We start from the raw sequence: 57,671 nt of genomic DNA, 5'->3' as shown, positions 1-57,671 counted from the left end.
CGCAGTCGTGCCATCGAATTTGCCTAAATTCTGAATCATTGCGACTTTAGCAGCGCCAGTAATACGGCTCAGGTCAGCGCCCTCAAAGGTGACGGCTAGGTGTTTATCGGCAGCAGTCGTCGCACCAGAGCCTCCACTGAAAAAGTATTCCGTCTTTTCAGTCAGCCCGTTCGTCGAACCACCCCATGTGATATTGGAAAAATTCGCACCTGCTAAGTTCGCGTCGCGGAAGGCAGCCATTTTACCAGACGATCCTTTGAGATTGAGTGTTGCGCCTGAAAAATCGGCACCGCTCAAATCAACAAAAAGGAAAGGCTGATTGCCAGTGGTATGGATCGTGGATCCTGAAAAATCCACCGCCTTCATGGAGTCATTATAGCCAAAGTTATTGCCTGAAAATGTTAGCGTCTTTCCACTCAGATCGGTGCCGTCCCAAATCGTTTTGGAGGCATCCGAAAATGCATCGGTTGTCCACGAGGTCTGATCCTTGATACTCTTGAAATCAAATGCTGCGGCATTGGGATTCACTCGAGCTGATGAAGCCTTTTTTGCTACAACAGAAACACGCCCCACACTCTGAGGCACAGCCGATGCTTCGGGCAGCGAGTCACTCGCACCCAGCCATTCGACATCGGTAAAGTAGGCCCCACCCGCTTTGCCTTGTTCATCGTAAAGGTAAGTCAACAACTCCGCGGGGCCAGCAGGTAGATCCATTTCGATGACGATTGCTTTGCATCCCGAGGTCACTGGTCCCGATTGCGTCTGTCCAGCAATCTCGACTTTGGCACTCACCGCAATCACCGGCTTATTCGCCGCGTCAGGCCACTGACGGAGAGTAAAGCGATAGCGTCCAGGGCGTTTAACCTCCACGCGCCATGGTGCGACCACACGCGGCAGTTTCCCGATTTGACCAAAGGAGTAAGGCGGATAGCCCGATTTCATATACCAATCCTGTGAGCACAGCTCAGTGGGATTCTGATCCAGATTGCCGATATCGATCCGTGCGGGTTCGACCAATCGGGGCGATACGGACTCCCAAAATGGATCATACAAGGCACGTAAGCGCTCGACCACCTCAGGGTAGTCTGCCGACACATCCTCGCGCTGTGAGGGATCTGCAACGATGTCATGTAGCTCCAGCTTTTTTGAATTCGTCAAACGCCACTGCTCCGACATCACAACGGTATCCGCAAACGGCTTGTCCAGTGGATTGCGCCCATACGCACCACCATGGAACTGCAGAATCAAGTGATCGCGAGACCACGGCTCATTGGATTCATTTAAGAGCGGCACCACAGAGAGTCCGTCCGGCGCGTAGTCGGCCGGAACCGAAATGCCACACAGCTCAGCTAGGGTCGGCAACACATCAATGTGTGCAGTCAAAGTATCGATATCACTGCCGCCCTGCAGCTCGCCCTTTGGCCAGTAGATGAAAAATGGCACCCGATGGCCACCTTCATAAATGGACGATTTCTTACCACGCATTCCCGCGTTGTAGCCCTTCACCGCTTCGGACTCCAAACCATTGAATTTCGCACCGGCCGAGGTTCCATTGTCAGTCATGAAGATGAGAATCGTATTTTCCGCAAGGCCTAGTTCATCCAGCTTGCGGCGTAGAATCCCCATATTGTAATCAATATTCGCGATCATTCCGTAGAAATTCGGATTGTTGACTTCAGGGATCTTATAGGGCTGCGCCCATTCTGCTGGCACTCGGTAAGGGCCATGTGGCGCATTCAGCGATAGATACAGAAAGAAGGGCGTCTCCTGATTCGCTTCAATAAAGCGCATGCCTTCGCGAAAAAAGACATCCGTGCAGTAGCCTTCGAACTGTTCAAATTCCCCGATTCGGCTCCCCGGCGTGACGCGCTCATAGACATCATCAAAGTAATCGTTGCCCCAATAGTCAGACCCCTGCCCGATTCCCCCGCAGCGGTGCCAGACCACATCCTGGAAGCCGCGGTCTTGCGGACGATGCGGCGCGTTATCGCCGAGGTGCCACTTCCCAATCATACCAGTCGCATACCCATGATCAGCAAAGAGATTCGCGACCGTCTGTTCATCCGGATGCATTGCCGAACGCCCACCTGTGGTGCGAAACGCACCCGAACGGCCGGCATGATGCCCCGTCATCAAAGACGCGCGAGAGGGCGTGCAAAACGGACTGACATGAAAATCCGTAAAACGAATCCCTTCATCATGCAGCTTATCAATCTCCGGCGTCTTCAAGATCGGATTGCCGTGGCAACCAAGGTCGCCGTAGCCCTGATCATCGGTCATCACAAGGATAACATTGGGCCGCGCGGCATGGGTTACAGCAGCAGATGCCACTAAAGCCGCCCCCAACCAGATGACAGAAAGAGATGTTTTCTTAACCATATTTTTTAATGCGCAACCTCGACCCCAAGTTCTTGGAATGCTGTATTCTCGCCGCCACCAGCATTGCTAATCGGCGAGACCGCCCAGATGATCCAACGATAGTTGCCGAGACTTTTGCCAGAGCGGGCGCGCAAGGAGGCTGCCGAATAGTCTTTCATACTGAGCGCAGTGGTATCGATCGATCCAAGTGCCGTGTATTGCTTCAAGTTCCAACCTGGATTGCTCGAGGCATTGCTGCCATAAATGGTCAGCTTCTGCTTGCCACGCACCCCTGCCATATTGTGAGCCCAGCTCGTGACCGCATGAACAGGCTTCACTGCGCCCAAGTCCATCTGATACATGCCATTGTGGACGGTATTGCCAAAAATCGCACCGAAGCTCTTCGCAACCCGTCCGTCCGTTAATGTCGTCAATGGCTCGTTACTCGTCTTCATATTGGCCGTCACTGTGCCAGACGCTTGAGCTGGCAATGGCAGTTCAGCAAATTCTCTGGCTCCATGACTGGTTTCAGCAATCACATCGCGATCCGGCACAATGCGCACATTCACCTTCTGCTGATTACGAACAACGGTGAGCTCGTAAGAGTCCTCCACATTCGAGACGAGATACTGAAAGAGATCGTTACTATTGCTGACGCGTTGACTATTGATCCCCTGAATCAAATCGCCGTCTTTCAGTCCTGCTGCGACCAGCGCAGAACCCGGCTGTAAATGACTCAAAGCCAGACCGCCCTCCTCTTGACTCACACCATACGCGGAAAACTCAACGCCAGAGAGTTCGCTCAAAGTAGCACCCAACCATGCCAGGCTAAGCGGCTCCGCTTTGACTGGCTTACTGCTCGAAGCACTTTTCCCCGCGAACTTTAATACGGGAAGCTCTGGAGTGCGGGCAATCGCCTTGAGCGATGGCTTTTTCACGCCGAACTGATCCATCGGGAAATTTTTAAAGCCGACCTCAAAGGCAGGTGATCCCTCTTTCACTCGGTAATCTCCGCTGGCTGGATCAACAAACATGGGGTCGCCGAAAATCGACTTCTTATCCCAACCAAGCTTATCAGAAGTCTTCATAATGGACTCCGGGTTAGCCGCATAGAAATTTTCGTCCACACGCGTGCCATCGGTATACGGCTCGTTCATACGAGCCGCTCGGTGTGACTGCATAAAGATATTACTATATACTTGGTCTTTACTACCAAAATACCAGACGTGGGGATGCAGCCCATTGTTCACTGTGATGTTATTCCATGCATGGCGACGGAAGCCTTCACGCAGTTTCAAGCCACCTCCTAAAAGAAGATTATTGTAAATGTCGTAGTTGGTTGAACCGTCATCGAGGTCAATATCCCAACCATGATCGCAGCGCCAGCGGCTGTCACGAATAGTGGTGGTCTTCATTGCATCTAAGAATGGAAGGTTTGGCTCTTTATCAACCGCGGCTTGAGAAGTGGGTTGATCCGAACGCCAGTAGCGGTCGCGCCCCCATGAGTTGAAGGAGCCATGGTCATGCGTTTCCAATACCGTATCAAACACATCGCAGCGCTCGATCAGATGCCCGCCCCACGCTCCGTCGCCAATGTTAATTCCGGCGCGAGCCGTGTCGTAGACCGAACAATCGCGCACAGTGATTCCCATCGCCATTTCAATCAGCACACCAGCAGGCTGGCGTTCCACGCGCCCGATGCCATGAATCAAGCAGTCTTCCACGGTCGAGTCCGCTGGATAGTTGTTCGTCTTCGGGCCGACCGTGCGGTCGATTTTAGAGAGATCGTTCTTCTGGCCATATTCAAACAGCGGATCACGCACCGCATCTGGGTCGCCAACGAAACAGACACCACTGGCACCCGCATCGTGAATGTGGCAGCCTTTAACCAGCACATTGCGGTTGTAGTTATTCACGAAGACCGCATTGCCGCCCACTTGATCGAATTCGGTATCCAAAATTTGGATATGCTCGGTTCCCGTCAGGAAATAAGCACCCCCACGGTAGATCGCCCAGTCTGAGCGTAAGAGTGGCTCCTTGACGTCCATGAAGGTGCGCGCGGCATGACGCACAACGAACCCTTGCAGCGTGATGTGTTTGACTGGGTTCGCTTCTGAACCTTGGAACTCGACTAGATGACGCAGACGCACCACTTCGACCTTGGCCGAGTGGATGTCTGTGCCCGCGGCAGGCTGATAATAGAGCGTGTTTGCCTGGGCATTATGATACCACTCGTTCTCGGCATCGAGTTCTTCGAAGATGTTTTCGACCATTCGAAACTCCTTATGCATCGAAGTTTTACGATTGTTCTGCCAACCACCCTCAAAGACGAGTTCGCCCGAAGCATCTTTGCCAGTGATGAGGTAGTGATAGCCGCCCCAACGCGAGCGGTGCATCGCGTGAATATAGCCGCCCTCCGGATTCGCCCAGAGTGCTGCACGTTCCTTGGAAACCGCATCTTCCGCGTAGCCTTGATAGGGTTCGGCCTTCTTCGCCGGATCGAAGTTCGGATAGCGCGCCATACGTTGCTTGCGCCCATCGATAAAGAGCTGGTCAATCTCCAGCCCTGCTGGCGTTTGCGCTTGGTAGATCCCATCCTTGTAGGGTTGCCAAGATAGCTTGAGCTCCGAACCACCACTGAGCACGGCACCACCTTCGGTAGCTGCCTTATAGATGACTGGGGATTTTTCAGACCCCGAGTCTGCTGGCGTAAAAACCAGCGTTTCTGGAAGGTAGTAGATCCCATCCGCTACATGCACGGTGACCGCTTCTTTGCCTGCAACCGCACGGACTTTGCCTTGCGCCGCAGCAAGTGAGGCTACGGGCTGACCGGCACGGCCACTATTAGCATCCGAGCCATCGGTGCTAACATAAATATCCATAGCATGTAAACTGGATCCAAGAACCAAGCTGCACAGTGCAGCGATTCCAACAAATGCCTTTTTAGGCTGCTGAGTCGTCTTTGATTTTGTCATAGTCGTGAAATTATATATTCTTTATAAACGTGTGATATTACTACAATTCCCTCGCGTTGTATACCCCCCCATACAAGGGGGATGCCTGTATTTTTTTGCCCGCGAAGGGACGCGAAGAAACGCGAAGGCTTTATGCACTGGAAGATCCTCATACACATCTTTGTCTCCTCTAATTTACGCTAGCTAGATCAATTAAAGGCATTTTGAGTGCTCTTCTCCGATTCCGGAAACCGCACAGACCCAGCATAGCTGGGAACCGCAGCGTAAAGGACTTCGTCCCACGCGGCAGGCTTATTTACGCTAATGTAATGCTTATCCAGCCCGACGCATGTGAAAGAAAGTTCATCGTCGATTACTAGGATGACTGTTGATGATTGCTGCCCTCTAAGGGAACAGAACCGACGGAATCCTGGCGTCTCAAGTCCTGTGAAGCTGCGGTGCTTTAGATCTGTGTCTATCGGTGAAATCGGTGATTAGAAAACCAGCCTGCCGCGTGAGCGAAGCGTTTTACGCGGCAGAGCCAAAGCACCTATACAAATAACCGCCACTATCGCGCTCGAACCACGTGGTGCGTCGCGGAACGCGACTGAGCGCGCCCACTCTTCAGGACGAAAAAAGGCTGCACCCGAAAGTGCAGCCTTAAATACTAAACTTGAGTGAACCTTACTTGCGACGGCGAACCATCACGTAGCTCATGCCCAAAAGGCCGGCGAGCAATGCGTAGCTGCTAGGCTCGGGAACGACTGTTGCCACACCGATCACATCAAATTCACGATATTGCGAGTCTCCGCCAGAATTCGAGGCGTCGAAGTTACTGAAGGTAATCGACTTCACACCACTTGCAATAATACCAGTGGTATCTTCAGTGATACTCACTTGAGTCCAAACATTGATCGGGGCAGCATTGTTCTCGTGCGTTCCGCTTGCTATGATTAAATCTGAAGTAATACCATCCGCGAAAGACACCGTCGCTGTATAACCCTGATTAGCTCGTCCGCTTCCAGCGACAGTCCATGCCGCATAGGTATTCACACTAGTAATATCGTATCCTAATGTATTCGTGCTAATATCAAAATTGATAGTGAAGGAATCCGTTGCAGATGCTCCAAGTGGAATTCTAAAACCAGTGCCGCTGTTACCAACACCCACCGCGCCGTCGGTAAGGATGTTCGCCTGACCAACAGTCAATCCGGTTAGGGTAAAACTGTCGAAAGCGACGTTGTTGTTATTCGCCAGATCCGTTGAGCTGGGATCGATAAATCCCGTTGTGCCGGATGGAAAGGCGGCTGTATCGGCCGTTTCTGCCTTATAGCCCGTGACCACAATGGCCGCGTGGGAAAGTGATGGAAGTGCTAAAGCGCAAGCCAGCGCGAGGGTGAGTTTATGGGGGGTTTGTAGCATAGGAGTCGTAAGTCCGTGATTTATAACTTAAGGGGAGAACGAATCCTAGAATACCAATTCCGTCGAGATACGTCTACCCCCCCGTTTAGGGGGGTAGTGTCGAGATGTTCTATTTACAGAAACGTCGAACGGCTTTCATTTTTCGGTGATCTCGCTGGATGATAAAAATGACTTCGCGTTTCTTAGCGACCCTTCGCGCGCAAAATCCTGACCAATCCAGAGGCATGAGTCATTAACCTAGATTCGGTAGTCGGCTATGGTTCAATTTCTTAAACCGTTAATGCACGTCAATACACGTTAATCTTATATTAACAGTTCAACGACTCTTTTTAGGATTAAGCCTGCCGTGTTTTACGCTGCAGGCAAAAAAAGGCTGCACCCGAAAGTGCAGCCTAATCCCCTATAAATATCCCCCCCGGGATATGAAATTGTCTTACTTGCGACGGCGAACCATCACGTAGCTCATGCCCAAAAGGCCAGCGAGTAACGCATAGCTGCTAGGTTCTGGAACGGCGGTCACAGTGAAGCCACCGCCGGATTCAGTGACTTCGAAAGTTCCACCGAAATTGTTCTTCCAGTTAGTGCCCGCCGTCAATGCGGTTTCAACCGCATCTTTGTCGACATAGCCACCACCTGCGGTTGAGCTATACAATGCAGAGAACGAACCACCAACTATAGTGAAGTCGACATAAGTGCCCGTATTGTCCGTAAAATTGGTCAACCCGCCCGCAAAGGAGACGTCGCCTCCGGCAATCGTAATGGTCGCAAGGCGATCCGTTGTGGTTCCGTATCGAAAGTCCACGCCGGCGTTGAAGTTCAACGTCCCATCGGAGTTGACCAGAAAGTTGTTGGTCGCTCCGGTGGCATGACGACTAATGAAAGTCAACCCAGTGAGATTGAGCGTCACATCCTCCGTGCCACCGCCCGTGCCATCACCGACCGTAAAGACTGTGCGCGTTCCAGCAGTGTTCGACCAAAGGCTACTCTCACGGCCGTTGAAATCGAAAGTGAACGGGCCACCGCTATTGAAAACCATCGTCGGCGTATCGCCATTGCCCCCTGTCGTTCCGCCAAGGCCGGGAAAGCTGGCCGTGGTCGGCGCGGTGGTTCCGTCAAATATGACTGTGTCTGTATTATTGAAAGAAAGCCCGTTATTACTTCCAGTGCCAGCAATACGATCCACTGGCACGGTGCCACCCGACCAGTTTGCGGTGTTGGTCCAGTCGCCATCTTGACCGACACCACCAGAACTAATCCAAGTGTATGTTGCGGCGTGAGAGAAGCATGGAAGCACAACGGCGCAAGCCAGTGCTAGGGTGAGTTTATCGGGGGTTTGTAGCATAGAGCCGTTAGTCAGTAATTTATAACTTAGGGGGAGAACGAACCCTAGAATACCAATTCCGTCGAGATACGTCTACCCCCCCGTTTAGGGGGGTAGTGTCGAGATGTTCTATTTACAGAGACGTCGATCGGCTCTAATTTTTCGGTGATCTCACTGGATGATAAAAATGACTTCGCGTTTCTTAGCGACCCTTCGCGGGCAAAACCCTGACCAATCCAGAGGCATGAGTCATTAACCTAGATTCGGTAGTCGGCTAAGGTTCAATTCCTTAAACCGTTAATGCACGTTAATCTTATATTAACGGTTCAACGACTCTTTTTAGGATTAAGCCTGCCGTGTTCTACGCTGCGCTCAAAAAAGGCTGCACCCGAAAGTGCAGCCTTACCCCTATAAATATCCCCCCTTGGGATATGAAATTGTCTTACTTGCGACGGCGAACCATCACGTAGCTCATGCCCAAAAGACCCGCAAGCAATGCATAGCTGCTAGGCTCTGGAACGACTTGCCAACCAGCAGTTTGGAGGGCTGTATCAAGCGCTGCTGCATCGCCATAGCCAAATGCAGCGTAGTTATTGGTGGTAAAGGCCGTGTCATACTTCGCACCATTACCGAATCCGGCAGTCGATTCACTGAGGTTAGCGATGATCGCAGTTCCAGCAGTCGTAGAGAGCGACGTTGTTCCAGTGAAGTTGAAATCAACTCCGGACATATCAAGTGCATTTGCTGCAGTGCCCGCAGTGATCGATCCTGCACCATCAAGAAAAATTTGAAGGGTGTTAAGCGATGTGCCCGCGATATTGATGTTCCAAATGGAATTATTAAATTTCATCCCTGCGTTTACCGTGCCTGTTCCAGCAGTGGCGTTACGGAAGATATTAAAGCGTGTCCCGCCATTGAGTGTATACGGGTTCCAATTAAACGTCGCTCCAGTAAAGTCGGCGCCCGTCGTTATTGAATTCACAAAGGGCTGGTTAGCCACTGCGGTTCCGTTGCCGAGATTCATAGTGGTGCCGGCGAAGCTTGCATCGGTGAAATTGTCATTAATACCCCAGTTATTGACAGTGGTGGTGACGCTGCCAGTGAAGACTTCATCGCTCCAATCAGTCGCGGCTGTGGCGCCATCGATCTCCGAGACCAGTGCAGCTTGCGCCATCCCTGCAATCAGCAGGCCAGCGGTTAAAGTTGTGTAGAGTTTGTTCATATAGGTATTTTGAGTTCGATACTAGTTTTCCAGGGGTAACAGAGCGATGCTCTCTAATAGAGAGCTACAAGATACCAATTTCCGAAGAAACTGTCTACCCCCTCGTTTAAGGGGACAATGTGAAGAACATTCGATGGGAGGGGTAATTTCAGGAACGCCGCTACACGATTTTAACCGCCATGCGGTTATGGTGCCCGATACACCGGCATTGCTACGTCATGTTCATTGACGGTTAAACTGATCATGGGATCTGTATTTTTAACCACAGATGAACGGGTATGGACGGAATGGCACGAACTTAAGCTAAAGTAGCAGCGGCATCTTGCCGCTCATGCAAGTAAACAAGCGGCTGGAAGCACGCTTCTACTATCGATTCAGCTGCTTAAGTTCGTAGCATTCGGGTATGGACGCAGATTTTAAATGAATTTAGGCACCAATCGATCTGCGTTCATCGGCGTGCATCTGCGGTTAATCTATTATTAGTTTAAGGTGCTGGTTGGCATTCGAAGCCCAGCCTTAGATCATTCGCCATTTTGGCAGTGAATCAGCTAGGTAGGTATTTAAATATCCCTCCCCCGGCATATGAAATGTTCTTAGCTGCGTCGGCGCACCATCACGTAGCTCAGACCCATCAGACCGGCGAGCAGTGTATAGCTACTAGGCTCGGGAATGTCGACATAAGCACCTTTAACGGTCAAGTCATCGAATCGCAGGCGGTCAGGACTACCGCTCACGACGCGATTGCAAATGAGCGACCATGTGACCGTCTCATCGGTGGAAAAAGGCGGGAAATCAAATGTCTGCCGATCGAATGTTTTCGGCGCTGGCTGGCTACCTGTCCCAACATCAATGACAGCACCCTTGCCTATTTGATACGATAACGAGGGTGTAAAACGACTGCCATTGGTGCCAAAGGAGGCAGAGACACTTTCATAGCGAACCACTTCTCCCGCGCGCCCCTGCGTCGTCCATGTGACAATACCCGTCTCTCCCGAACGCCTTAATATGTCAGAATTCATACCTCCAGTCGTGCCGTGATAGAAGTCCAGAGCGGGCGATGGAATTGAGTTGGCTTGCACGCCCGCCCCCACCAGATCCGTAACGAATAATACGCGAGCCGAATCTTCGTAACGGTTCGAACGATTCTCGAAATCAAATAGCGCGATGGTGGTGGCAGCGTGGGAGACAGTCGCCATCAAGCCGACGACTAGAAAACAAATGAGGGATGTGGGTTTGTTGAGTCTCTTCACTTCAAACATTACGGTTATTTATAGACAGGGAAGCAGTGCAACACCCCATATAAGCAAAACACTCTAGCATTTTCCCTGACATTTGGCTGCCCCCTTTTTTAGGGGGGGCAGCCTCTTCCGACCAACTAGAAATACACGACCCTACTTTCTTCCGTATATAAATACGCACGTAGCGTTGACATGGATACCTTTTGAAAGTGGGCTAAACATCTCTACACGTCATCACACGAAGAGCCATTGATGCGCTATCCCGAATTCACGATTCTTTATCTACTCATCGCCGGCATGCTGTCGGCGGCGAGCGGATTTGCGAAAGCGGAAGACTCGCATGAAGCATTCTCACTCTCTCAGTTAGAGCAGCGGCTGGCCGCAATCGACGCGCGACTAGAGGACGTGGCGCACTTAAGCCTACGCAGTGGCAGCGGCTCCATCGGGTATCGATCGCTCAGCGTCCCTAGCAGCGACCGCCATGAATGGATCGATATTCAACTCGGAGAACCTCGTGTGATTGATGAAGTCATACTAGCCCCCACCCTAAGTCGTAATGCACACTCCGACTTCCATGCAGACGCATTTCCGAAGGAGTTACGAATTTGGGCGGGAACGGACGATGATCGCCAGGGGCGCTTGGTCGGCAGCTTCCATGCGGACGCAGGGGCTCTGCCCAGAATTGCCCCGCTTGCGATGAAGATCGAACCGATCACAGCATCTTGGATACAGGTAGAAGCCACACAACTAACGCGTAGAGACTTTGACGGAAACTTTTGCCTGCAACTATCAGAAATCATGGTCTTTAGCGGTGATGAAAATGTAGCACTGCATCGGCCAATCTCATCATCTTCCAATCAGAAATCAAACTCCGACGCATGGGGCAAAGAGTATCTCACCGATGGGCATACACCCTTTCTGATGGATGCCGCCATCGGGCGACAAAGTATCGCTTATCAAGGAAGCCACACCAAAGCCCCTGCCCTCATCATTGATTTGGAGCATACGTATCCGCTATCCCAGGTAAACTTCCACATCATGGAGACTAGCGACACCGTGCCGACCAACCTTGCAGGGGATTACGGCATGCCGCATCAGATCAAAATTGAAGGTTCCAATCGGAATGATTTTTCCGAGGCGGTGTTGCTGCTTGAAACCGAGCAGCGAAGCCTCAACGAAAGCGGCCCGATCTGGATGTGGAGGTTCCCTGAAATGTCTTATCGCTATCTACGCATCTCGACGCCCCCGGACGCCTCGGAGGACACACTTTCGAACAGCTCGTTGAATCCCCTTGCCCAATTAGAGAAGCCATCTGCATCGATGTCACTAGATGCTCCAGATAGCTCTAACATTGGCTTTGCCGAGATCGAATTACTCTCAAAGGGAGCAAACGTAGCCATCAACAAGCCATTCAAAGCGCTTAATATCCATACAAGCCCGGGACGCGACCTCGCGTCGCTGACTGACGGCCATAACTTTTACGGCGCAATTTTATCCGTCCGTGAGTGGATGTCACAATTAGCCGAACGCCACGACCTAGAGTTCGAACGCACTGAAGTGACCAGCGAAATCACCCGTCGCTATACCAAACAAAGGCAAACCCTCAAGTGGCTCATCTACTTGGCCACGGTGCTGACAGTCAGCATCTTCATTATTGTATACATCGAGCGGATGCGTCACCGCCGCCAACTGGCCGCCGTGAGGCAACGCTTTGCTGCGGATATACACGATGAGATTGGCGCCAACCTACATACCATCAACCTGACTTCTCAGCTCATTTCCAAGCGATCGGAGCAACTCCCAAAAGAGGTCAACCAGTTAACGCAACGGATTCAAACCGTCATCAAACGAACCAGCAAAGCGATACGTTATGTCTCGGATATTCAAAGCTCCAGCGAACTCTACGTGCATCTTCCTGATGATCTAAAACGCACTGCAGAACGCATTCTGGTCGGACTGGCGCACGAGATTCAACTAGACGGCGAACAATTCCTCGTGCAAATCAACCCGAGACGACACAGCGACCTCGTGCTTTTTTACCAAGAGTGCCTAATCAATATCTGCCGTCATGCTGGTGCGACCAAAGTCACTACATTTCTATCCGCGAGCCCCAAGCAGATCCAACTCACGATCATTGACAATGGCAAAGGATTATCCCAAGACACACACCACCAGCCCCCACCTTCACTGCAACGCAGGGCAAAACTTCTTAGAGCCACCATCCAAGTTGAAAGCCCCCATGAAGGAGGCACCGCAGTCATCATAAAACTACGTCGACGCAATCGACTGATGAGGGCATCATTCCCAAAATAATAAGACTATGAATACATCGATCCGAATCATGCTGGTGGAAGACAATCCACAATACAGAGAAGTCATCGAACTGGCGCTCTCGGAAGAAACGAATATCGAGTTGGTTGCCCAGTTTGGTGCAGTCGAAGTCGCACTACACGCATTGAGTGATGCATCGACACCTATAGAAGTAGACCTCATTTTGCTTGATATTCGGCTGCCCGGCATGAGTGGCGTCGATGCCATCTCTCAGATTCTACAAAGCACTCCGAACGTGAAGATCATTATGCTCACGCAGTCCGACATGGAAGCGGATGTGGTTAAATCGATTCAATCCGGCGCCGCAGGCTACCTGCTCAAATCATCCTCCATCGAAGAAATCACCGAAGGCATTCAAACGGTAGCGAAAGGTGGCAACCCCTTAGATGCGAGTGTCGCCAAATATTTGATACAAGCACTGCAACCAGCAAAGCCTAAAGTGCAACTGAGCATCCAACTGACTCCGCGTGAGACAAATATATTAGAACTACTGAGTGTCGGCTTAGTCAAAAAAGAGATCGCGGAGAAGCTCGAGATCTCGCCACACACCGTCGCCGAATACGTAAAGAATATTTACACAAAGCTCGGCGTTAAGAATGCGCCAGCGGCGGTGCACAAAGCATTCAGATCCGGACTCCTATCCGATAACTAAATGAATGAAGCAGAATTGATCGCCGCAAAAAGGTTCATCATCATTGATTAGGCAGTGGGTGCATAGAACCACTGATTGAGCGGGCGTCGCACTAAGCTGCTTCGACTGAGGATACGTAATATTTGACAACCGCTTGCGCTAGAGGCCCCTACGGGCGAGGATTGGGAAGGATCAACGTGCCATTGACCACAGGAAGCAGCCTGAGTGGATTCTAATGTAACCTTTCTCAAACTCCCCTGCTCAACGAGCGAAGAAGGGAGCGGTTGTAAAGAATCCTCCGTGGAGAACCTCACGCAGAGCCTTCTGCCGCGGTGGCCCCCGCTCGGCATTCCTCAGGCGTGAAGCGCGGACTGATACAAAAAAACGCTCCCGACCATTCAAGGCTGGAAGCGTTTTCAAAGTTGAAAATATTCAGCGACTAGGCGCGGCGACGGCGAACCATCACGCAGCTCAGACCCAAAAGGCCCGCAAGCAATGCATAGCTGGACGGCTCTGGGACCGTTGATACAGTCAGCGTGTATTCCATGACAAGGGCGCGCGGGCCATTGTTACCGTTACCCGACCAATTGAGTGGTGAGTCGTCGTCAAACTCAAGAGGGATTGCTGAGCTCACAGCGGTGTTGTTGGCTCCAGAGTCCAGAGTGGTCGTTCCATCGTTCACGCTGTAGGCTCCGTTCCCTGATTTGAAAAATTGGGTTAAGGCTCATCAATTAAGCCTCTGCCGCTTCTTACTCTTAGGCTCCCAACCAGGTTTCTTGTGCATGTGCTTTTTCCAGAGATCGATTTCAGCATCGTTCATTTGCTTGGGTCCGGCCGTGCTACGTCCCTCTGCGACATAATTTTCCAGTAGCTCAAGGAGTTCGCCGACCTTTTCAGGGTATTCTGCCTGTAGGTTCTTGGTCTCTCCGATGTCTTGTTTGAGGTTGTAGAGCTGAATCAAGGGTAGTCCTAGGTCGATCGCAGTCTTACCGGCTGGATAGGTCCACCCTGCCGAGCCGGGTGCAAGAATCAGCTTCCAGTCGCCTGAGCGAATGGCGAACTGGCCAGAAATCGCGTGGTGCACAATCCCCTGACGATCGGTTGTAATAGGTTCAGATTTGAGTGCAGGTAAGAAGCTGACACTATCGACCCCCTCATCGTCTGCGAGGTCCGCACCTGCGATGTCCGCACAAGTGGCAATGAAGTCGGTCAGGCAAATCGTTGCATCCGAAGTGGAACCCGCTTCAACAACTTTCGGCCAGCGCACGATAAAGGGCACCCGGTGCCCCCCTTCCAAGATATCCGCCTTCGATCCACGAAGGTTCGCACTTGAGTAATGCCCCATGCTTTCAAGATCCGGTATTCTCGCAGATTGAGTCGATGTGCCATTGTCCGCAGTGACGATGATCAGGGTATTCTCCGTGAGCCCAGCGTCATCCACGGCCTGGATAATTTTACCGATCTCATCGTCGGTTTGCATTTGAAAGTCAGCGTGTCGATTGAGCCCACTCTTACCGAGCCATTCTTTGGTCGGCAGAACAGGCGAATGAGGCGACGTCAGCGGCACATACAGAAAGAACGGCTTATCGCCCTTGTGCGCCTTGATGTAATCAGCGGAGCGCTTCGCTAACTCCGGTAGGACCTGATCTCGCACGAAGCCCGGAGCATCTGCTTGCGGGGCAGTATTGTCTGCCGCGCCAACGAATCTACGGTTCTCTAGGTAAATGTAGGGAGCCATATCCAGCGAACCCGAGATGCCAAAGAAGTAGTCAAAGCCACGATCGGCCGGGCCGTGTTGGATTTCACCCTCCCAATCGAGATTGGTTTGCTTCGGCTTACGCTGTGTCGGCAACGCACCTGAAGTAACCGGCAACGTCATCCCTAGGTGCCACTTGCCAATCATTGCGGTGTCGTAGCCATTCTCTTGAAGCAGTTCGCCCACGGTGAGCGTATCCTCGTCAATGAGCGCCTCGCTGTAGCCGTTTAATACGCCAGCCTGCCGCGTCGTCCGCCAATTGTATCGCCCAGTCATCAGAGAGTATCGCGATGGCGTGCAGACCGAGGATGAGGTATGCGCATCCGTAAACACCATCCCCTCACTCACAAGTTCATCCAAGTGTGGCGTAGGAATCAATCCTCGCTCTGGATTGAGGGATTGCACTTCTCCATAACCCATATCATCGGCAAAGATGAAAACGATATTGGGATTCGGCGAGCTCACCACAGGTGGCTTTTCCGCCATCATCAGTGACGGGATCAAAGCACCCGCCACAATAATCATTCTGTTAAAATAATTCATAATTTATAATTCCTCTCAGTTGTTTCGTTTTTGAGGCGGTCAGTCAGTCTATCAACAATTACTCGACCCATCCATCACTTATTTAAGTTAGGTCGAGTGAATGAAAACAATCGCATAGTTTACCAACATATGAACCATCTGCCTACCCCCTCTTTCGAGGGGGCCCCTTCCATAGATCCTGCACTTTGTTATTAACGTTACTAGTAACGTCATTCTTGTTTATTTAAATAATATACCCCTATACGCCAGTATGACTGCAGAGAGCGCATGAGTTCTGAGTTGTCGATGAACTGATACAGTTTACTCAATCCTCTGCCGATAGGCAGTTCCCTGGGCAAGCCATCGTGCTTACGCCCAAGGTGCCCTCCGAGTTTTCCACGCATCTTAACTATCTGGTTTATCGAAGGTGGATTATTTGTTGGCTTTGAGCGCTGCTGAAGAACCCAGATGCCCTCCCATCCCTGGCGGTCGAGTAGTTTCCACAGGGCTCAGAAGAGAGGCTCTGCGCCCGCGCTAGGCTCGTGAGATATTGTATTCTCCACCCCACGATGATCAATAGGCTGGTTCTTCGAGATTTTCAGTGAGTAGCTTGTTGATTCTTTGAAATATCAATTTTCCCTGCGATGAAGTATAGCATGGTGATTAAGTTATCTGGGTTTCTAAATCCTCTGGTTTTTCGTTTGACTGCAGAGAAGACTGCAGTCTCATCGTCTTTTTGTTTATCATAGTGCCGCGGTATTCAGCGGAGCTAAAGGACTATAGGAGATACTACTTGGTTTCAACCCTGACACGTATAAACTGAGCACTCTCCCCGCTGATATCGATTCGATTTGTAATCGCTTCAAAATCACCATCGAGACTTTGAGGAGAGAGTTCAACAGCCCCAGCATCCTGCCAATCATCTGCAGTCAGGTCTGTGGTAATTTCCAATAAATAGAGCAGATTACTTCCAGGCGTAGTGCGTCGTGGATATACAAATTCAAAATACGAAATCCCCCCCTCTATCAGCATCGAATGACTCATGGGATGCCCGCCGTCTGCAGCGCTTAAAGGATCCCCGCCAAACGCATATTCTTCCAGGTTACTGTGCGCATCACCATCGGGGTTCGCCGTTTCAAGCGCATCGGATTCGCTCAGGCCATAGCCAGCGATCCATGGTGCATATGCAGTTTGAGATGTTCCATAGAGCACTAGATCGTCCATCCCGAGCTCACCCGAGTAACTTCCAGTCTGCTGAATCACGATCGTCAACAGAGATCCTGTGCCTTCAATCGTAGAGTTGAACGTAGAGAATCCATCCAGAATCAATGCATCTGCTACGCCATTCACGTAGCCCTGAGCGCCATTATTTTTCGAGACTGTCCGACCGTCTTCCATTGTATAACTGGGGTTGGTTGTATTCTTGGCGACTGAAAAGATATCCTGCGCAGCGCTACCATCAATTGAAGCGGTGACCAACAGCGTTGAAAGATAGTTATCTGAGGCAACCCAATCCATCGTCATATGCAGATCTCCATATCCACTGATATCGAATGTATAGGTGAGCGTCTTCCCTGCACTTCGTTCAATGCCCAGAAAGTTATCTGTCTTACTGGACTCGAGATAGCCGATCTCATCAATGGAATCACCCGCGTCACCATTCTGTAGATACAGTGACGTGTCTAAAATGTCTGGATTCGCGACCGTGGCTCGATTGACGATATCCCATGTGGCAGTCGCACTGTTCTCCGTGCTTGAAAATGTGCGGCTTAGATAGCGCTCTGAACCGTCAAAGTTATCCTGCCCGAGGATCTCCTCATCTGCGCTATACTTCCAAATCAATTGCGCCTGCTCGGTTTCGACATTTACCCACACATCCACGTGCTCGAAAGAGCGCGTATAGATGGTGCCATCCTTAACTGGCGGACCTAATGGAGGCCCTAGAGGGTGACTAAACTCTGGCAACCAACTGGTATCCCATACCCAATCATCTTTGGTGGCATCTACTGATCCTCTAAAATTAAAGTAAGCATTGGTTTCTGCAATGATCAGGAAAATCGCGAGCCGATAATCCAAGGCAGCCGCGAGTTCTGCCTCCGAAGTATCCGGTCCTTCACTGATCATAAAAACCATTTTCCCTTTCGAGAGTGCTTCGCGCATTAACTGTATACTCGTCACGCGAGCTTCTGCCTCGGTTTGTGTTGGCACGCTGTCACGGTTCGCCAATTCCCAACGCTCGAGATAGCTCCCGTCCTGCAGTTCCATATGCGCACGACCGGCATAGTTCCGTTCGTTCCTCAAGGTATTGCCGATGAACAGTTTGCCCTGCGCCTGTAGCCCCTGACTCAATGCATCCAACATTGTCATATAATCGGAGACAGGCTGTCCGCCGGCATCGTAAGCAGATCGATTCTTCTCCGTCACCTTATCGACTAAGACACCATCAATCATCGTATTCGCAGTCATACTTAGCACCGATTTGACCCACCAATCCCTCAATTCAGGAATGGCATAATTATGCGTGTAATAAAGATCTTTAAACAAAAAGACGGACTCCGCTCCGTCTCCATCGACGATACGATTACTCCATTCCCATATATTCTCATCATACTCTGCATCCGATTCACCGGCTCCATAATGAATATATGAGTTGAAGTAATAAATATTCTTCACTTCAGGATTAATCGCCCGAATCCGTGCGGCGACATCGCGCGTGCCTTCGTTGGTATTCGAAAACCCTGCTGAATTCGCTTTCTCCCAAACAATCAGGTCATAGTTGGTTGCCATTGAAAGGACTTCGGCATCGGTGTATGCTGTGTTTTTACGGACAATTAACCAACGCGGAACGGTGTCCCACGAAAAGGCAGGAAAGTGAGTCGAGTCAGCCTGCTCTGGATACGCATCGCCAAAGATCGGGCCTGTGACCACACTTGAATAATCAGTTAAGTCTGCCCCGACCGCATCCACATCATCTGGATGATAGACCCTTAGTTTGTAGGAAATAGCGGAAACCGCCCATTCTCGTTCGTCTGAATAGAAACTACCCGCACCCGTCACCACTGCAGTATCAGTATAGTCGAGCGCAACGCCCTGCGAATCCGCATCAAAGTCTACTGAATCCAACCCTGTTCCCTCTCCTATAATCAATCGATGAGTATTGCCCCCATTCGACTCCGCCAAAGTGATCTCTGAAAAGCCGTCGAACTCGACCAGGTAACCCGCGGATGACACGCTAAGATTCTCGACACTAAAACGCAGGCTCTCTCCGGCATCCGCATCATTGTCGCCGCCGACGCCCCAGATTATTTCAAGATCTCCTTCTTCAGCCTGCAGTGTCGTCACTCCTGCCGAACTGCCTAACTGGCTCATCGAAGACGCGCCTGCAGTCGAGCTATAGGTATAAGTCGATCCGGTAAAGCCCTCGACCCGAATATCAAACGAGAGCACATCATTGATCAAATCACCATCATAGTCGTTGCCCGTCCATGTGATCGTATAGAGCAGATCGTCGCCGTCGGAGGACTGGGTGTAACTCAAGCCCTGAACATCTAAATCAAGTAGGGATCGACCGTTATTGAGAAATAGGTTATTTGCGGTTCCAGCAGAGACGCCATCCCATGATTTTTGAACAAACCAGAAATTTGAAGCTGAATGTGGTGCCGAAGTCAGAATCAAATTGATGCTATCAGCGTCATAGCTAATCGACGCAGACTCCCCCCGACGAAGTCCCTCAAACGAAACATTATCAGGATCAAACGAACCACTCATAGAACCAAACCGAATGAGTTCGATGGTGCGAGAACCGCCAATATAGGATGAAAGATCCACACGCAGCATGGCTGTTGATGGATCAATGATCAAAGCTCCGTCGACATGAATCGAGTTCATGCCCAGTTGCCCGAGTTCCATCGACAACATCCCACTCACAGTCAAACTATCTCCGATAGTAACAGTGGCTTCATCCCCCGAGACGCTAAATATCCCCCGATTGACAGATAAGTCAGTCGCACTCAGTTGAGCATCATCACTGAGTGTGTAGCTGGAATTCGATGTCGCAGCCGCACTACTGCCCACTGACAACAACACGGAGGAAACAACTCCAGCGGAGTGATCAACGATGCCTCTATTACCATTCGCATCCGACCCCAGATCAAAAGATCCGACGTTCAACAGATCAGCTTGGATCGTGAGCGTGGCGTCGTTGATAATCGAAAGGTTGAATACATTCACGGGATCGTGATCTTGGACCACATACGGCGTGTCCACTGCGCCATCTAAAAACACATGATGACTTGCAATACTCCCAGGCAAACGATCACCCGACCAGTTGCTTGCAGTGTGCCAACCCACATTCATCACCGCTTCATTGTCCCAGTCTAGATTGACTGCGTAAAGCGATTGGAGTGTCAGGATAGCGCTAATTCGAATTAGGGTATGCTTCATGACTTGATTACAATTGTCTTAAGTATAAAACTATTCGGGGTAGTATAAGTATGGGGGTTGGGGTGTAGGTTCTTTGACGCTTCAACAATCGACCAACTGCAATGTGATCATTTCAGAGCCATGTCCCTCATTATATCATAATATCTAGTCCCGTATACCCCATTTTAATGGGGGGTGCTGGTGCTTCGGTGCTGTGCTGAGGATCGGCTGACGGCGCGGAGGCCGTCCCCCCCAAGATGCATTAGTTGTTCACTCAACTCCTTCTGGATCTGTGCATACTCGCGATCATCGATCTGGTTGTTAAAGGCTCATTTGGGCTCTTTCAACATTAGTATTCTTCGTGGAGTGTTTCTGATGCGTGAGCTCTCGTGTAGAATGATGATTCCGTCAGTGGGACATGAAAAAGTCCGGCACACTTTAAAAGCATGCCGGACTCCTAACGATGACCTACCCCTAACGTAGATCATCAACCCTATAACACTAATGAAAATTCATTTACAGAGTCGCCCGCCCGTAAGATCTAACGACGACGGCGAACCATCACAGCGACCAAACCAGTGAGACCCGCGAGTAGCGCATAGGTGCCTGGTTCTGGGATGACGCTACCGTTCAAAGCAAAATCGTCATACTCGACGCTACGGGCGGTTGAATTCGAGTAAGTATAAATCCTGAATGTTGTAGCTGCTACTAGATTATCAAACGATCCACCGGAAAGGCTAATACTGACTGGTGTCCAATCGCGAACTGTCGTGAGATCTGCAGTTCCCAGGTCAGTTGCAAAGCTATCCACACTGGATCGAACAACATAACCGCGGGCTGTGCCTGAGCTGCCACCCTTTGCAGCATTAAATGTCAAACTCGTGAAAGTCACGGCCTGTGATGCATCAGGAGTAATGGTGAATTCGAAGTAGCTATCATTCGCCACTGCAAGCGCCGCGGTGCTTGTGAGCGAATTAGTGGGAGCTGCCTGAAGAACGGAGTCAGAAGCATATCCGAAATCATCGATTATAAAAGTGGAAAGCGATCCATTCGTGACATCTGAACCAGAAACCCCCGATGCAACCGTGGTCGTGCCAAAGGTCGTAGAACCGGTTGTTCCAAAGTCATAGCCAACTAGCACATCAGCGGTGGCATTCGAAGTTTGAAAAAGAGCCACGCATGCTATAAGCATCGCGGAAGATTTTGATCTGATTGAGGAATTCATGGTGTGTGCGGTTGATGATCAGTTTGTTTAGTTTGAAAACTAAATGGAGACGTTGGAAGATTACCACGCCTCGGGCATGGTGCATATCCCAATTTAGTGGGATATGTGTCAAAACATTGGCATTCCCTTCGATGCAGTCCTAGATTCATGCACAGGTGACTCGGTGGCCACCCATCAACCTAGAAAAGAGCAATCAGAAGCCGAACACTAAAAGTCCGACACACTTAAACAAGCATGTCGGACTCAAACCATGACCTACCACTAACGTAGATCATTAACCCATAATTTAAATACTACTTCTAGAATACAATTTTAACCATATCCGGAAGTTTCGTTTCCATCCGACGAGGTAAAACGACTCTCAGTGTTCCATCGTTAAATTCGAAATTCATCGATTCGCCCGTTCTTAGTAACGTTACTAATTTCGGCTTTGTCACATCATTAATCAAAACCAAATTATTCGTATCAGGTAAGGAGTAATAAATATTCCCCCGCTTCGTCGTGAAGTTCTCAGTCTTATCCAAGGTCGGTAGCGGTGCGTCTTGATCGACGTCATAGGTGGCTTCGCTCGAATGCTTCATCCACTCGCTCATTTCATCACACAGCGTGTAATACCACTCCATCATCTCACCATTACCACGCGGCGGGATGTTCACCAGTAGGTTGCCGCCGAGCGAGCGACAGCGCACCAGTTCAGTCAACAACTTGTTCGTATCCCAGTGGTTGGTTTCACACTCAACGCCATAGTGCCAATTCGGCGTGAAAGTGTTTTCCGACTTGATGCACAGCTCCCACCAATAACCACATTCATTGCTAATCTTCACCTTTTCACTGACGCCATGATGCTTTCCTTCCGGCGTTGCGATCATACCGCGTGCTACGAATATATTCGGCTGTAGCTGAGCCAGTTCCTGTGGCGTCATAATGACACTGCCATCCCACCACATCATATCGATGTCGCCATACTGAGTCATCAGTTCGCGAACCTGTGCGGTGGACTCGCTTTTTTCCTCAGGAGAACTCGTAGCCATGAGCGGAATCAAATCGTTAGAGGCGTCGATCCGCTCATGCTTGTAGTTCAGCCTGAACGCATCGATTGGCGGATTCATGAATTCTCGATTCTTATAGTCATAATGCCAATTCGGACCCGAATAATAGAGCCCGACCCGGAGGTTATACTTACGACAGGCTTCTACATAATCCTTCACCAAATCGCGCCCCTGCATGTGATCGCCCGTGTCCCAAGTCCCGTGCTCACTAGGCCAGAGGCAATACCCATCATGATGACGCGCAGTTAGGACAGTATATCCAAAACCAGCTTTGGAGGCAGCCGCCATCCATTTATCCGGATCATAGCGCTTAGGATTCCATGTTTCCGCTACGGCAAACATATCTTCCGGCAAAATAAATTCACGCCCAGCGTTTTCCTTTCCTTTGGACCAGACCATCGCCCATGCCTCGCCATTATTAGGCTCCACACCCGCGGGACCCCAATGGAGAAAAAGGCCCAAGCCCGACTTACGAAACCATTCCCATTCGGGATGCGCAGCAGCATCGATCAATTTCCCGCTGACCTTGTTGTGCATATTTTCCCGCGCCCAAGTCCGCAGTTCCTCTGTCGTCATCGATTGCCAAGGTTTGCCCTCAACGCCCTGATGCTCCTTCTGCTGAGCTAACTTATATGGATCTTCCGCCAGATCTTTATCGATCGCAGCTGAAAACCCGTGACTTCCCGACAGCATCAGTATGCCTGCGAGACCTGTATAAAACCATTTTTTACTCATATTGATTCATGTCGCCCACATTGCTGGGGCTGCCTCTGACTAGTGATACTACTAATATTTCAGGAATTTCGCGATACAACGTATAGACTACAACGACTACTCCTGCGTATAAGGTTTGTCGTTATACATCATTAATTTGTAAGAACCATCCGCCTGCTGCTCGACCATCCAAAGCCCGGTATTATCCAAGCCCCTTCTGGCTTCTCCGGTGGGTGCTTCTTGAAGCAATAATTTCAACAGCGACACCCCAGCGCTATTATGTCCTGCAACCAGAATAGACTGATCAGAATCACCGCAACGCTCCTCTATCAATTCGATCGCATGTAGCGTGACATGCTTCATATACGCGACCTTCTCGTTATCGGTGCTATCTCTAGGATAGCGCTTGTAGTTCTTCTCGCCTCCCGAACGAACCGAAAAGAGGTCTGTCTCGTTTTCTGGGATAACAATGGTGTCGCCTTTGTTTAAGATCTCGATCGTCACGTCTGGTATCTCATCCGAAAGGATCGTCACCATCCCCTTCCCCTCCCTCAATTCAGGCCAAACTTCGGCCTGCTTATTGGTCACTTTCAGATAAGGTGCGATCGTATTACGCACACGCCACATGGGGCTGGTGATCACAAAATCGAAATCATACTGTTGAAGCTTTTCGGTAGCGCTGACCACCTGCGTGAGCCCTTTAGGGGTGAATGCATTCGGATCGCCGACATAAGCGGGCCATTCGGACTTCGGAATACCTTTTTTCTCCCAGGTGCTTTTAACATTATGCCCACCTTCAGCATGGCGGATATAGTATATTTTGAGACCGGCGTCCGCCACATTGGCGCACAGAACAGACAAGGCTAGTGTTAGAATTAAATATGGTTTCATTGTATGATGTTCTTTCGTGAATTTTAAAGGTAAAGCAGTGCGAAAACCGATGACTACTAATGGCTGCGCCCATCGCCCTCGAAGTAATTCGCATGCCCAGGCAAGCGTTCGGTCTTCTTGCTCAGCCCAAACAGGTTACGCTCAGCTTCGGAAACTGGCAGCGGCTGTATGGATAAATCCGTATCAGCAAGCGCGCGCGTGCTAAAGATCGCACGATCGCCCTTCTTGAGCGCGATTTCATAAAACCCTTCACTCAGCACTGCAACCTGCGCATCTGTAGCCACCGCCCCGTTGATGGTGATTTTAGGGCTCTCGATCCCTGGTTGAATCACGCACGAAGAGCCCACTTCACTCGTCACAGAGACAAACTGTGTCACGCCAGCGACTCTCTTCGAACTAACGAGGAAGGCGCCTTGAGTTCGCAAATCTTCGAACGCAACATCGGTCCAACGTTCCGGCACACCAGCGAATACACGAATCTTCCCACCCCAGCTTTGTAACAACATATCATGCATCGAAGTCGCATAGGAGAACGGGCTTTCAATCACAGGATTGTATCCGACCTCTGCATACATCGTCGAGGGAGACACACCGGGATGCTGAATAAACATATTCAAATAGTCCAAGGCCGTGTCACCATCGCCCAACCAAGCATACATCGAAGTCGCTCCGGTGCAGGTATAGCCAGTCACTTTAGTGCCACCAGCGCTGGTATCCGACCCGTTGATAGAGACATCGAGCCAATGATCCAAGGTGGTTCGCAGTAGTTTTTCGTCTGCCTCATCTTCTGGAGTGATCACCGCCAGCGGATAAAATCCAAGCAAGTGCGAATAATGGCGATGCGGTTTAGAAAAGGGAATATCCTTTCCGATCCGCAATCCATTTTCATCCACTTGAAACTCAACCAGATGATCCACTATATTTTGCCATTCGTCGCTCAGTGGATCATTGAGCTTAAATTCCTGATTCAAATCTAACAACATCTGACAACTCCAACGCACCAGCCCCAGGGTAAAATTGATATCCTGCCCACGACCAGGATGATATTCAGGAGACCAGCTCTTCTTAATGTGAATCGTTTCATCCTCCGATGCCACCGGGTTCTCCTTGAGATAGTTGAGGTAGCCGTTCACCGCCTGACGTAAAACCGGGAACAGCCCATCACGCATCCGTTCGCGATCGCCCGCGTATTCGCAGTGCAACCAATAATCGTGCAGCAGCCAAACGAGCATGTCCGGAAAGCTATAGTCAGCGACCATATCCTGTGGAAAACAAGCGCCTAGCGTCGCACTGTCTTTCCAGCCCTTCGGCGCATTACCTGACAGGTTGCCCGCATACTTATCAATGTTGTTTACCAAGGACTCACCTGCTTCGAGGCGGTTCGCAGTGAGATGTGTCCAATAGATCAACTGCACATTGAGATCGCCCCAAACCATCGGCCAGAAGGTCTTATTATACCACGGTCCCATCAGATCCAGAATCGGACCATTACCACGTGTCGCCGAGGCGAACTTATACATTTGTATCCAATAGAACGCTTCCTTCTCTGCATCATTCACAGTGAGGAAACTCTTCGGGTAATACTCATGCCACCACGCTTGATGACTCGCAAAGAAAGTCTCGTCCGTTAACTGTTGGCGCGCGGCTTGCAGGTTTGTCTTCACTGTCTCGAAACTGTTCTTCTCTGGAAAACTGTGATGCACACTAATCATGGCGAGTTGCTCTCCAGTGGGCTCTCCTTGGAGCTCCCATCCGGTCGTCGTTTCTCCTCGATGCTGATACAGCGGCTGAAAACAGAAATTAATACCGTCCTCTTCACTCAAAGTCGGTTCATCCGGCAGCGGGTAAGGCGCAGTGCGCATGTTATCCCAATACGAGGATCCTTTGGGGCCACCGCCCTCATCGAGGATCCCTCTGACAGAGGAAAATGGCACATCGGGGTGCCATGTAATTTGAACTGACTCCCCTCCTTTGGCATCCGTCTCGAAATAGATCACGTCGGTTAGGGTATGTGTCAGACCACGCACCGCATAGGAGCCTTCGGTCGTCTCAACCGTGCCAGTCAGTTCGGCATTCCAGAGATCCATGCGTAAATCCATACCCACGATAGCACCCTTTGACTCTAACTTAAAGTGCCCCAGCGGCAAACGACAGCGCTTAATCCACAGCATCTGCTTACCCTCATGCGGCAGGCGATGGTCGTAGTAATCATGCCGTCCCACATGTAGGCCAATCTGATTCTTCGCATCGCCTTCCTTTTGATAAAACAGGAATCCGATATTCCCATTGCCCGTATACGGCGCTACTTGCCAGCAATTCGGCGTGCGATCCCAGAGCATGTCGTGCTGCCCGAGAAACTGACCATAATCAATATTGGACTTCGCCTGACTAAGTGACGGGCACGCTAGTAGTAACAGAATGAATTGAACAAGGTATAGCAGACGCTTTCGCATGATGTAATTTAGGATGTTGATATTTGACCGCTCGGCCGATCATCAAAGTTGCTGGTTAGCGACGGCTCCCGCATGAAAGTCTTCCGTTTGCTTACGCAGTTTCGATAAAATTTCAGCGTATTCCGGATTGGAGACGAGGTCGTTCTGCTCATATGGATCGTTCTCCAGATCATAGAGTTCTTCGATCACCGGATCGTGCTCATTATAGATGAAGTATTTGAAGCGCTCCGTGCGAACTCCTCTGGAACGGTAGGATTTATTCTCGGCTATCAACTGCTGGTTCACCTCATCCAGATTCTCCACCTTCTTATTGCGCGCGCTGAACATATCCTGCAGGAACAGATTCTCCATAAAGACGGCATCACGCCACACCGACATATCCTGAGTCTGATTTAAAATGCTGGTCAATTCGCGTCCCTGCATCCGTTGCGGCACTTCCACATTCGCCAAGGAAAGAATCGTCGGCGCCATATCGGTGGATGAAATCATTGCTGCCTCACGCCGACCTCGCTTCTCTTTCGGAACCCGGCCATCAAAAATAATCAACGGTTGCTTCACCGCTTCTTCGTAAAGAATACATTTATCAAACAGCCCCTGAGATCCGTGAAACCTGCCGTTGTCACTGGTATAGATCACGATCGTGTTGTCCAAGACTCCCATCTCTTTGAGCTTTTCCATGAGCCTACCTACCTCCTGATCCACTGTGTATCCTTGTGTCGCAAAACGTCGGGCAAGCGTCTGATAGAGTTCCGGCGTGGAGGTTCTGGCCTTATGCAGCCAGTAACCGCGCGCATTATTTTTGACGACATCGGGCAAGGACGCGTTCTCCCCTTCCACCCAGTTGGCTGGAACGGAAAACACCTGATCCTTAAAGATCTCCGTATGCGGCCCATACATGTCTTTATCTTTGTCATTTTTCACGGCGTCGAAACTGACCGAGATACAGAACGGCTGCCCCTTCGGCTGCGTGTCCAAAAAGTGAATCAGCGCATCACCTTTCTTGATCGTGCGCTCTTTAGGATCACGGTCGCCGCGGAAGATATGCCTCAGGGCCGCATCGTCCTTCGGCAACATCTTACCTCCTACCGCGTAGTAATCGAAATAGTCTTCTGGCTTCACGCCTTGGGTGTAGATGTTGAACTTACCGACAAATCCCGTGCGATAACCCGCTTGCTTGAGTCTGGCCGGATAGGTGTCGTCGAAATCTTCCGGTGTTAGCTTCACATCAAACGGATAAGTGAAACCCGCCTTGTGATTCGCAAAATAACGGCCTGTCATAATCGTCGCCCGACTGGGCGCACAGATCGCGACCGCCTGATAGGCGTTATCAAAGATCACCCCTTGCTCGGCCAGTTGATCGATATTTGTGGTCTGAAACTCTGGACGACCGTAACAGCCGAGAGTATCCCAACGTTGGTCGTCGGTCATCAGGAAGACGATATTTGGCCTGTCCTGAGCCTGCCGAATGGGCTTCTCGCGTGAAGCTGCTTGGGTAAAGGCATTTCCTGTAAACGTGAGCAGGATCACCGTTGTTACTAAAATATTTTTCTTTTTCATAAAATTCATCTCATTATTGTTGGCTATCCATTCTTCAATAAATCGTGCGTGGCACACGAGGATTTGGGCCGATATCGACATCCCAAGCGTTTTTCTGCTGTGACCCGTCTGTGCTGCGACCATGATCGACATAGTTACGAAGCAAGGCTGTCAGCGCCTCCACTCGTTCGGGATGCTGCGCCTGCAGATTGTTTGTTTCGCCTAGGTCAACCGCCAGATTAAACAACTGCACCTCCGGCGAACCCTCAGGCTCTTTACCTGGCATAGGATAGGTCCAACCACCCGATCCACTGCAAAGAACAAGCTTCCAGTCACCTTGACGGATTGCAAACGAACCATTGACGGAATGATGCACCACGGCACTACGTTCGACTTGCGATGAGTCTTTCAAAGTCGAGAAGAACGAAACACTATCCACGCCCGAATTATCAGCCAAGCTCACGCCCAAAATCTCCGCACACGTTCGGATGAAATCCGTTTGGCAAGTCAGGCGACTTGTTACAGAATTTGACTCTACGACGGCCGGCCAACGAACGACGAAAGGCACGCGGTGCCCACCTTCATAGATATCGGCCTTATGCCCACGCAAGTTTCCGTTCACCAAATGCCCCTTCTTCTTCAGAGCAGGAATCCCCGCAGACGGAGACGCTCCGTTATCCGCGGAAAAGATCACCAAGGTATTCTCCGCAAGGCCATTCCGATCTAAAGCGTCCAGCACTTGACCCACTACCCAATCAGTCTCCATCAGGAAGTCACCGTAACGACCCAGTGAAGACTTCCCTTGCCAATCCTCGCTGGGAACAACAGGGGAATGCGGCGAGGTTAAGGGCACATAGAGGAAAAAGGGCTTATCTGTTTTCGCATGCGTATCGATGTAAGCGACGGACTCACGAGCAAAGTCCTTCAGGCATTGATTCGCTTGAAAATTGACATCCATCGGCCCTTCGCGCCCACGTTTTTTGATAATTTGCTCAGTAGTCAGCGCAGTCTTATTTTCAATATAAAGATAAGGCGGCATGTCCAAAGACGCCGCAATCCCCCAGAAAGAATCAAACCCGTGCGATGTGGGCGTATCTATAGCTGGCTTACTGAAATCAATATCCCACCCCTGGTGCGGCTTTTTCCCAGGGCCATACTCGTAATCCTTTATATACTGCCACTTGATGCCTAAGTGCCACTTCCCTACCATGGCTGTGTCATAGCCATTCTCATTGAACAGTCTGGCGACAGTCGGCTCTTCAGGCTCAATCAATGGAGCGTAATCCGGATTATTAAAGACCACACTCGCTAAACGCGTCCGCCAACTGTAGCGACCAGTTAATAAGGCATAACGCGAAGGTGTGCAAACGGCCGAAGCAGAATGCGCATCGGTAAAACGCATGCCCTCCGCTGCCATGCGGTCAATATGCGGAGTCGCGGCCAAGCCTCCATTATGTGAGACATCCCCTATGCCCATATCATCGGCATAAATAAAAATCACATTCGGCTTAGTCGTTTCAGCTTCGGCTAAGGAGCCCAAAAAAGCACCGAAAGTCACCGACAGAGTGACAATGGAAGATCTTGTTAAAAAACGAATTGATTCAGAGATTTTTTTCATAAGTTTACTACCTCCTTGGTTCTGTTGCCTCAGCGTATTCAGGTTTAGCAATCAGGTTGTTTACCTTTTGCTATCCTTCTTCCAGAGATCCACTTCGGCATCATTCTGCTGAAGTTCACCGGGGGTGCTTCGTCCGTCGGCGACTTGCTGTTTGAGCAATGCTAAGAGTGTTTCCACTGTTTCAGGATACTCATTTGCGAGGTTCGTGGTCTCCGCGATGTCGTCCTGCATATTGTAGAGCTGGAATTCGGCCGCTTTGTCTTTTGCGCCCTTCGCCTTATTATCTGGCATCAGAATCAATTTCCAGTCACCGGATCTCACAGCAAAGTGCCCCTTGATATCATGGTGAACAATATTTTCGCGCACGACCTGAGGCTCCTTGCCGTGTAATACTGGGAGGAAGCTGATACTGTCTTCCGCCGTATTGTTTGCGTAATCGTAGGCGAAGTATTCCGAAAACGTCGCAAAAATGTCTGTCATGCAGATCAACTGATCACTCTTCGTCCCCGCCTGAACCACTTCAGGCCAGCGGACGATGAACGGAATGCGGTGACCACCATCATAGATGCTTGCCTTCTTATCCCGGAGTGGCCCTGAAACAGAATGCCCAAACTTTAGGAATTTTGACGGCGACTGGTGGCACCCATTATCCGTGCCGAAGATCACAATGGTATTTTCCTTGAAACCATTCCGCTCGTTTGCTGCCAAAACCTGCCCAACCGCATCGTCGGTCTGCGCAACGAATTCTGGATATTCCCCTTCAATACCGCCACGGCCTTTCCATTCTTCTTTCGGGACGACCGGAGCGTGTGGTGAATTCATCGGGTAGTAGAGAAAGAAGGGTTCCTCGGAAGCCTTCGCCGCGTATTCATCAAGGTAACTCACCACCGAGTTTGTCAGTCGATCCATCATTTCGCGGCAGTCGACATATTCGATGGTTGTATCATTCTCGATCAAGCTGCTCATGGAGCCGGAATGATGAAATCCGAGGAAGTAATCAAAGCCACGGGTCACAGGACCATCCACAATACGTGTGCCGACCGGACTGCCTACATTCCACTTATCTTTTAAGCTTTTCTTTTTCTTCGCGTCCTTGGGAGTCTCATACTCAAAATTCAAATGCCATTTACCGAACATGGCAGTCTGGTAGCCCTGCTCCTTAAAGAGCGAAGCGAGCGTCATGCGATCCGGCGCAATCAAACACGGCTTCCCGCCTCCAACCACACGGCTTTGATGCGTTGAGCGCCAGTTATAACGCCCCGTCAGTAGCGCATAACGCGAAGGCGTGCAAACGGATGCACTGGTGTGGGCATCCGTGAACATCATGCCTTCATCGCAGAGTTGATTCAAATGAGGCGTCGGCACTTTCGACGCCTCGGGATGAAAGCGCTGGATCTCGCCATAGCCCATATCGTCGGCGTAGAAAAAAACGACATTTGGGCGTTCTGCCGCCTGAACGGCGACCGTAATAGTGGCGTATGCCACCGCTGCTAATTGGAGTAATTTATATTTCATAGTCGCAGGCTGGTTTAAGGTCTCTCTGGAGCGCAGCCTTCGCCTGCGACATAACGCTCCAAGAGCCCACGCATCGCAGCCACTCGTTCTGGGTTTTCATTGTAGAGGTTTTGAGACTGTCGCGGGTCGTCTTTCAGATTGAAGAGCAAGCCGGGCGTATCTTTCGGAAAAGTCGTTAGATCGAAGTGTTCGAGGTATGCCTTCGGTGCGGATCGATTGGCTCCTGTATGCGTGTTGATGAATACCCAGTCCCCTTGGCGTAAGGCATATTTACCCTTCGCTGTATTTTGCACCGTTGCGACGCGTAACGGACTCGAGTAATCCTCACCTGCCAATACGGGCAGCATGTTGTAACTGTCGATGCCCACCTCACCACTGAGATCATATCCGGTGATCGCGGCAAAGGTCGCGGCAAAATCGACCTGACTCACCACTTCATCCGAGCGGGTTCCGGCTTCGATACCAGCTGGCCAGCTGACAATGAACGGCACCCGATGCCCCCCCTCATAGAGATCCTGCTTCAGGCCCCTAAATTCACCGGAGCTCCATTGGTCAAATTCCTGAAGTCGCTTGAAGGCATGACTTTCAGTCCCGTTGTCAGCGGTAAAAATGACGATAGTATTTTCGGCGAGACCTTTCTTTTCCAACGCGGCCAGGACCTTGCCGACCATCGCATCGGTCTCAATGACAAAGTCGCCATAGTAACCCGCCTTGGAGGTGCCATGAAATGCCTCATTGGGGACAATCGGATAATGCGGCGAGTTGAATGCGAGATAGACGAAGAAGGGTTGATCCGCAGTTTGCTTTTCGATCCACTCCACCGTTTTCTCAGTCGTCGTCGGCAAGATGTCATACGGGTTCCACCCCTCGGCCATCGGGCCTTTTCTAAAGCCTCCACCACCAGCAAGTGGCTTTGACTTAATCACTGGCTTTGTCGGTATCGTCAGAAAGCGATCATTTTCGATCCAGCAATAGGGAGGGAAATTGATGGTGCCATCGCCAAAGTAGTAGTCAAAGCCTTGATCGAGCGGTCCGCCTAGAAAGCGTTTAGACCAATCGTAGGACTCTGCCTTAGGATCCCTTGCCTTCACTCCAGGCTTACGAATGGAATCCCAATCCCAGCCGAGATGCCACTTGCCAAAAGCACCCGTCGCATAGCCCTGCTCCTTGAACATACGGGCAATGGTAAACTCCCCGGGTTTGAAAACCGATTTCTCAAACGCATTCACAATACCATGAAAGCGACGCCAATGGTGCTGCCCCGTGAGCAATGCATAGCGGCTCGGCGTGCAAATACCCGACGAGCTGTGCCCGTCGGTAAACGTCATCCCTTGTGCGGCTAAGCGATCAATGTTTGGCGTTTGAATCTTCGCTTCGGGGTCACCGTAGGAGACATCGCCCACGCCCATATCATCGGCGTAGAGAATGACCACATTCGGCTTCGAGGCTTCGGTTTTGCTCAGGACGGGCGAACTCATCACAGGTGGACGCGAAGCCCACGCCGAAGCCGTGAATAGAGTCGCCAACAAAGCGACTACGAAGTGTGAGGTCTGGAGTTTCATAAATTAGGATCAGGATCGAACATGGAGCAGACAAATGGGGTAGTGATTAAGTCTAACAAGATAAAAGACATCCGTCTATCGCATGTTCAAGTGAGGCAACGCACGACAGCGAAGAACGGTAATCTCACATTCTACTATAACCTACTCCAGTCGTCTACCCCCTCGTTTACGGGAGGCTTCAACGGAGCCCTTACATTGCTCGTAGTCGATCGCCCCCTGGGCGCACACTGTGGAGGTAGGGCGTCTCGCCCTACGCATGACCATGCCGCAACTAGGGCATGATGCGCTTGCTCCACCGACCAACCACAGTTGGATCCTCTTTTACCGCCCGTTGCACTAGAGTGATACAAAGAGGATCTGAATATTTTACAACCGCTGTCGCTAGAGGGCCCTTGCGGGCGAGGTTTGGGGAGAAAAACGTGTCTTTGACTGCACGAAGCACGCGAAGCTGATACGAGTCGACGGAGCTCTGACGTAGACGGTGAAGCACATCATTCTCCCGAACTCCCCTACTCAACGGCCTGATATACTGAATGACCCAGAGTTTGAACCGCGGATTTCACGGATCCCACGGATTAAAATTGATTTAAATGATTCAGAGCAGAAGCCATCCGCGTTCATCTGCGTAATCTGCGGTTAAACCTAAAAAGATGAGTTTAACCGTTAATGAACGTCCAATATGGGAAAGAAATGAATGTTCACAACCGCGACGCTAGAGCGGGGAGTTTGGGAGAAGAAAGTAATAACTCACAGTGTGAACTCCCCCCCCCCTCGCCCGACACGTCCGCCGTAGCCTCGGCGAAGGAGGAAGGGCTCTCTAGCGCAGCGGTTGTAACAAACAAACCGAGCCAAGGAAAGATAAAGCACTTGCCGAGAGAGAACCCAGAAGGCACGCTCGAATCCATATCCAGAAGCTGCTGGTCAATCCCATTCACGCCCCAAAACATCCGATACCCACTTAAACTTTTAAGCCCTCAGGCGGGGATGCCAGAGCTCGACGTTCTCAGAACAGAGAGCAGTAGTAAAAGAATTGCGTCGTCATCGACACGCATCACTACAGTTGCGGGATAGCCTAGTTTTCCGAATACTCCTCGTAAAGGTTCTCCGTATCCTTTCGTAAAGCTTCAAGGACACTCGCATACTCTGGATTGGCGGCGAGATTGTTCATCTCCAGCGGATCTTTTTCGATATCATAGAGTTCTTCAATCGCTGGAGTATGCTCGAAATACACGAAGTATTTATACTTCTGCGAGCGGACGCCTCGACTGCGATAGGAGCGATTGTTTTCAATCATATCGGCGTTCAGAGCCGCGTGGTCAATTTTGACTCCTCTAGGTTGGCCGCGGCCCGCCTTGAACATTTCCTCGATGAAGAGGTTTTCCATAAAGACGAATTCCCTCCAGTCAGTGAGGTCGACGGAGCCATCAAGAAATCCAGTGAGGCTCACGCCCTCAACCTTCTCCGGGATTTCCACACCTGCGAGCGCCATGATCGTAGGAGCGACGTCGGTGGAGGAAACCATGGCATCCACACGGGCTGCCGGCTGTTTGCCGACTTTTCTGCCGTCCCAGATAATCAGAGGCTGCTTGACCACGTCATCATACAAGATCGCCTTGTCATAGAGACCATGAGAGCCGTGGAAGCGACCATTGTCACTGGTATAAATGACCACGGTATTATCCTTCACTCCCATCGCTTCAAGCTTGTCCATAAGGCGTTTCACTTGGCGATCAACGGTATAGCCTTGGGTGGCGAAGCGACGGACGATTTTTTGGTAAAGCTCTGGTGTCGATGTGCGGTCCAAGTGCATTCGACCACCCCTGCAATAATCGAGCACTACTTTGGGTAGTTTCTCATTCTTCCCCTCAACCCAATTCCCATGAACCGTCATCTCCTGATTAACGAAGACTTCCGTGTCAGGCCCATACATGTCGCGATCACTATCATTCTTCACAGCATCGAAGCTCACAGACAGCATGAAAGGTTGATCCTTCGGCTGGGTGTCCAGGAAATGGATCATCGCGTCCCCTTTGATGATGGTTCTCTCCTTCGGATCGCGATCCCTGCTGTAGATTTTTTCGAGCGTTGCATCCATAGGCCAGATCTCCCCGTTGGGAGCCGTTTTTGATTTGAGCGCGAGGAAGTCGAAGCTGTCATGCCAACTCGCCCGAGGAATGCGAAATCCAAATTTGCCGACAAATCCAGTGCGATACCCGGCTTTCTTCAGGAGTGCAGGGTAAGCGTCTCCAAAGTCCGGGCCGCTCATGCCCTTGTTGTGTGGATAGGCGAAACCGCTCTGATGGCTGGCAAAGTAGCGGCCAGTCATCATCGTCGCACGGCTGGGGCAACAAATTGCCACAGCGTAAAAGGCATTATCAAAAGTGACGCCCTCTGCGGACAGCTGATCGATGGTTTCGGTCTTGAACTCAGGACGACCGTAGCAACCAAAGCTGTCCCACCGTTGGTCATCTGTCATGACGAAGACGATATTTGGCCTATCCTGAGCCTGCCGCGAGGGTTTCGCCCCCTCGGCTTTGCTCAGGACAGACGGGCTCACCTCAGACGAGAGCTTTTCCGCGTTGGCTGAAGCTAGAGCAAGCAATGAGAGGATGAGTAATAATAATTTCTTAATCATAAATCGTTTGTATGTTTCACTAATCAGCGGCCAAGCAAGCGAGAGCAATGCCAGCTGCATCGACACATGATTGTCGGGAGAACTCAATCAAGCAGAGTTCTAGAAAAATTGATATAAATACTAAACTTATATCCTTCCTCTATCTATAGCGCTTTTACGCTACAAATTGATATAAGTCTCACCGCGCCCGTCGACAAACCAGCCGGAGCGTAAGACTTAGACCACTTCGCATAAAGGCAGAACTACCCAGCTCTGGAATACACTAATTAAATTCCACTAAGGCAGGAGCACCTCTAAGGATCGTTTAGTGATCCTCGTCCTCTCCCGCCTTGTCAGCCACTGAATAATCGGCTGTAGACAGAGAGGTCATCGGGTCTCCCAGTGCATCCATCGTTTCCTCCAAAAGATCCGTCATCCGGCTCAAGACACTCGTATACTCAGGATTCTGAGCAAGATCTTCCATTTCCAAAGGATCTTTGCTGAGGTTGAACAATTTTAGTTTCTTAATTTTGGGATAGGCAATTAGCTTCCAACCATCGCGTATGACCGCGCGTTGCGTGCCGATGTAAGCCCCGAAAATCGTATCGTAGTTTTTGTCCCGGCGACCATCTAGCAAAGGCAGAACGCTTTTGTAATCGATGTCTTCAGGTATCGGATGACCACTCAGTTCCAATGCAGTAGCCATCGCATCCTGAAGGTAAATCGGTGCATCAATGATGCCTCCTGCTTTCACGCCGGGTCCGACAACGATGAAAGGCGGACGCAGGGAATGCTCATACATATTCTGCTTTCCGACCAGTCCATGATGTCCGACCGCCAGACCATGATCCGCCGTGAAAATGATCCAAGTGTTGTCCGCCTTGCCCGAAGCTTCAAGCGCATCGAGAATGCGACCGATTTGCACATCCATGTGTGTAATAATCGCAAAATACTCCTGCCGGTTCACCTTGATCGCATATTCCGTTCGAGGAAAGGGCGCCAGCTTCTCATCGCGAATAACCGGCACCGCGTCTGGTCCCATGTCGGGATACAGATCCGCGTAATTTTCCGGGAGCTTGATCCGATCCAGCGGATACATATCGACATATTCTTTCGGCGCTTGCCTCGGATCATGTGGCGCATTGAAGGCCAGATACATGAAAAACGGCTTATCTGTCTGTGCTGCCTGCTCGATAAAGGCCACGCTGTCATCCGCAGCGACCTCGCTCCAGTGCTTACCACCCTGCCAAAAACCTCCTTTGGAGACATCCCACGGCTTCCAGCCCGCTTCATAGTCGGCTTCGTCTTTAGGTCGATTATAGCCTGCCACAACAGCCTTGGGCATACCGGCGCGCACATGAGTCGTGTGATCAAAGGCTTTTTTGGCGGGATACGGCACATGCCACTTCCCCGTCATATAGGTCTCGTAGCCGGCGTCTTTCATCAGCTGGCCCCAGACTTTGCGCTTCCCTTTCTTCGCATCATTCAGTGCGGCTTGCGCCTGCCAGAGAAAGGACCCAGTATTCAAGCAGGTTCGGCTTGCCATACAAACGGCCCCAGACCATGCACCCATGTTATAGGCATGCGAGAAAGTGGTGCCTTCGTTGACGAGCCGATCCAGATTCGGGGTATCAACATCGACCAAGCCAAGCGCTCCAATCGTCTCGTAGGCTTGATCATCCGTGAAGATGAAGACCACATTCGGCTTTTCATTTGCGGCGAAAAGCGAAGCACTCATGCCAGTCGCTATCAGTAGAATAAGGTTTTTATATTTCATGGTAGATTTTTAAATGGATTTGAATCCTGATAATAGGCCTTTACATGCCATCGGGTAGAGGCGGAACATTGAGCACTTCGGTAGGCTCTGGCTTGTGGTTCGTGGTGGTGCTCGCATCGCCATACCAATAGACTCCCACTCCATAGCCCATCTCTCGCTGCCCTTTGGTCCAGACTTCCATGTCAAGCTTCAGGGATTTAGAAAACGGCATCGTATCGAGCGAGCGAGTCCGGGTCTCGGTGCTGTAGCCTTTAGTCGTCTTTACTTTATCTCCCTTACTTTTACGGTTCAACTTGTTGAACGTGTGTGCCCGCGGCTGGGCATGAAACGGGTGATCGTAAAAGTCGGTGCTCGAACCGCCCCATGAGTAGGCATAATAATCCTCGGTGCCGGTGCCGAAGTTGGAAGGGAATGCTTCCCCGTCCGTCCAGATCTTCTCGTCCCCTTCACCCCACCAGCCGTCTAGTGGATTCATGATCGTCAGGGTATCGCCCACAAGCACACCGCGCCCTGCAGTCGTAATGTAATTCCAGTCCGACTTAGGCTCGGTATTGACTGGATATTGGCCGCGCCACCCTGCATGGAAGTAGAGCGAGTCTTGAGTCCATTCGTAGTCACCCACCGTTGCATTCAGTGTCACATCCACCGGCGCCTCATTTAGGTTCAAAATCGAGATCGAGCCTGCTTGCTTGTAGGGCATCACCCAGCGTGCGGTCATCGTTCCGTCCTCATCCACGGTGCGATACCAACCTTGGAAGGGGTGCAATCCAATCCCACTCCCAAAGAAATCGCCGATGGGGCACCAGACGGTTTCCTTGCCGTCAAAATTGATTTTTAATATGACTTTCCGAGTCACTTCCGGATCCGAATAGTCACCGAGCTTTACCGAAAGATGACGCACCGCAGCAGTGCCTGCCGGCAGTGCGACCGACTTCTCTTCGCCTTGGGCAAGCTGAGTTTCCAGCGAAACGGCCTGACCTGAGGTATCGACTTGAGGATTCAAAAGCTGTTCGCCGACTTTTGCCGTCAGTGGCAAAGCCGCCTCAAAGTCTTCCATCGTGAAGGATTTCACATCGACCGATTTGTCATACTCCCGGTAATGGATCTGGTAGAAGAAAGGCACACCTTCCAAGGTGATCTTGCAGCTCTTCGCATATGGGATCGGGAAAAACGATACTGCGGATCGCAGTGATTCATGCGCCAGTGGAAACGGAACCAAGCCCTTCCCTTGGAAAAGCTCGTGCTGATCCCCTTCGATCACAGGTGTATCCGAGCCATCAATGTAGACACGCCAAATAAGAGACTCGCGCCCAGGATTGCCGATACTTCGCCAAGGTATCCAACTGCGAACGACCGCACCTGGCCCTGCTACGTCCATCAAAACGACCTCTTCACGGCCGTTGTTCTCTTCGATCCGAACAAAGTTCCCATCCTTCAGGCTGCGGTTTAGATCACTATTGAAAAACCACCCTCTTTCATCTTCAGGACCAGTCAGTGATTTGCGGTTATAGCTGCTCGCCAGTTTCAGTCTGAAATCCTCTTCTGGAAACGATGCAACCGCGTCGCGATCCACCATCTCATGCAGAAGAGACTCTATCGTCACTGTTTTGGTCGCGGGTGCTCCGCCATTTGACGCACAGGCGACACCTAGTAGTAACAAGATGCTACCTGATATTAAAATGAATGATTTTTTCATGATGATGTTTTTTTAATTTTAAGTCTGGTTGAATGTCATTTCACTAATCTGAAACGGGAACGAAATAAATCGTCTGCACATTCAGTTGCGTATCGGCGCCGATCTTCGAGAACTTGATAGAGCATTTCGTATCGCCGACTTCGTTCAGGTTCATTTCACCAAGATCAATCAAATTGAACTCTTCCACAGATGGGGTCGGCTCGAATCTTCCCTTCAGCGCCTTGTCCCCGACTTTCAAATCCCCGATGACCTTCCGCTTGGACTCTAATGAGTAGCGGATCACCGCGGTATATTTACCCGGTGCCGGCACATTAAAATCCCAAGTGGCGACATCCGACGGGGCGCTCCATCCGGCGAGCACGGTGTTCTCTTTTAACGTAAGCGCACTGCCAGAAAGTTCGGCGGTGCCGGCCTGCAGAATGAGTTCGTTCCCAGTTAATTCGAGTTCATTGGTGATCTCCTTGGTTTTGAGACCGCCGCTGTATTTCAGGCGTAGCACCGTCGCGTTGGGGTGCTCGGTTGCGGATGAAAGATCCAGTTCAAGATCCTCTGAGCCCACGGTTACCGGCAGGCTCTTTCCATCATACGTGGTCGCGTCCACTTCAGCTGCAGTCACCCCACGGATTTTCAGCATTCCGTCCGTGGGCCAATCGAAAATATATGCAAAAATTTCTCCACTTTCCACATCCGCAGTCTTGGACTGGGCGAGCCTGCCCCACTTCTGCGGAATTGCAGCCAAATAATCTGTTTCATAAACGGCTTCAGTGTGCTTTTGGTTCCACTCCCCCATTTGCAACAGGAGTTCCGTTGAGGCTTCCGGCCATGAGCCATCGCCGTATGGACCCACATTCAAAAGTAAATTACCGCCCTTGGTATTGATATCGATCTGTTTCTGAATCAGCTGCTCCGCGCTCTTCCAGCGAGTATCACTCTTCTTGTAGCCCCAAGAGTGATTGACCGTCCAGCAGGCTTCCCAGATGTGATCGAGTGCCGCACCAGGTGTTGAGTTTTCCGGTGTCCCGAAATCCTTTACGGTGGGACCACGCTTGGAGTAGCGATTGTTGATAATCATTTTCGGGCTGAGCTCGCGGAGGTAGTTGTAGAGATCGGTGCCGTCCTCTTCCTGCCACCAGCGCACCCAATCCGCGTCAAACCACATAATCGCGGGGTCATAGCGCTCGATCAGTTCTTTGAGCTGACCTTTCATATAGGCGGTGTAGGCCGCCTTGTCGCTCATTGGGCTTTGGAATCCCGCTTGCTCGATTCGCTGGGTCGGATGATGCCAATCGAGGATCGAATAATAGGTGCCGAACTTGAGACCGTATTTATCACAGGCCGCCTTAAGCTCTCCGAGGATATCACGGTCGAAGTCGTTGGTATCACCGAGGTCGTATTCGGTGAGTTCACTGTCCCACAAGCAGAAACCCTCATGGTGCTTAGCAGTAATCACCATATACTTCATGCCCGCTTCTTTTGCGGTCTTCACCCAAAGGTCCGCATCCAGCTTGTCGGGACGGAAGTTCGCAGCCAGCGGGATGTATTCATCTGTTTTAATCGCTCCCCAGCGCTGAATCCACTCCGCATATTTCTGCACCGGCTTCCCTTGCCACTCGCCGCCTAGAGTCGAATAGACTCCGTAGTGGATAAAGAGCCCGAATTGCGCATCGGTAAACCACTGCATGCGCTCTTGATAGGCTACTTCGGTCTCAGGCTTTGCCTCAAGCGCTTTAAGTGGACTGAGGCTAAGACCACACATGGCCGCATAGAGTAAGAATGCTTGTTGCATGGGGGATTTCAGAATAAGTGGGGGTTGTTTCGAATGACTTAAAAGGTGATGGCGACCAGTCGGGAATGCCCATTTACTTAACAGGTTTGAGAATCGCGACATGCCCTCCGCCCATCGCCATAGCGGCAGTGAGCGTATCACCGGCCTTAACAGTTTTCTTAGAAATGGCATATGCCTCGGGATTCTCTTTGCCGTGTGTCTCCGGCGTGTCTTCGTAGAGAGTCACCTCGTAATCCACACCCGCATCGAGGAAATCCAGCGGAATTTCCAAAGTCCTCGCGGCTTCGTTGTTCGCGCTCGCGAGGAACCAGGTATCACCCGAACGGCGTCCCAATGTGAGATATTCCGCCATCTTACTGAGCGGCACGACTGTCTCGTCCCAACTCGCTGGCATCTGCTCAATCGCCTCAAACAGGTCCGCCTTCTTAAGATACTCCTCAGGCGCATCCGGCAAGGTGACGAGTCCACTGTTAATGATAATGCACCGCGCCACTTCGCTGACGACGGTGGTCACGTAGCTATTTAACTTTCTCGGACCCTTAGCGCGTTCTCCGGCGTTGATGCTGTTGATGCCGAAGTTACCATTCGACATATCAATCGGGCCACTAAGACCATTAATCATAGCGGCTTTGAGGAAGCCGGTTGGTGAAAACACGCGCCGGGCATCCTGCTGCCCATGCCCATACTCGCGGGAGATAAAGTTCGGCATAGTGCGTTCCACACCGACCATAGGAGTCGGCCCATCGTGGAAGAAGATCATCAGCTTCGCTTCCGCAGCCTTTTGAATCGCCATGCGGGTGAACCCCGGGTTATTACCACGGAATCCATATTTCATACCCTTCGCACCCAACTTGGCGTAGTAGTCGAAGATCAAATCGTCTCCAAACTTCCCTTTCTTCTGGTCATAATACAGCATGATTCCAACGCCCTTTTCTTCCGCATAGGCCATCACCTTCTCGATATCGACTTCAGGCGAAATCTCCATCTGACCGTTCTCTGCTGAGAGGAACCAGTGGTCATCGATCGTCAGGTATTCGACATTATTCCCTGCGCAGAAGTCGATCTGACGCAAGTAGCTCCTCGTATCGATGCCATACTTGAAATCGCCATTGTCATATTCGTGTATCCGCCAATCCCATAAGCCTTTACCGACCTTGATCCAGGAAGTGTCCTCGAGCTCACAGGGAGCAGCCAGATTATGCGGCACCGTATTGGCTAGAAAGCCGCCGGCTTGGTCAGCCCAAAGGATGACCTTCCAAGGAGTCACAAATGATTCTTCGGCTGCCTTCACCTTAGCTTCGTTGTGAAAGCTTCCATCTGCAAAGGAGAATCTAGCAGACCGAAACAACTCGGCAGAATAAAGATCAGATTCCAACAAAGCGACCCATGGACCTGCATCCATCTCCAGCAGGACTGGAATCGTTGAGAGTTTTCCCGCCTCCTGCTCCGTCAGAGTTTCTGAGCGAAAAGGCCCAGGCGGGTCTTTCGAAGCGCCGGTGCCTCCATACGCATTAAATTCTCCGAAAAGATTGTATTCGATGGTATGCAGAATGGCTTTGCCGGCCAAACCATCCTGACTCGGCACGGAAAAACGCATGCCAAGACCCTCATTGTAAACCTGACACAACAGCTCCACTTGCATACCGGATATATCCAGCTTGAGGGTCATACGGTTGGCATGATCACGAATCTCGCCGAAGGATCCCCAAGTGGGCTCCCAAGTCGAATCGATTTCCTCAGAAACACTGTCAATTAGCGTATAATTCGGACTCTCAACCAAAGACATCGGCGAGGATTCTATAAGCGGCTTCCCGTCCAAGGTAACACTGTAGCTCAACTCATTGTTAGTGCATTCTATTTCAAGCACAGCCAAACCGTCCGGCGACTTCACCTTGTAGGTCTCAGCTTGAACGGGCAGGACCCATACAAGGATGAGTAAGATTAAAATGGATTTAAATTTCATAAATATGTCTAGTTTTCGCGTTTAATATAGTCTTCCTTTAATTAAATAATGGATACGTTATGCTCACCAAATCGCTTTCCCGTTTTTCCAGAGCTTCACTTCCGCTACATCGTTTTTCAGATTTGGGCCGGCCGTGCTACGACCGCGCTCTACATCGGATTGTAGTTCAGTCAACAAACGCTGAACCACTTCAGGATGCGTGGCATGCAAATTATTTCTTTCGCTGGGATCTGCCTCTAGGTCATAGAGTTGGTCGGTGGAATTCCTTTTTGAATCCACCTTGGTCAATAGCAGTTTCCACTTGCCGGAACGATAGGCGAATTCTCCTTGATACGAGTGATGCACGATACCCTTACGAGTCGATTGAATCGGTTTATTAGAGAATGCTGGAAAGAAGCTTACGCTGTCTTCACCTGCTGTATCGGGTAGCTCCACTGCCAATAGATCGGCACAGGTCGCCATCAAATCAGTCAGGCATATCGCTTCATCACTTTGACTCTTAGGCTCAATACCCGCAGGCCAGCGCACAATAAATGGCACGCGGTGACCACCCTCGAAAATGCTCTTTTTCATGCCGCGATACTGCGCGCTGGATAAATGCCCCTGCTTCTTAAGGTCACCCTGTTTAGAGGCTCCCGAAACGCCATTGTCCGCGGTAAAAATAATGATGGTGTTCTCACCGAAACCAGCTGCGTCGACCGCATCAATAATTTTCCCGACCTCGGCGTCCGTCTGCATCACAAAATCTGCAAAGACACTATTCAATCCACTTTTTCCACGCCACGCTTCGGTCGGTAGAATCGGGGTATGCGGCGAAGTCAAAGGGACATAAATAAAGAAGGGTTTATCTTCGGACTGCTCGGAAATGAATTCCACCGTCTTGTCGCAAATTTCACCCAGCGCGGCTTCTTTACTAAAACCGGGAGCGCTCAGAATCCTGCCCCTCATTTCAGAAAGCGCTTCGCCTTTAATAAAATGTCTATTTTCGATATACGCATAGGGCGCCATATCTAATGAGGCGGAGAGCCCCCAATAGTAATCAAAGCCAACATCGACGGGACCATTTTTAATCGCTCCCGTCCAATCAACATTCACCTCTTTGGGCACCCGCCCCACAGTGGGCTTCCCATTCTTCGATGGAATGTCCATGCCGATATGCCACTTCCCGATACACGCGGTGGTGTAGCCCTGCTCTCGCAAGAAGCCCGCAACCGTCAAACGATCTTCTTTGATCAAAGCCGCGTCGAAGCCCCAAGTCACTCCTGCTTGCAAGGTGGATCTCCAATTATAGCGACCCGTGAGAATACTATAACGACTGGGCGTGCAGACCGACGAACTGGTATGTGCATCCGAAAAGACCATCCCATCCGCAGCCAGTTGATCGATATGTGGCGTGGGTATTTTACCGTTTTCAGGATTCAATGCCTGGATGTCCCCGTAACCTAGATCATCGGCGAGGATGTAGACAATGTTTGGCTTGTCAGCGGCCGTAACAAGCGCAGTGACGCCCAACGAGCAGAGCATTATAGCTGCCGTCAACCGGTGTGGAATTTTAATCATGATCAGTTTGCTGTTGGTAGTTTTAAAATTCTAAACAAACAACGGTGCCAATCGGATCAGGCGCAGTCGATGGTAGACTCAATGTAAAAGTCTCTTCTTTTTGAGTAAATCCTAGTGGTGACTGATCTGTATCTGCCAAAAAGTATGCCTTGCTCACAGTGTCATCGATCCCCTGCACCTCGAAGGATTCACCCGGCCAGTTAAAGATGTTCAGGTAAATTTTAGCAGGCTGACCGTCAACTGCCGCGCGGGATGTCGCGAGCCAGTCGAACGCGACCTTTTGATGCTTCGTCTTCTTTGGTTTCCGTTTTTTTCCTTCAACCACGGCCTCCTCCTTCATGCTGCCGTCCGCATTCACTCCGGGGCCGACACTAGTCGCACCGGTCTTACTCAGGGTGCTACCTTGCGTGCCATAAATAGATTCACCGTTCACGCGTAACCAATCACCCACCTGTTTAACAATCTCTACGCCCTCTGCTGGGATCACCCCTTCAGACGTGGGACCGAAGTTGAGTAGAAAGTTACCTCCCTTACTGGCGCACTGTGTCAACATTTTCACGACATCTTGGGGTGTTTTCCAACCAGTGTCTCTGGTATTGTAGCCCCACGATCCATTGAGTGTCATACACGTCTCCCATTGCCATCCAGGAAACGGCTCTGCCGGAATGGTGCGATCACGGTATGAAAGGAAGTCCACACCGATTTCACGTAACTCAGCCAGATGCTCGGGGTAAAGTCCCTCGACCTGATTACCATGATACATCAAACGACTGTTCAGCAATACATCCGGCTTGATCGCTCGAACCTCTTGAATCATCTCCCGAGCAATATCGACGTTCATTCGAATAGGTGTATCAAACCACAGGTGCGAAATATTGCCGATTTCGGTCACTTCCTTCATCTGAGGAATGGAGACCGTCTCGACATACTCGATAAAAGCTTTCGCATCGTTTACCTGAGCAGGATCCCAATAGCCTTTCGACGACATGGAGCCCCCGGGGTGCGTCCAATCCTGCGCTTGCGAGTAGTAGACGCCAAACTTGATCCCTTCCTTCGCACAGGCCTCTGATAATTCCTTAATCACGTCCCGCTTAAACGGCGTCGCATCCACTATATTCCAATCACTGGCCTCCGAATCAAACAGTGCGAAGCCATCATGGTGTTTGCTGGTAATCGTCATATACTTCATGCCCGCCGCCTTCGCGATCGCTACCCATTCATCAGCGTTAAACTTCACGGGGTTAAACTCAGCAGCGAACTTCTTGTATTCCGCGATGGGAATACGCTCCTTGTTCATCACCCATTCACCCCTACCCAGCTCGGAATAGAGCCCCCAATGGATAAACATGCCAAACCTAGCTTCATTGAACCACTCAGCATCGACTGCCGGCACTTGCCATTCTGAACGCTCTTGAGGCTGCGCAATGAGTGTTGAGGCACAGGTTAACGCACTCGCAAACAGTATGGATGGGACTTTTGATGTGTATTTCATAAAAGGGTTTTATATCTCATAGTAGATTTTTGGTTACTTATATTGGTTCTATTTTTTCTTAACGATGCCTTTCTTCCAGAGATCAATTTCAGCATCGTTTTGCTGCGTTTCCCCTGGTGTGCTACGGCCTTGCGCAATATAAGTTTCGAGCAGAGCCAACATCGCTTCCACTCGCTCAGGATTTTCCGCTGCGAGATCCTTGGTTTCCGAAACATCTTTGCCCAAATCATACAATTGATAATCGAGCCCGGTCTTGCTCCGCTTCTGCCCCTCAAGAAGGAGCTTCCAGTCGCCTTTTCGAATCGCAAAACGGCCTGCTTTATCATGATGCACTACATCCTGGCGCGGGCTCGTAATCGGCTTCCCGTAAATCCCGGCAAGAAAACTCATACTATCCTCAGCCGCGTGATCAGGCAGCTCCTGATCAAACATTTCCGCAAAAGTAGCCATCATATCAGACAGGCTGACTAGTTGATTCAATTGAGATGCTGCCTCAACCTGAGCAGGCCAGCTCAGGATAAAGGGCACCCGATGCCCACCTTCATAGAGGCTGGCCTTCCTAGCACGAAAATGAGCTTGAGAGCGATGCCCTTGTTCCTCGGCCTCGCTTGAATTTCCCGAACTGCCATTGTCCGCACTGAAAATCAAAATGGTATTCTCACGCAGTCCGTTACGCTCCAGAGCCTTCATCACATCACCAACTGAACCATCGGTATTCGCGATGAAATCACTGTAATTGCCCAGCCCACCCTTACCTTTCCACTCGGGAGCGGGAACAATCGGTGAGTGTGGTGAACTCTGGGGGAAGTAGATAAAAAAGGGTTTACCTGATTTTGCGTCCGCTGCTTTTGCATCAATATAGCTGGTCAGCTCGTCAGTCAATCGACCCAAAACTTCATCTGTATCGACCTCTTCAATATAGGTGTCATCATCTATCAGACTACTCATGCTTCGCGCATGGTGGAAACCAAAGAAGGTATCAAAGCCCCGCGTGATCGGTCCCTCCTCGACCTTACTTCCAATCGGCACAGGCCCGACGAAACGGCTATCCGTCTTGCGAGGTCGAGGCACATCTTTGAGCTCAGCAGGGACGGTATTTTTAAAACCCAAATGCCATTTACCGAAGATAGCGGTATGATAGCCTTGCTCTTGAAAAAGATGCCCTAAAGTCATCCGATCTTTCGCGATGAGCGGATCCGCATTATCACCCAAGACAAAAGTCTGCAAAGTCGTCCGCCAATTATAGCGTCCCGTGAGCAAGCCATAACGCGAGGGCGTGCAAACAGACGAAGTCGTATGCGCATCCGTGAATACCATGCCCTCCGCCGCCAAACGGTCGAGGTGCGGCGTTGGAATCAAACCATGCTCTGGGTTTAAAGCCTGAATTTCGCCATAGCCCATGTCGTCTGCGAAGATAAAGATGACATTCGGCTTTGCGGTCGTCGCGAAGAGCGAAGAGGTGATGGCTGAAGTCGCCAAGGAAAGCGTGCAGAGGGATTTTATTAGAGTTCTCATTTTGATTAGGGTTAATGATGTCGCTTAGGTATTTAAACCTCAGCAAATGATTTTGATTTTGAAGATTAAAGAGCTTCCACCTCAGTGTAGTAAGCACCTCCGGCGTTTCCTTTTTTGTCATAGAAATATGTGATCAGTTCGGCTTCGCCCACTGGTAGATCCAAGGTGAACACCACCGAATTCGCTCCCTTCGGTATCTCGACCTCCTTGTTTTGACCCGCAATCTCGATCTTAGCGCGGACTGCCTGAATCGCTTCGGGGGCTTCCTCGGGGCGTTGGCGCAAGGTGAACTGATAAGTGCCTGCTTTTTTAACGTCGACCATCCACGGCCCCGTCACCTTGGGTCGCCTCGAAATCGCTCCTTGCGACCAAGGCGGATTCGTTCCCTGCATCACCCAATCTTGTGAATTTAAATGAACGGGATTTTCGTCGGGATTACCCAGATCGATACGAACAATCGTCATGCGCGGTGAGACGGACTTCCACCATGGCAAATACTCCGCGCGCAGCCGCTCCACCACTTCGGGATATTCGGCCGCCACATCCTTTCGTTGCCCGGGATCCTGCTTAATATCAAAGAGTTCCTCACCTTCTATTAATCTCCAACGATCTGCGATCACCGCAGATTTATTCCAAGCCTCAATCGGTTCTTTAAGTCCGACACCTCCATGATATTGAACCACATAAATATCGCGCGGTGAAGTAGCCTTCGGGTCTTTCAAAATCGGAGTCAGCGTGACGCCATCAGGCGCATACGCTTTCGGGAGTTTCAATCCACAGAGATCCGCCAAGGTCGGCAGAATATCCAAATGCGCAGCCAAGCCGGGCACATCCTGCGGCGATGCGAGATCGCCCTTAGGCCAATGAAAGAAAAACGGGATGCGGTGACCGCCATCAAAGATACTCGACTTGCCGCCTTTCATATCGGCGTTGTAAACGCTCCGTCCTTTCGCCGTGCCGTTATCGCTCATGAAAATAAGGATGGTATTCTCCGCTAGGCCCAAGTCCTGCAAATGCTGGCGGAGTAAACCTAGATTATGATCCAGATTTGCAATCATCCCAAAGAATTCTGGCACGGACTTCTCTTCAATATCCCGATAAGGAGCACTCCATTCTTCACCGACAATATAAGGTGAATGCGGTGCGTTCGTCGCAAGGTAGAGAAAAAACGGCGCGTCCTGATGTCGCTCCACAAAATCAGCTGCCTCCGAAAACCAGACGTCCGTGCAATAACCTGCAAACTTCTCTAAACTCCCCTGTTTACTTCCCGCTTTGATTCGCTCGTAAGTGTCGTTGAAATACCTATTGCCCCAGTAATCAGGCCCCTGCCCAACACCCCCCGCTTTATGCCAGAGCACCTCTTGAAAGCCTCGATCCTGCGGACGATGCGGTGCGTTATCGCCCAAATGCCACTTACCGACCAAGCCCGTGGCGTAACCATTCGCTGCAAAAATCTCCGGCATGGTCACCTCATCCGGATGCATCAGTGTGCGCCCGCTACTGGTGCGAAACGCTGCCGTGCGCTCGGGGTAACGCCCCGTCATCACAGCCGCCCGCGTGGGCGTGCAGAATGGACTACTATGAAAATCGGTGAAGCGCAGCGACTCGCTATGCAGCTTGTCCAGATTCGGCGTCTTCAAGATGGGATTGCCATGCGCTCCGATATCACCGTAGCCCTGATCATCTGTAATGATCAAAATGACATTCGGTCGGTCAGCTGCATGTGCACTGATTAAACTCATGAAACAGAGGCCGAGAGAAAGCGTAAGCTTGAGTGGGTTCGTATATAATTTCATTAATTGGGGTTAGGAGGTTTTAAATTTATCAACAAATGCACTTTCATTAATTCGTGTTCACTTCACTCGTTTTGAAGCGTGCTGCTGGATGCTGTTAGCAAATACATCTGCCATCATCTTCTTGCCGATATTATTGTAATGCACCCCATCCCTGCAGTTCTTCTGCTGACCAGCCATAGCGGATTGGATATCGATAAGCGTTATCTCAGGGTCTTCGGCAATCTTCTCGATTATGGGTATGATGTGACGAACCAGATTATCGCGCCGCCCGATCCGTTCGGCCTTCATATGTTCCCGCTTCTCAGCTTCTGGAAAGACAGGCAATGGGGTCGCGACAAATATCTGTGGTCTACTGGGCAGAGCCTGAAACGTATCGATCAACTTCAGGTAGCCCGCCATAAATTCCTCAGCGGCGGAACCTTGAAACGGGGTTTTACGCTCAGGATCATCCCACCATCGAGGATTGGCGTCGTTCGTTCCCAGCATGATAATGACAATGTCAGGATTCGATTGAATCGCCTTCTCATATTCCGGGATTTTATGAAATGGCCGCAGAGTGCCCTCAATGACAGTCGCTGCACCCATACCGCAGTTGATGGTCTTCCAACCCTCTCCCAGTGCTTCCTCCAGCAACGCTGGGTAACCTGCCTTCGTATTACTATCGCCAACACAAGTGATACGGATCACCGATTCCGCATTGACTGATTGCGCAGCTAATAGAATTAGCGACACCGCTGCGATGATGAGTCTTCTAATTTTCATAGAGGGCAGTTCTATTTCTTAAAATCGGACCGATTCATCCAAGTAAGTTCCTTCCAGTAACCGGTATCATTCGGCTGAACGGCTCCAGGCGTTGTCCGGCCATTCAAGACCATGGCGGTGATCTGCTTTTGCAGTTGCGCCACCTTCTCAGGATGTTGCGCGGCGACGTTTTTAGTTTCTGCGCGATCGGAAGCTAAATCATATAATTCGGCAGCTCCCTTCTTACTGGCTGGCAGAATCAGTTTCCAGTTGCCATCCGTGATCGCATAACGCCCGTCTATTTCACCACGGTTGATGAGAGGCAGTCGATCAAAGTCTGCTGTCGCATCGGTCAGCACAGGGGCGAAGCTCTGGCTATCTTCTCCCGCACCATCCGGCAACGTGCCGCCCACGATCTCGGCGAAAGTCGCCAAGAGATCCGTCTGCCCGACGAGGCCATGCCACTCGCGCCCTGCTTGCTCGATACCTACGGGCCAGCGCACCAAGAAAGGCACCCGATGCCCGCCTTCATACGGTGAACGTTTGCCGCCCTGGAAACCGCCTCGGCTATCATGACCGGTCTCTTTAAGGCGTTTTGGCCATGATTTCTCGGGACCATTATCGCTGGTGTAAACGATCAGAGTATTTTCATCCAGCCCTTCGGCCTTAAGAAACTCGAGAATCCGACCGACATGATAATCTGTCTCAATGACAAACTCTCCATAAGGACCCGCTTCACCCTGCCCATGGAATTCCGGCAAAGGACAAACCGGGTAATGCGGTGAAGTGTAGGGCAAATACAGAAAGAAGGGTTTACCCAATTTCGCATCTGCAGCCTTAGTCGCCATCCACTCGATGGATTTATCGGTAAAACGCGTCAGGCACTGGTTATCAATAAAGTCGGATGCAATTTCCATCCCTTTGCCACTGTCAGCATACGGCGGCATGATCCGGTAATCCACATAACGCGGGTTTCTCTTTTTACTCGTCCGCATCATCGGCGGCACCTTGGCGTAGCGTCCTTCAAACCAAGCCAACACCCCAAAATTCAACGAGGCGGGGATACCGTAGAAATAATCAAAGCCCTTGTCCAAAGGCATATCCTTTACAGGTTGCGTCCAATCACGATTTCTAGACGTGCCTGGGAAATCCATTCCCAAATGCCACTTCCCCACCATAGCCGTATGATAGCCGTTCTCCTTCAACAAAGACGCCAAAGTCATGCGACCATCAAGTATCATACACTTAGCCTCAGCACCTAAAACTCCAGACTTACGACCCGTGCGCCAAGGATAGCGCCCGGTCAGTAAACCATAACGAGACGGTGTGCAGACTGTATCGGGACTATGCCCATTGGTGAATGCGATGCCTTCATGCACCAGACGATCCAAATTCGGTGTCTGAAACTTTGCGTCCGGATTCAGCGCACTGACGTCACCGTAACCCTGATCATCGGTGTAAATGACTATAATATTCGGTCGGTTCGCAGCATACGTAGTGGCCAAACTAACAAAGCAAAGGCCTAGAGTAAGCGTAAGTTTTAGGGGATTTATAGATAGTTTCATCAATGCGGGGCAAGAGGCATTCTATACATTATTCCAGTGGATCAATCCAAAGTCAGGCAGAGCACTGTGTTCAACTCATCAACTGGCTTCGCTGGTAGCATGATCGTCACCGTTTCGCCATTTTGCTCAAACTGGACAGGGGCCTTAGCTGGATCTGCTAGAAAGTAAGCACCCGTCACCTTGTCTGCATCAAAACCATGCAGCACCATTGGCTCGGTCGGCCACTGGAAGAAGTGCAGGTAAAGCTTCCCATCACGGCCTGTAGCGAGCCAGGCGTAATCCTTTTGCTTGTGACCTTTCTTCGCTTTGCCCGCACCCGTCGCCAATGCTTCGGCATCAAGCGCCGCTTGCTCGGCAGCTGTGATATTTTTAAATTCCCCCTGTCCTTCAAAGATCGTTCCGCGCGCGCCGTAGATGGCTTCGCCATTGACTTTCAACCAATCACCAGCGGCTTCCAGGCTCTCGATGGCAGGCGCAGGAATTTCGCCTTCTGCAGTTGGCCCGACATTCAACAAGAACGCCCCACCCTTGCTCACGACTTCAACGAGTTGCATGACGACCGCTTTAGGCGATTTCCAGTTATGGTCTGACGCTCGGTAACCCCAAGCACCGTTCAAGGTCATACAGGTCTCCCAATATTCCCAAGGGCTGTGCGGCGGAATCGTGCGATCGCGGTAGGAAAGGAAGTCGACGCCAATATCCGTAAGCTCAGTGAGTTGCTCGGGCTTGAGGCCTTCAACCTGATTACCGTGATACATCAAACGGCTATTAATGATTGTATCTGGATCAATCTCGCGCACGACCGCCTCAAACTCACGGGCAAGCTCTACGTTGGTCGAGTGCGGCGTATCAAACCAGATATGTGTCGGGTCATATTGCATGATCTCGCGCAACTGTGGAAGACCCTTGGTGTCGATGTAATTCCGAAAATCTCCACGCTGCGCAGGAAGATCCCATTTACGTCCGGCACCACCTGGGAATTCCCAATCCTGAGTCTGCGAGTAATAGAACCCAAGTTTGATGTCCGCCTTATCGCAGGCTTCTTTCAGTTCCTGCAAGACGTCGCGCTTGAATGGCGTGTAATCGACGATATTGTAGTCGCTAACATCCGAATCAAACATCGCGAAACCGTCGTGGTGCTTGCTGGTAATGGTGATGTATTTCATCCCAGCGTTTTTAGCGACCGCCACCCACGCATCCGCGTCAAATTTTGTCGGGTTAAACTTCGCAGCCATTTCCTTGTATTCTACAACCGGAATCGTGCTGCGAGCCATCACCCACTCGCCATTAGCCAAAGTTGAATAGACGCCCCAGTGGATAAACAGACCGTATTTAGCCTCATCAAGCCAAGCCGCCCGCCCAGTGCTCTTATCTTCGGTCGGCTCCGGGATGACGTGTGCGAAGGCGCTTACGTTAAAGAGCATGTGAGCCGTGAGGGCACACAAGAGGAGTGGATGTTTCTTGAAATTCATTATACTTAAAAGGCGATTAGAGCGACTGACATTCATCGTATTATTATTAATGATACACTTAATCCAGCGCCCTGCATGTCACTTATTCACGTGATTAGAGTCTTACTTGATTAAAAAAGCCCGTCTCCCAAATCGAGAGCCGGACTTTGAAATGTCGATTTAAAGATAAAGCTAACGCAATCTATATTAAATAGAATAACTAGCTCTGGCGGCGACGCGCCACGACGAGCGCAAGACCCGTTAAACCTGCAAGCAAAGCGTAAGCGCTAGGCTCGGGAATGGCAGTAAGTGTAACGGACTGAAGTGTCTTTGGGCCTTGGTCGTCTTGTCCGTAAGCGACGAAGCGGTAAGACTTAGTCAAGTCGAACCCGCCAACGATGGTTCCAGTCGCTTCTTCTACCCCACCGATAGAGTAACTCCAAGCACCACCCGTGCCGATTGTGATTGAAACAGCCGTTGATGCATTCGCGACAAATTGTGCATTATCGCCCGATACGTCGAGAGACATAACTGTGGAGCTATCTGTAAAATTAAAGCCGCGACTAGGACCAGTGATGTTAACACCCAAGCTGTAAACACTCGTAATGGAACCAAATGGATCGTCACTACTATCACCAGCATCGCCATAGGATGAAAAGTCTGTCTCGCTACTGACAATACCGAAAGAGAAATAATTTCCGCCACTATCGTTTAGTGAACCAATAGTGTAATCGACATCCAACTGGAAACCACCCGAAGATTGAAATGCATTTGAGGCATACAAAATACCATTGCGAGAGTAACGACCATTGGTAGACGAGAACGCAGCCTCGCCGGAAGCTTCAGACCATGTGCCAAAAGAGATCGTGCGATTGACTGCTCCACCTCCAGTCCCTGCATTCACAGCTAAATCGCCGTCGCCAAAAGTATCCTGGTAAACAATGGTGGAAGCCTGCGCGGCTCCTGCCATCAGCAGAGATGCGATCAGTGTAGATAGTGTTTTTTTAGTTTTCATGATGGGTCATTCTAAGGGTTCTGTTTATGCAAGTAGATAGGTCATTTTTCCTTCAAAATTCAGACAACATTGTATAGGAATTTAAAAAATCCGAAAACCCCCTGTTTTCTGGGGGTTTCGCAAGTGAACGATTGACCGCCACACACTAGTTGCGAACCATGGGATGACGTTCTAAACGATTCCGATGAAGCGACTTCAAACTATAGCTATTTCCCTTCTACTGGCAGGCATACTCACTGCTACGGCGAATACAGGAGAACCGGGAATCCGGCTGGACGAATTATCTCTGACAGAATTGGAGCAAAGGCTGATCGACATTGACGCCGAACTCGAACAACTTTCCAGCTACACCTTACGAAGTGGCGCGGGTGCGGTGGGATACCGCTCAGGATCACACGAAGAGCCCAGTGCAGCGGAATGGATTCGCATCGAGCTGGGAGAGGCGATCACCGTCGATCAAATCGTCCTGGTGCCGACACTGTATCGCGATCCGGATACCGGCCTCCGCTCGGAAGGTTTCCCCTCCGCATTTCGTATTATTGCCGGAACCAGTGATACAAGCAATGTCGTGGCGACTTTCTCCGCTGAAGACGAATTGCTGCCACGTATTGCCCCATTGGCTGTATCTTTTAAACCCATCACAGCCTCATGGATTCGCATCGAAGCCACCGCTTTGACACGCTACATAAGCAGCAGGAAATATTTACTCCAACTCTCTGAGATCCTCGTTTTCAGCGGGATGGAAAATGTGGCACTGCACAAACCCGTCATCACGCCAAAGCCCACAAAAGCTCCCAACGGACCTCGGCACGAGCGAAATCTGACGGATGGAGCTACCCCTTTTTTAATGGATGCTCCCCAAGGACCCTTTAGCCAAACATCGCTAATTAAAGTCAATGGCTTAGAGTCGACTCCCAACTTGTTGATCGATCTAAAAAAACCGCAGCTGGTAAATCAACTCAACCTACACGCAGCAAACTTGGCCCTCTCCATACCGATCACGCGGTTAGACAGTTGGGGCGTGCCACGCCATGTTCGCGCTACAGGGGGCACCCGCTCCGACTTCTCAGACCAAGCGTCCCTGTTCGAATATCAACAGCAATCGATTTTCGATTTCGGCCCCATCATCATGCAGCGTTTCCCCGAAAAACTATGCCGCTATATTCGGATCGAGATTGTGGATCATCACCCCGTCGTCTCATGGCAAGATAATCGGGCTGAAATTGCCTTTGCGGAAATCGAAGTCTTGTCCAACGGAACAAATAGTGCACTAGGCTCGACCGTCAGCATCAGCCCCGGCTTAGTTGCTTCAAACAGCGCCCTTTACCGCTTAACGGATGGACTGAACTACTACGGACAAATCCTACCCATGCGTGAATGGATGAATCAACTAGCCCGGCGGCATGATCTTGAAAAGATGCGTCCGTTAGTAGCCGCAGAGCTGACACTCCGTTATGATCTCCAAAAGACCAACCTGCGACGCATGCAATGGCTCGCCGCCCTACTCGCTGCAGGCACCATCATCATCATACTGATCGAACGAGGGAGGCGACAACGCGCCATCAGTCAAACTCGCGAAAGAATCGCCGCAAACCTACACGACGAACTCGGCGCAAACCTACATGCAATCGGACTTTTCGGCGATCTAGCGAAACAGGAAGTCAACGAGACGGATCAAAGCGGCAGGTGGGATCAACTGGTGCACTATGTGGAAGAAATCCGCACACTCACCACCCATGCGGGGAAAACCGCTAAATACTGCACAAACATGCTGGAAGCCAAGGGGCTCCACACCAACCTCGTCGTAGAAATCAAGAGGACGGCAGAACTACTCAGCAACGATCTGGATCATGAGCTCTCGTTTGAGAACGAAGAGCTACTGCAAAGCCTCCCAGCCCGCAAACGAATCGACCTCGCTCTTTTCTACAAAGAATGCATCACTAACATCATTCGCCACGCCAACGCCACCCACGCAAAAACCACCGTAGTCGCCAGCAAAAAAGAAACCTGCCTAAGCGTAAGCGATAACGGACAAGGCGTCGAAACCTCTCCCGCCTCACTCAAACGTCGCGCTCGGCTGCTCAAAGCAAAATTAACCGTCGAACCCCCCGCCGACGGCGGAACCACAATCACCCTGCGACTACGCCACCGCTCGCGCTCCCTATAACTTCAACTGTCTATGAAAAATCCAATCAACATCATCCTAGTAGAAGACAACGCCGCCTACCGAAGTGGTATTGCCTCTGCTTTGGCGCGAAGAACCGACATGAGGCTTACTCGTGAATTCGGTGCAGCCGAATTCGCAATTCGTAGTCTGCAGAACGTAGAAAGCCAGAGCCCTCCTGACATCATTTTACTCGACCTCAACCTCCCTGGCATGTCCGGCCTCGATTCGGTTCCTGAGTTTATACAACACGCGCCTAAAGCAAAAATCATCATCCTCACCCAATCGAATAAAGAAGCAGATGTCTTGCGCGCCATTCGATCGGGCGCATCGGGTTACCTGCTAAAATCCACCACCATCGAACAACTCATTAACGGCATTCAAAGCGTGCATGATGGTGGAGCCACGCTGGATCCTAGTCTAGCTAAGTTCATTTTAGAAAAATTGAGCCAAGCACTTCCCAAAATTGCAATTGAGACCGGCCTCTCTAAACGAGAATATGAAATCTTGAAACTGATCGCAGACGGACTCGCCCAAAAACAGATCGCAGCCGAACTGAAAATCAGCATCCACACCGTCACCGAATACATTCATAATATCTACGAAAAGCTCGACGTCCCCAACGCACCTGCTGCTGTCGCTAAAGCTTATAAGACTGGGCTACTTGGTGGAGATGAATAGACTTGGTCGGTGCTAAGCGTCTCCGATTTGAATCCTCCGTAGTCAAACGAGTGATGGAGATCTCACTCTAGCGTTAAACAGAGAACAGTATTAAGCACATCAATTGGCTGATCCGGCAAGTCGATCAAAACCGTCCCGCCGTCTTGCCTAATACTGACAGGCGCCTTCGCTGGATCTGCTAGAAAGTAAGCACCCGTCACCTTGTCTGCATCAAAACCATGCAGCACCATTGGCTCGGTCGGCCACTGGAAGAAGTGCAGGTAAAGCTTCCCATCACGGCCTGTAGCGAGCCACGCGTAATCCTTTTGCTTGTGACCTTTCTTCGCTTTGCCCGCACCCGTCGCCAATGCTTCGGCATCAAGCGCTTTTTGCTCGGCAGCTGTGATATTTTTAAATTCCCCCTGTCCTTCAAAGATCGTTTCGCGAGCTCCATAGATGGCTTCGCCATTGACCTTCAACCAATCCCCAGCAGCTTCCAAGCTCTCGATGGCAGGCGCAGGAATTTCGCCTTCTGCAGTTGGGCCGACATTCAATAAGAACGCCCCACCCTTGCTCACGACTTCAACGAGTTGCATGACGACCGCTTTAGGCGATTTCCAGTTATGGTCTGACGCTCGGTAACCCCACGCACCGTTCAAGGTCATACAGGTTTCCCAGTATTCCCAAGGGCTGTGTGGCGGAATCGTGCGATCGCGGTAGGAAAGAAAGTCGACCCCAATATCCGTAAGCTCAGTGAGCTGCTCTGGCTTGAGGCCTTCGACCTGATTGCCGTGATACATTAAACGACTGTTAATAATAGTATCGGGATCGATCTCGCGCACGACCGCTTCAAACTCACGTCCCAGTTCGGCATTCATCGAGTGGGGTGTATCAAACCAAATATGAGTGGGTTCATACTGCATGATCTCGCGCAATTGAGGCATGCCTTTCTCGTCGATATATTTTCTAAAATCCCCACGCTGAGCTGGTAGATCCCACTTACGTCCCGCACCACCTGGAAATTCCCAATCCTGCGTCTGCGAATAATAAAACCCGAGTTTTATGCCGGCCTCGTCGCAGGCCTCTTTGAGTTCCTGTAAAACATCACGCTTGAACGGCGTGTAGTCGACGATGTT

At 50.7% G+C, this 57,671-nt stretch carries 35 protein-coding genes (2 of these 35 cut by a window edge); 4 read left to right on the top strand and 31 right to left on the bottom strand.

Features of this window, described 5'->3' with window-relative positions:
• From GZZ87_RS18235 to GZZ87_RS18210, 6 genes are all read right to left on the bottom strand, one after another.
• Window positions 1-2,379, bottom strand: partial view of a sulfatase-like hydrolase/transferase gene (locus GZZ87_RS18235; RefSeq protein ID WP_162025920.1) — the 5' portion only. 90 nt of this gene lie to the left of the window's left edge; 2,379 of the gene's 2,469 nt are visible here — the first part of the coding sequence; its start codon is at window positions 2,377-2,379; its stop codon lies off the left edge, out of view.
• A 5-nt stretch (window positions 2,380-2,384) separates the two neighbouring features.
• On the bottom strand, window positions 2,385-5,333 hold the full coding sequence (locus tag GZZ87_RS18230; RefSeq protein WP_162025921.1) for a PDZ domain-containing protein: 2,949 nt from the start codon (window positions 5,331-5,333) through the stop codon (window positions 2,385-2,387).
• 663 nt (window positions 5,334-5,996) lie between these two features.
• Complete coding sequence (locus tag GZZ87_RS18225) at window positions 5,997-6,734, bottom strand: PEP-CTERM sorting domain-containing protein (protein WP_162025922.1); 738 nt, start codon at window positions 6,732-6,734, stop codon at window positions 5,997-5,999.
• Between the two features lie 433 nt (window positions 6,735-7,167).
• Window positions 7,168-8,076: a PEP-CTERM sorting domain-containing protein gene (locus GZZ87_RS18220; RefSeq protein WP_162025923.1), complete on the bottom strand. Its 909-nt coding sequence runs from the start codon at window positions 8,074-8,076 to the stop codon at window positions 7,168-7,170.
• Window positions 8,077-8,497: 421 nt separating this feature from the next.
• Entirely contained in the window at window positions 8,498-9,277 is a 780-nt protein-coding gene (locus tag GZZ87_RS18215) for a PEP-CTERM sorting domain-containing protein (protein ID WP_162025924.1), read from the bottom strand.
• Window positions 9,278-9,870: 593 nt separating this feature from the next.
• Window positions 9,871-10,536, bottom strand: a complete 666-nt coding sequence (locus tag GZZ87_RS18210; RefSeq protein ID WP_162025925.1) for a hypothetical protein — start codon at window positions 10,534-10,536, stop codon at window positions 9,871-9,873.
• Between the two features lie 231 nt (window positions 10,537-10,767).
• On the opposite strand from GZZ87_RS18210, the gene GZZ87_RS18205 reads away from it, so the two are divergent.
• A complete protein-coding gene (locus GZZ87_RS18205) occupies window positions 10,768-12,828 on the top strand; it encodes a histidine kinase (protein WP_162025926.1) in 2,061 nt (686 codons plus the stop codon).
• 7 nt (window positions 12,829-12,835) lie between these two features.
• On the top strand, window positions 12,836-13,498 hold the full coding sequence (locus GZZ87_RS18200) for a response regulator transcription factor (RefSeq protein ID WP_162025927.1): 663 nt from the start codon (window positions 12,836-12,838) through the stop codon (window positions 13,496-13,498).
• A gap of 418 nt (window positions 13,499-13,916) precedes the next feature.
• Here the strand turns inward: GZZ87_RS18200 and GZZ87_RS19820 are convergent, their stop codons facing one another.
• The 24 genes from GZZ87_RS19820 to GZZ87_RS18080 all read right to left on the bottom strand — a co-directional run bounded on the left by GZZ87_RS19820 (window position 13,917) and on the right by GZZ87_RS18080 (window position 53,711).
• On the bottom strand, window positions 13,917-14,159 hold the full coding sequence (locus tag GZZ87_RS19820; protein WP_244648073.1) for a PEP-CTERM sorting domain-containing protein: 243 nt from the start codon (window positions 14,157-14,159) through the stop codon (window positions 13,917-13,919).
• A gap of 45 nt (window positions 14,160-14,204) precedes the next feature.
• On the bottom strand, window positions 14,205-15,776 hold the full coding sequence (locus tag GZZ87_RS18190; RefSeq protein ID WP_244648072.1) for an arylsulfatase: 1,572 nt from the start codon (window positions 15,774-15,776) through the stop codon (window positions 14,205-14,207).
• Between the two features lie 768 nt (window positions 15,777-16,544).
• Window positions 16,545-20,198, bottom strand: a complete 3,654-nt coding sequence (locus GZZ87_RS18185; RefSeq protein WP_162025928.1) for a putative glycoside hydrolase — start codon at window positions 20,196-20,198, stop codon at window positions 16,545-16,547.
• Window positions 20,199-20,718: 520 nt separating this feature from the next.
• Complete coding sequence (locus GZZ87_RS18180; protein WP_162025929.1) at window positions 20,719-21,369, bottom strand: PEP-CTERM sorting domain-containing protein; 651 nt, start codon at window positions 21,367-21,369, stop codon at window positions 20,719-20,721.
• A 332-nt stretch (window positions 21,370-21,701) separates the two neighbouring features.
• Window positions 21,702-23,186: an alpha-L-fucosidase gene (locus tag GZZ87_RS18175; protein WP_162025930.1), complete on the bottom strand. Its 1,485-nt coding sequence runs from the start codon at window positions 23,184-23,186 to the stop codon at window positions 21,702-21,704.
• Between the two features lie 96 nt (window positions 23,187-23,282).
• Window positions 23,283-24,056, bottom strand: coding sequence for a histidine phosphatase family protein (locus GZZ87_RS18170; protein ID WP_162025931.1), 774 nt, complete (start codon window positions 24,054-24,056; stop codon window positions 23,283-23,285).
• A gap of 56 nt (window positions 24,057-24,112) precedes the next feature.
• Window positions 24,113-26,509 (bottom strand): hypothetical protein, encoded by a 2,397-nt coding sequence (locus GZZ87_RS18165; protein ID WP_162025932.1) that lies wholly within the window; start codon window positions 26,507-26,509, stop codon window positions 24,113-24,115.
• A 42-nt stretch (window positions 26,510-26,551) separates the two neighbouring features.
• The gene (locus GZZ87_RS18160; protein WP_162025933.1) at window positions 26,552-28,066 is read right to left on the bottom strand and encodes a sulfatase-like hydrolase/transferase; all 1,515 of its coding nucleotides are present in this window, start codon (window positions 28,064-28,066) and stop codon (window positions 26,552-26,554) included.
• Between the two features lie 34 nt (window positions 28,067-28,100).
• Window positions 28,101-29,663, bottom strand: coding sequence for an arylsulfatase (locus GZZ87_RS18155; protein WP_162025934.1), 1,563 nt, complete (start codon window positions 29,661-29,663; stop codon window positions 28,101-28,103).
• Window positions 29,664-29,723: 60 nt separating this feature from the next.
• Window positions 29,724-31,178, bottom strand: coding sequence for an arylsulfatase (locus GZZ87_RS18150; RefSeq protein ID WP_162025935.1), 1,455 nt, complete (start codon window positions 31,176-31,178; stop codon window positions 29,724-29,726).
• 14 nt (window positions 31,179-31,192) lie between these two features.
• Window positions 31,193-32,740, bottom strand: a complete 1,548-nt coding sequence (locus tag GZZ87_RS18145; protein WP_244648071.1) for an arylsulfatase — start codon at window positions 32,738-32,740, stop codon at window positions 31,193-31,195.
• A 1,072-nt stretch (window positions 32,741-33,812) separates the two neighbouring features.
• Entirely contained in the window at window positions 33,813-35,375 is a 1,563-nt protein-coding gene (locus tag GZZ87_RS18140; RefSeq protein WP_162025936.1) for a sulfatase-like hydrolase/transferase, read from the bottom strand.
• A gap of 304 nt (window positions 35,376-35,679) precedes the next feature.
• Entirely contained in the window at window positions 35,680-37,131 is a 1,452-nt protein-coding gene (locus tag GZZ87_RS18135; RefSeq protein WP_162025937.1) for a sulfatase-like hydrolase/transferase, read from the bottom strand.
• Between the two features lie 40 nt (window positions 37,132-37,171).
• Complete coding sequence (locus GZZ87_RS18130; protein WP_348534083.1) at window positions 37,172-38,827, bottom strand: glycoside hydrolase family 172 protein; 1,656 nt, start codon at window positions 38,825-38,827, stop codon at window positions 37,172-37,174.
• A 43-nt stretch (window positions 38,828-38,870) separates the two neighbouring features.
• The gene (locus GZZ87_RS18125; protein ID WP_162025938.1) at window positions 38,871-40,613 is read right to left on the bottom strand and encodes an alpha-L-fucosidase; all 1,743 of its coding nucleotides are present in this window, start codon (window positions 40,611-40,613) and stop codon (window positions 38,871-38,873) included.
• 73 nt (window positions 40,614-40,686) lie between these two features.
• Complete coding sequence (locus tag GZZ87_RS18120; protein ID WP_162025939.1) at window positions 40,687-42,576, bottom strand: glycoside hydrolase family 97 protein; 1,890 nt, start codon at window positions 42,574-42,576, stop codon at window positions 40,687-40,689.
• Between the two features lie 63 nt (window positions 42,577-42,639).
• Entirely contained in the window at window positions 42,640-44,136 is a 1,497-nt protein-coding gene (locus tag GZZ87_RS18115) for a sulfatase-like hydrolase/transferase (protein WP_244648070.1), read from the bottom strand.
• A gap of 22 nt (window positions 44,137-44,158) precedes the next feature.
• Window positions 44,159-45,628, bottom strand: coding sequence for an alpha-L-fucosidase (locus tag GZZ87_RS18110; RefSeq protein ID WP_162025940.1), 1,470 nt, complete (start codon window positions 45,626-45,628; stop codon window positions 44,159-44,161).
• Window positions 45,629-45,676: 48 nt separating this feature from the next.
• Entirely contained in the window at window positions 45,677-47,143 is a 1,467-nt protein-coding gene (locus GZZ87_RS18105; RefSeq protein WP_162025941.1) for an arylsulfatase, read from the bottom strand.
• Window positions 47,144-47,208: 65 nt separating this feature from the next.
• Complete coding sequence (locus GZZ87_RS18100; protein WP_162025942.1) at window positions 47,209-48,939, bottom strand: arylsulfatase; 1,731 nt, start codon at window positions 48,937-48,939, stop codon at window positions 47,209-47,211.
• A gap of 57 nt (window positions 48,940-48,996) precedes the next feature.
• Window positions 48,997-49,701, bottom strand: a complete 705-nt coding sequence (locus GZZ87_RS18095; protein WP_162025943.1) for a GDSL-type esterase/lipase family protein — start codon at window positions 49,699-49,701, stop codon at window positions 48,997-48,999.
• A gap of 11 nt (window positions 49,702-49,712) precedes the next feature.
• Complete coding sequence (locus GZZ87_RS18090; RefSeq protein WP_348534082.1) at window positions 49,713-51,185, bottom strand: arylsulfatase; 1,473 nt, start codon at window positions 51,183-51,185, stop codon at window positions 49,713-49,715.
• A 101-nt stretch (window positions 51,186-51,286) separates the two neighbouring features.
• Entirely contained in the window at window positions 51,287-52,717 is a 1,431-nt protein-coding gene (locus GZZ87_RS18085; RefSeq protein WP_162025945.1) for an alpha-L-fucosidase, read from the bottom strand.
• 199 nt (window positions 52,718-52,916) lie between these two features.
• Window positions 52,917-53,711: a PEP-CTERM sorting domain-containing protein gene (locus tag GZZ87_RS18080; RefSeq protein WP_162025946.1), complete on the bottom strand. Its 795-nt coding sequence runs from the start codon at window positions 53,709-53,711 to the stop codon at window positions 52,917-52,919.
• A 184-nt stretch (window positions 53,712-53,895) separates the two neighbouring features.
• Between GZZ87_RS18080 and GZZ87_RS18075 the strand changes: the two genes are divergently transcribed.
• Both GZZ87_RS18075 and GZZ87_RS18070 read left to right on the top strand, forming a co-directional pair.
• Window positions 53,896-55,878 (top strand): ATP-binding protein, encoded by a 1,983-nt coding sequence (locus GZZ87_RS18075; RefSeq protein ID WP_162025947.1) that lies wholly within the window; start codon window positions 53,896-53,898, stop codon window positions 55,876-55,878.
• Window positions 55,879-55,890: 12 nt separating this feature from the next.
• The gene (locus tag GZZ87_RS18070) at window positions 55,891-56,556 is read left to right on the top strand and encodes a response regulator transcription factor (protein WP_162025948.1); all 666 of its coding nucleotides are present in this window, start codon (window positions 55,891-55,893) and stop codon (window positions 56,554-56,556) included.
• A gap of 62 nt (window positions 56,557-56,618) precedes the next feature.
• Here the strand turns inward: GZZ87_RS18070 and GZZ87_RS18065 are convergent, their stop codons facing one another.
• Window positions 56,619-57,671, bottom strand: partial view of an alpha-L-fucosidase gene (locus tag GZZ87_RS18065; RefSeq protein ID WP_162025949.1) — the 3' portion only. The gene runs 366 nt beyond the window's last position; the window shows 1,053 of its 1,419 coding nt (coding positions 367-1,419); its start codon lies off the right edge, out of view; it ends in the stop codon at window positions 56,619-56,621.

The organism is Lentimonas sp. CC4, from assembly GCF_902728235.1.
GTDB lineage: Bacteria > Verrucomicrobiota > Verrucomicrobiia > Opitutales > Coraliomargaritaceae > Lentimonas.
Note: the sequence above shows the minus strand (reverse complement) of the source record. Positions and strands in the feature narration are given on the sequence as shown.

Coding starts and splice junctions, on each gene's coding strand:
- GZZ87_RS18165 (WP_162025932.1), bottom strand. CDS start 26,509: ATGCGAAAGCGTCTGCTATACCTTGTTCAATTCATTCTGTTACTACTA.
- GZZ87_RS18210 (WP_162025925.1), bottom strand. CDS start 10,536: ATGTTTGAAGTGAAGAGACTCAACAAACCCACATCCCTCATTTGTTTT.
- GZZ87_RS18100 (WP_162025942.1), bottom strand. CDS start 48,939: ATGAAATTATATACGAACCCACTCAAGCTTACGCTTTCTCTCGGCCTC.
- GZZ87_RS18205 (WP_162025926.1), top strand. CDS start 10,768: ATGCGCTATCCCGAATTCACGATTCTTTATCTACTCATCGCCGGCATG.
- GZZ87_RS18150 (WP_162025935.1), bottom strand. CDS start 31,178: ATGAAATATAAATTACTCCAATTAGCAGCGGTGGCATACGCCACTATT.
- GZZ87_RS18155 (WP_162025934.1), bottom strand. CDS start 29,663: ATGAAAAAAATCTCTGAATCAATTCGTTTTTTAACAAGATCTTCCATT.
- GZZ87_RS18180 (WP_162025929.1), bottom strand. CDS start 21,369: ATGCTTATAGCATGCGTGGCTCTTTTTCAAACTTCGAATGCCACCGCT.
- GZZ87_RS18095 (WP_162025943.1), bottom strand. CDS start 49,701: ATGAAAATTAGAAGACTCATCATCGCAGCGGTGTCGCTAATTCTATTA.
- GZZ87_RS18215 (WP_162025924.1), bottom strand. CDS start 9,277: ATGAACAAACTCTACACAACTTTAACCGCTGGCCTGCTGATTGCAGGG.
- GZZ87_RS18160 (WP_162025933.1), bottom strand. CDS start 28,066: ATGAAAAAGAAAAATATTTTAGTAACAACGGTGATCCTGCTCACGTTT.
- GZZ87_RS18190 (WP_244648072.1), bottom strand. CDS start 15,776: ATGAATTATTTTAACAGAATGATTATTGTGGCGGGTGCTTTGATCCCG.
- GZZ87_RS18135 (WP_162025937.1), bottom strand. CDS start 37,131: ATGAAATATAAAAACCTTATTCTACTGATAGCGACTGGCATGAGTGCT.
- GZZ87_RS18105 (WP_162025941.1), bottom strand. CDS start 47,143: ATGAGAACTCTAATAAAATCCCTCTGCACGCTTTCCTTGGCGACTTCA.
- GZZ87_RS18170 (WP_162025931.1), bottom strand. CDS start 24,056: ATGAAACCATATTTAATTCTAACACTAGCCTTGTCTGTTCTGTGCGCC.
- GZZ87_RS18140 (WP_162025936.1), bottom strand. CDS start 35,375: ATGATTAAGAAATTATTATTACTCATCCTCTCATTGCTTGCTCTAGCT.
- GZZ87_RS18075 (WP_162025947.1), top strand. CDS start 53,896: ATGAAGCGACTTCAAACTATAGCTATTTCCCTTCTACTGGCAGGCATA.
- GZZ87_RS18080 (WP_162025946.1), bottom strand. CDS start 53,711: ATGAAAACTAAAAAAACACTATCTACACTGATCGCATCTCTGCTGATG.
- GZZ87_RS18220 (WP_162025923.1), bottom strand. CDS start 8,076: ATGCTACAAACCCCCGATAAACTCACCCTAGCACTGGCTTGCGCCGTT.
- GZZ87_RS18145 (WP_244648071.1), bottom strand. CDS start 32,740: ATGAAACTCCAGACCTCACACTTCGTAGTCGCTTTGTTGGCGACTCTA.
- GZZ87_RS18070 (WP_162025948.1), top strand. CDS start 55,891: ATGAAAAATCCAATCAACATCATCCTAGTAGAAGACAACGCCGCCTAC.
- GZZ87_RS18085 (WP_162025945.1), bottom strand. CDS start 52,717: ATGAATTTCAAGAAACATCCACTCCTCTTGTGTGCCCTCACGGCTCAC.
- GZZ87_RS18175 (WP_162025930.1), bottom strand. CDS start 23,186: ATGAGTAAAAAATGGTTTTATACAGGTCTCGCAGGCATACTGATGCTG.
- GZZ87_RS18230 (WP_162025921.1), bottom strand. CDS start 5,333: ATGACAAAATCAAAGACGACTCAGCAGCCTAAAAAGGCATTTGTTGGA.
- GZZ87_RS18125 (WP_162025938.1), bottom strand. CDS start 40,613: ATGCAACAAGCATTCTTACTCTATGCGGCCATGTGTGGTCTTAGCCTC.
- GZZ87_RS18225 (WP_162025922.1), bottom strand. CDS start 6,734: ATGCTACAAACCCCCCATAAACTCACCCTCGCGCTGGCTTGCGCTTTA.
- GZZ87_RS18120 (WP_162025939.1), bottom strand. CDS start 42,576: ATGAAATTTAAATCCATTTTAATCTTACTCATCCTTGTATGGGTCCTG.
- GZZ87_RS18185 (WP_162025928.1), bottom strand. CDS start 20,198: ATGAAGCATACCCTAATTCGAATTAGCGCTATCCTGACACTCCAATCG.
- GZZ87_RS18200 (WP_162025927.1), top strand. CDS start 12,836: ATGAATACATCGATCCGAATCATGCTGGTGGAAGACAATCCACAATAC.
- GZZ87_RS18130 (WP_348534083.1), bottom strand. CDS start 38,827: ATGAAAAAATCATTCATTTTAATATCAGGTAGCATCTTGTTACTACTA.
- GZZ87_RS18110 (WP_162025940.1), bottom strand. CDS start 45,628: ATGAAATACACATCAAAAGTCCCATCCATACTGTTTGCGAGTGCGTTA.
- GZZ87_RS18115 (WP_244648070.1), bottom strand. CDS start 44,136: ATGATTAAAATTCCACACCGGTTGACGGCAGCTATAATGCTCTGCTCG.